Source organism: Youxingia wuxianensis (genome assembly GCF_014385085.1).
GTDB lineage: Bacteria > Bacillota > Clostridia > Oscillospirales > Ruminococcaceae > Youxingia > Youxingia wuxianensis.
In genome coordinates, this window is record NZ_JACRTD010000004.1 from 1 (window position 1) to 57,671 (window position 57,671).

The window sequence follows — 57,671 nt, forward strand, 5'->3', positions numbered from 1 at the left end:
ATTGCTGCTATCGATAAGATGATCAGCAGTCCGTAACAGATGATGTTGCGCATTGTCTTACTCATGCTTACTCTCCTTTCGTTATACCCTTCCGGATAACTCTAACTACCTCACACAGCGAAAAAGAAAATTATGATAAAATATCAAATTTTCTATTTTCCTCAGTAAGTTTTGGCATAGCCAAACGCACCGTCTACCAGGCAGTTGTTTGCCGAGAACTTTGCCGCCGTATGGAACGCTTTATCTATAACCTCATCACTGAGTTTGCTGTTTTTAGTCCAGCCGGAGGTTAGCAGGGACATTAAGAAAGAAGTAAAGAAAGAATCCCCCGCCCCCATGGTATCTACTGCTTCTACCAGCTCTACAACGCCGTTATAATACTTTTCGCCATCGTACAAAATCTGGCCTTCGATACCTTTAGTGGTCAAAATATATTTTGTACCTAATTTATGTACCTTTTCCTGGAGGGCATGAATGTCATTTTCATCCATACCCTCGCAGGAGAACAAAGCGAAATCAATATATGGACAAACCTGTTCCAGGTAGTCGTCCGCCTTAAATTCGTCCTCTACAGAAAAATCAAAGGTGACAATCCCGTTCAAATCCCGCAGTTTGGGAAGTTCCGGTTCGGTTGCCGCATAACAACCGCTATGAATCAGATCAAATCCCGCCAGATAATCCAGTTCCTTTTTTTCCAGCACCATAGGCTCCGGTTTGGTAGGACGAAGATCATCCCCTACAAATACCCGGTCTCCTTCCACCAGATTAACATCACAGCGTTCGGTAGTTCCTTCTACCGTATGACAAGCGCTGATATCAATCCCCAGATCCGTCAGAGAAGCCTTTACATGATCCGCTTCCATATCTGTGCCGAATACACCCAGATAAGCCGAATCCACGCCGGATTGTTTAGCGTATACAGCGAAATTAACTGCATTTCCGCCTGGGAACATAATCTTTTTATTTACATAACGATCAACGACATTATCGCCAAAACCTACAACTTTCATGATATGTCACCTCTTTAGCCTGTTTCAGATTATTAATATTCTACTTTTTTGTAGTATCTGCGGTAACTTAGGTCATGTCCGGTAACTTCCTGCAGATGTGGGCTGATCCGGCCTAAAGCACAGGTTACTACAATCGGTGCGAACATCCCGCGGATATCCTTGTCGATTCCTTCCAGTGCATAGTCCTTTGTATCGTATACTGTAAATTTTTTGGTGTACTTTTTACAGAATGCTTCAATGCGGTCTGCCAGAGGCCGGCTTTCATCTTCGCCTTTTACCAGAACTACATGGGTATTGTCGTCTACCAATTCCAAAGTGCCATGGAAGAAATCGGCCGCATGTACGGATTTGGTGCGGATCCACTGCATCTCTTCCAGTACGCACATGGCATAGCAGTACACTTCGCCCCAGATATCGCCGCCGGCGGTGAAGATGTGATAATTGTCATCCAGATATTTGGGAGCGTAATCTTTTCCCTGCTCATCCGCCTGCTCTTTTACCTGCGCCAGCGCTACCGGCAAACGGTTAAGGTTCGCAATGAATTTTTCATACTGCGGGAACTCGCCCCGTTTGTACAGGTAGTAGGAGAAGAACATATAGTTCATATAATAATCCGCATCAGAAGAATAGCTGTCTTTATTCAGGTTGACTACGGAGTAATCCACTAATTTCTCGATTGGAGAGTTTTCGGCGCCAAGGGAGGCGATTGTCACAGCTCCGCGTTCTTTACAATAATGAATCGCTTCAATAATCTCTTTGGTGTTGCCGCTGTCGGACATAAAGAAACATACGCTGTCTTTGCCCAGATGCCGGTTGCCGGTAGTAATAAGCATCGCCGCGTTTTCTGCATAAACCTGCGCGTCGGACATTTTCTTAAAAAACTGCTCGAAGGGGCGCATTACCGCTATCGTTCCGCCGATCCCCACCAGGAACAAATTCTTTTTGCCCAAAGCCATCGCGCTGTCAATAATTTTTTCGATTTCGCCTCTCTTTTCCAGCAGTTTTCCCATTTTCCCTACATACTCTTCCAAATACTTCTTATCCATCAACAATCATCCTTTCTAAAAATACGCAAAAGATATTCCTTCTATTAATAAAAGATCCGGCCGGATTCTTTTACTTTCCAATTTCTAAAAAAAGGCAACAACTTACCAGGCCCTTTGCATTTTTTCATTCAAAAAGCAAAAAGCGAGCCAAACCTTATATGTCCTTTAGGCCCCTTCTTTTCCAAAAAGCCGCCCTGTATTCTCCATTTTTAAAACGGATAGTTATCGAAAAACACAACAACTAACTAAGCCTTTCAGACATTGTTTTCCGAAAAGCGAAATTTTTATCTCTGTTCCCTATTTAACCGCCGCGAATTTCTGTTTCATAACCAGCACGCTGAGCATTGATGATTCCCTGGGAGTACTCTACCAGCTCCCCTTGGGCTGTAGAAGCGATTGCCCTTTCCAAAAAAACCACATCGCCCTCATAAATCGAAAGCAGCCTTGCTTCTTCCTGGCTGGCGCGGGTCAGACGGATGTTTGCATCCTGCTTGATCAGGTTGATTTTATAAATCTGCTGCAACACCGCGTACAAAGAGTTGCGCTCAAAGTCATACTCTTCCAATCCCGGACAAAACCGCACAGGGAGACACGCTTTCTCCAACGCTATGGGCTCGCCATTAAATGAACGAACCCGGATAAGTACATAAACTTCTTCTTTGTCCGAAACCCTTAGGCGTTTGGCTACCGACTGCCCCGCCTTTTGGATATTCAGGCTGATCAGGCGGCTGGAAGGAATAAGCCCCGCAGCCTGCGCCGAAGCGGAAAAGGAAATGAAGTCTTTCATATTCATCCAATACTTGGGCATTGAAAGAAAGCTGCCCTTGCCATGGACTGTATACAGCCGTTTCTGAGCGCACATGCGGCTCACTGCATCCCGGATGGTTCCCCGGCTGACGCCCAGCATTTCTGAAAGTTTCCTTTCCGACGGGAGCATGTCATTGGCCTGCAGGTGGTTTTCATCGATGTACTCTTCAATGCTGTCTATTACATCGTCGCTGACCAGATTGATCTGCTTGCTAATAAGATCACATCCTGATTACTATTTTCTTCCTATTATAACATCCCCCACCAACAGAAAGAAAGTTACCACATCCTCCTGATGACACTTTCAGTATACCAGATATCCACCTAAAGTCAACAACTGAATTAAAAAAGATTTCTAAATTTAATAATTTTATTTATATTGACCACAATCAAACAAAACTTATAGTCAATCTGATAGATATTTTCCTCTAAAAATTCCTCTTCCTCAGATAAATGTCAAGAAGCTTCCCCACTTGTTGACATTTTCAGCCGGTAAGTGATAAAATAATGTATCGATTTAACATGGTTATGGTGCGGAGGTGAAGTGCTTGACGATAAAAAAGCCCTTGTATGTCCAATTCGGCGATAAAATTCGGGCTATGATTCAAAACGGCGATTTGAAATATGGGCAAAGTATCCCCTCCGAACGAGAGCTTTCTGAAACCTATTCCATCGATCGCAAGACCATCCGTAAAGGTCTTGCTCTTTTAGTGGAGGAAGAACTGCTGGTGCGTATTCCCGGCAAGGGCACTTATGTAAGCAAGCCGAAAATCGCTTATTCCATGGAGGAGATGGGCGGCTATACCCAACTGTTCCAGGAAATTGGCATGCGCCCTTCCAGCCGGGTAATCTTCACTGGACAGGTGTCCTGCGGGTACCGGCTATCCAAAGTGTTCGGCATACCTAAGGACGCCGCGCTGTATAAGATCGTGCGTATCCGTATGGGCGACGATGAGCCGATTGCTTTGGAAACTACCTATCTTCCCTATCACTTAGTGGAGGATATTGAAAAGATTGACTTTGGAATTTACTCCCTTTACGAGATTTATGCGGAAAATGGCATTTCTCCCAGCCGTATCCGGGAAACGGTGGAAGCTGTGGAGCTGGGAGCCATCGAGGCCAAGCATCTGAACCTTCCAGTCGGGGAGCCGGCATTCCTAATTATCGATACTACCTATGACAATCAGGGTGCGGTAATTGAATATACCCAGGGTCTTACCAACAGCAAACGAATGATGATGATTAAAGTTCTTCAATAAAAAAGCTGGGCCACTTTCGAGAAAGCGGCCCAGCTTTTTTGTTTACTTTCTATTTTGGTCTATTTTTAGGCCAATTTGGTGGTTTTACCCAAAAAAAGATTAAATTTTTTCTATTGTAGAGACTAGTATTTTTTAAAATCTATGGTATACTTAAGACACAAACAGATGGAACTGGTAAGCATAAGAGACAATTTGGGGTATTTTAAAGTGACGTTTACTTTCGTCCTGCAGGCTTAAATTTTCGGTTCCATAAATTTAAGGAGGATTTTATTATGAGTTGGCGTAAAGAAATGTTTGGTTCCGAAAAACCGATTATCGCAATGCTGCATCTGCGTGCGTTCCCGGGCGATCCTTTGTATAAAAGGACCGACACAATGAAACAAGTGGTGGAACACGCTCGTCATGACCTGCACGCTCTGCAGGAAGGCGCCGGCGGCGTTGACGGTATTCTGTTCTCTAATGAGTTCAGCCTTCCTTATCAGTGTCCGGTAGACCCAATCGCTCCGGCGGCTATGGGACGTATTATCGGCGAACTGATGAGCGAAATCACAAAGCCTTACGGCGTTGATTTGGAATCCGATCCTATGGCGGCTATCGACCTGGCTGCCGCAGTTGACGCGAAATTTATCCGCGGCACCTTCACTGGCGCTTATGCGGGAGACGGCGGTCTTAATAACACCGACATCGCCACTACCTTGCGCCGGAAAAGAGAACTGGGCCTGGATGATTTGAGAATGCTGTACTTCCTCAACAACGAATCCGATGAGTATCTGGTAGAAAGAGACGTTGTTGACGTGGCAAAATCCATGATCTTCTGCTGCAAACCGGACGTTCTGTGTATTTCCGGCGCCTATGCAGGCCAGCAGGCCAACACCGATTGGATCACCCGCGTACGTACTGCCGCCAATGGTACGCCTGTATTCTGCAACACCGGCTGCCGCGCAGACAATATCAAAGAAAAATTGGCTATTTCTGACGGTGCTTGCGTTGGTACCGCCTTTAAAGTGGACGGCAAATTTGAAAACCTGGTGGATGTCAACCGCGTTGCCGAGTTTATGACCCAGGTACAGGAATACCGCAAAGAAAACGAATAATTACCCGGTTTCTATACAGTCGAAAATATAATTAACATATGTTGTAACGAAAGGGGAAAATCGGAAAATGGCTAACAAGTATTTTATGGGTATCGACGTAGGTACCAATGAAAGCAAAGGTGTCCTGATCGACGAAAACTGTAAAATTATCCATACTGAGATTGCTCAGCACGGAGTGGAGAACCCAAAACCAAACTTCTGGGAGCATGACGCGGAAGTTGTTTGGTGGGGGGATATCTGTAAAATCTCCAACGCCCTGATCAAAAATTCGGGTATCAAAAACACCGATATTAAAGGCATGGGCGTCAGCGCTTTGAGCGCCGATGTCGTTCCGGTAGATGAAAACTGTGTTCCCCTGCGCAAGGCGATCCTGTATGGTATTGACGCCCGCGCAGAAAAAGAAATGGAATATCTTACCGAATACTACGGACCGCAAAGAATGGATACGCTGTTTAACGGACGTCCCTTATGTTCTTCCGACTGTATGCCAAAAATTTTGTGGATAAAAAACAACGAACCGGAAATATTTGAAAAAACATATAAATTCTTAACCGCTTCCTCTTACATAACCGCGAAACTTACCGGCGTTTATGTAATTGACCGTTATCTGGCGCTGTCCTCTTTCGCCCCTTGTTACCGCGGGGATCTGTCCATCGATGATGAGCTGGCCCGGGAGTGTTACTGCCGCGGCGATCAGCTGGCGGAGGGAAAAGAAACCACCGATGTAGTTGGGTATGTCACCGCAGAAGCGGCGGCACAAACCGGTCTTGCGGTGGGAACTCCCATCATCACCGGTACGGACGATTCCGGCGCGGAAGCAATCAGCACCGGCGTTTTGGAACCAGGCGATCTGATGGTGCAGTTGGGTTCCACCTGCTACATTATGTACTGCTCCGAAAAGATGGTGACTGACGAAAGAATTTGGGCGGAAGATTATCTGGTTCCAGAAACCTTCTGTCTGGACGGCGGCACCAACGCCGCAGGCGCTCTGACCAAATGGATGCGGGATACTATCTTCCCGGATCTGGTGCAGGCCCAGGAAAAGGGCGGCGAAAACGCATTCGGCGCGATGGCGAAACTGGCGGAAAAAATTCCGGCGGGTTCGGAAGGGCTGGTTGTTCTCCCTTACTTTGCCGGCGAACGCACCCCCATCAACGACGCCAACGCCAAAGGCGTGTTCTTCGGACTTCTGTTCAACCATACCCGGGAGCATATGTACCGGGCGGCGTTGGAAGGCGTTGCCTATTCTATCGCTCAGCATGTGGACATTTTTGAGGAAAACGGCCTGAAGATCAATAACTTTATGTGTGTAGGCGGCGGTACTCAGAATAAGGAATGGCTGCAAATTATCGCCGATGTTACCGGACATACGGTAAAAACTGCAAAAATCACCATCGGCGCTTCCTATGGAGACGCTATGATGGCGGCGATCGGTACCGGCCATTTCAAAGGATACGGCGATCTGTCCAATTATATCGAACCTGGTATGGTAATTGAGCCAAATATGAAAAACCATGAGGTTTATAAACCTCTGAAAAAGATTTACCACGAGCTGTATGAAAACACCAAAGAATTAATGCATCAGTTATAATTACCTATCCTATCTTCTTCCTACACTGTGTTTTATTGCCGCTGGGGTTAGAGTTTTTTTCTAAGGCTGATTGACGAAACCTGTCGGCAGCATTTATAATAAACTATGCTAGCGGCAATAAAAACGCGGCATTGGAGGCGATCAATATAAGTAAATATTCTAATTTGGTGCATTCTGAACTTTCTGAGAAAATCGAAGAATATATTTACCACAACCATTTGGAAAGCGGCGCTCGTCTGCCTGCGGAACGGGATTTCTGTCAGCTGCTGGGTGTGAGCCGGATGACCTTGCGGGAAGCAATTAAAAAGCTTTGCGAAGAGGGCGTTTTGGATAATATCCGCGGAAAAGGTACGTTTGTAGCAGCAAAAAGAGTATGCAACGATCTTCTCCGTTTTTCAAAATCCCCCTACTCTCCTCAAGAAGGCTCTTACAAACTCATCAGTATCCAGAAATTGAAAGCGGAAGGTTCGGTTGCCCGGCATCTGCTGCTTCCTGTAGGGGCTGAAGTGTATCAGATCAAGCATCTTCGCACAGTGGAGGGAGAGCGTGTTTCCATTGAAACGTCTTATCTTCCCGCCGCAGGAATTGGTAAAATCAATGAACGCAAATTGGAAAACATGCCGATCTGCAGTGTCTATGGAAAAGATTTCAGCCAAATGCTTACCCGTGTCAATATCCGGATAAGCATTGGAAATGCTGCTTTTGAAGAAAGCGAATGGCTGAATATTTTCGAAGGGGAATATATCACGGTGGAAAAGCGTACGCTTTTTACCGGAGACGATACCCCGGTGGAATATTGCATTTCCGTTTCCAGCGCGCGCAAGGTATTGTATTCCACCAGTCTGAAAGCTAATAATTAAATTTTCTTTTTAGAAGTTTTTTCAAGAGAGGAAAATGTTTCTCAGAAGGCGGAGATTTAGAAATTTTGATAAATATCATACCCCTTTCAACCACAACCATAGTATGCCGCCTATCTATAGGATAGGCGGCATACCGCTTTTTAGGCCTTGTTTACTTTTCCTGTTGCCGCTGATTGCAAAATTCCCGTAAATATGGCATACTGTTACTTGTGACCCCATTTTAGTCGAAAGGATGGTGATCTGCCATCAGAGAAGCTCTTTATATTTTTGTAAGCAACTCCATCCGCAACAAGATTGCCAACGGAGAATTAAAATATGGACAGCGTATCCCTTCGGAAAGAGAAATGGCGGAAGAATTTTCTGTGGATCGTAAAACCCTGCGCAAAGCGATTTCCGTATTGGTGGACGAAGGAATTTTAACCCGGATTCATGGAAAAGGCACTTATATCAACAAACGGCAGGTTTCTTATGACCTGGATATTATGGACAATTTCAGCCAGATGCTTCAGCGCAGCGGCATGAAGCACGAATGCCGCCTGCTGTATAAGGAAAAACGTAAGGCTGGGTTTAAATATGCTAAAATCCTCCAAATTAATGAGGACGACGACGTATATCGGCTGGTTCGTTTGCGTTATGGGGATGGAGAGCCGTTGGCCCTGCAGGACACGTATATCGTCTATGATATTATCGAAGATATTGAAAGTATTGATTTTGAGATGTATTCCCTATACGATGTGCTGAACCAACATGGGATCTACGCCAGCCGGATGGATGAAACTTTCTCTTTTATCGAGCTCTCCAGTCCGGAAACAAAGTTATTGGGCGTCCCGGAAGGCTCCATCAGTTTTATGACGGAAGATACCACCTACGATCAAAACGGTAAGATTGTGGAGTATACGAAGGGCCTTACTAACAATAACAAACTGGATATCAGTATGACGTTAAAAAAATAGTCTCTCTTTGCGGCAGCGGGTTTCCTCTCTGCCGGAATTTTACATAAGGAAATGGAGAACAAGAAAAAATGGTTGTATTAGTTGTGGTTGTGGTTCTTATCGCTCTTAATGGTTATTTAAGAAAAATGAAAAGCCCTTCCGGCAGCAAGATTTACGTGACAGTCGCTTCCCTCACCGCTATCGCCAGCATTATCGGCACCTTCCTTATTAAACCGATGCTGCGAAATTCCTTGGAAGCCGCTTCCCTTTCTACCCAGGAGGTCGCCGCTTATATTCAGCAGTTTGACAGGTTTGCCGGCAGTGCCCGAATGGTTACCGGTGTAGCGATTGCCGTTTTCTGCGTGATGATGATTCGGAAATCTACCGTCCAGGTGTTGGAAAAATCGGTAATGCCTTGTACCGTACTAACCGCGGCTTTGGTCACGGTTTCCCTGCTCAACGGACTCAGCACCCTCACTGCCCAGGACGGAGGCTTTGGCGCTTATGTCACCGCGTTCGGCGCTTGCTGTGCTGGAGCGATGATGGTTCCTTTTGTAGTAAAGCGGCTGATATACGAACGTAAAATTGGGAGAATCGATTAAAGCAAAAAAACTAGCAATGTTTATTTTGTCTTTTTGGGGAGGAAAACATGCCAAATATTATTTCTGTAAGAGAGCGTCCTCAGTATAGCAAACAGGCCATCGCCTATTTTCAAAGCAAATGGGCTACCCCTGACAGCATGATGGTATATGAGGACTGTATTACCTCCTGCCTAAACGCCCCCGCGCCTCTGCCCCAGTGGTATCTGCTTATGGAGGGAGAGCGCATTATCGGCGGCGCTGGACTGATTACCAACGACTTTATCAGTCGGGGGGATTTGTATCCTTGGATATGCGCTGTATATGTGGAGGAAGACTGTCGGGGAAACGCTTACAGCTCCCAGCTTTTGCAAAAGGCAAAGGAAGACGCCAAAAAATTTGGATTTTCCCATGTCTATCTTTCCACCGATCTGGAGGGCTTTTATGAAAAATATGGGTTCCATTATCTGGGTATAGGATATCATCCTTGGGGAGAAAGTTCCCGGATTTATGAAGCAGATGTATAAAAGCAACTAAAAACGGCCAGGCGAAAATTCGCCTGGCCGTTTTATTTATGTTTCTTATACGCCGGAATAAGCGGAAAATCCGCCGTCTACCGGGATAACTACGCCCGTGACAAAACCGGTTGCCTCGTTGCTGAGCAGGTACAGCAGGGTGCCGATCAGCTCTTCGCTTTCGCCGAAACGCCCCATGGGAGTAGCGGCAAGAATTTTACCGGTACGCGGGGTTGGGGTGCCGTCCTCATTAAACAGCAGCTTTTCATTCTGTTTGGTGACAAAGAACCCGGGAGCCATCGCGTTCACTCGGATTCCCACCTTGGAGAAGTGGACTGCCAACCACTGGGTAAAGTTAGAAATCGCCGCTTTTGCGCCGGAGTACGCTGGAATTTTGGTCAGAGGAGTAAAAGCGTTCATGGAAGAAATGTTTAAAATAACGCCGCCCGGATGATCCAGCATATCTTTGGCAAACGCCTGCGTAGGGATCAAGGTACCCAGGAAATTAAGGTTAAATACAAATTCTACGCCGCTCTTGTCCAAATCAAAGAAGGATACGGTATCCGCGTCCAGATCCCCTTCAAAATAGTATTCTTTTGTGGTAGTCGCCCGGGGATTGTTGCCGCCCGCTCCGTTAATCAAAATTTCACAAGGACCGACCTCAGCCTTGATCTGATCGTGAAGTTTATCCACACATTCCTTATTGAGGACGTCCGCTTTATACGCCCAAGCTTTTCCGCCCTCTTGTTTAATTTCGTCGGCAATTGCCTTCGCAGCGTCCTCATTCAAGTCCAGAAGCACAACCTTGGCCCCGCACTGAGCGATAGCTTTGGCGAACATACTGCACAGCACGCCGCCCGCACCGGTGACAACGGCTACCTTGCCGCTAAGATCAATATTAAACGGAAGCTTTAACATTGTTTATTTCCCTTCTTTCTGTAATGTTTCCCAAATGCCGTTGATATAAGCGGCGCCCAGCGCCCGGTCGTAAAGACCGTAACCTGGCTTTCCAGTCTCGCCCCAGATCATTCTGCCGTGGTCCGGACGCAGCCAGCCGTCAAAGTTATTTTTCTTCAGCGCCTTCATAATGGCCACGATATCCAGTGAGCCGCAGGAGGACAGATGAGCAGTTTCTTCAAAGCTGCCGTCGTCCATAAGCTTTACATTTCTCACATGCATAAAGTGAATACGTCCCATTTTGGAGTATTTGTCCACCATGGCCGTCACATCATTGGATTTCGCGCAGCCCAGGGAACCGGTGCAAAGAGTCAGTCCGTTATATTTGCTGTCCACCAGTTTTAAGAACCGATCGAGGTTTTTCTCGCTGGTAATAATCCTCGGCAGACCAAAAAACGGATACGGCGGATCATCCGGATGAATCGCCATTTTCACGTCGCATTCCTCCGCTACCGGAATGATAGCTTTGAGGAAATACTCCAGATTTTCCCACAATTTTTCTTCGTCGACCTTTTTATATTCATTAAACAGGTTCTGCAGATCTTCTTTTTTATAGCTACTGTCCCAACCAGGAAGGGACAATTCCCCGCTGAGGGGATCCATCTTCTTCAGCTGATCTACATAATACACCAGGCTGGTAGAGCCGTCCGACGCTTTTTTATCCAGTTGGGTACGGGTCCAGTCAAAGACAGGCATAAAATTGTAGCAGATGCAGCGCACTCCCGCTTTTCCCAAACGGCGGATATTCTCTTTATAAGCGTCAATATAGCCGTCCCGGGTAGGCAGTCCCAACTTAATATCTTCGTGTACGGGAACGCTTTCTACAATATCAAATACCAGTCCCGCTTTTTTACAGGCGTCTGAAATGGCCTGGATACTTTCCTCGCTCCATACCCCGCCTGGAGCTACGTCATATACGGCGCTTACCACACTGTGCATCCCTGGAATCTGGGATATGTATTCAAGGCTCACAGGATCGCTTTCGCCATACCATCTGAAAGATAGCTTCATACTTTTTTCCTCCTAAAATGAATGTAACCGGTATCGAAAATTTCTCCGGTTTTGGGTAAGTGTCCCTTTTATTTGCGTTTTCTACGCTACTTATAACTCTATCATAAAACGTAAGCGCTTTCAAGATCATTTCTCTTTTTTTCCTAACAAAATTTTTCTTCCCCTTTTAGGTGAAATTGCGAAAAGAAAAAAATATCCAAAGCGCCAGCGGTGCGCTTTGGATATTTTTCTATCTATTTCCTGTCTGGGAGCAGCCATTCTATCTGTTGCCGCTCATAGTTTTCGGCGAACGGTTTCCCGGATAACTGCCCCCTTGGTCCAAGGTACCGGGGCTGCTGAAAGAGGAAAAGGCCGCGTTTCCATAAATTCTCATCGCTGCATACTTCCAATCGTCTACAGCCGTTTTAATACTTCGCACAGCAGTTTCCACATTTTTTCACAGGAGGGCAGGTCCATAGATTCCTGGGGCGTATGGCAATCTCGGACAGTGGGCCCTACGGCGATGGCGTCCAACCCTGGCATCTTATCCACAAACAATCCGCACTCCAGTCCCGCATGGATATGTTCTATCTTTAACGCCTCCCCAAACAGTTCCCGATAACTCTCACAGAAAATTTCCCTTACCGGGGAATAAGGATTATAACTCCAGCCGGGGTATTCACTGTCGCATTGGCAGGTAAATCCCAAGCGCTGGGCCAGCATCTCCAAGTTGCGCCGGGTATTGTTTTGCAGAGAATCTACGCTGCTTCTAGGAGAGAAAACCACTGCGGTCCTGTTCTCCTGAATTTGAATCGCCGCCAGGTTCACCGACGCCACCACAAATCCGCCAGCCTGCATATCCCGGCAGAGCACCCCGTGGGGAGCCAGGCATAAAAGAGCGACAATCTCCTTTGCCGCCCCTGCCTCCAACGGTTGGTAATCGGCATAATCAATCTCCTCTATTTCCACATAAAACTCAGGCTCGCTGATCTTGCACTCTTTTTTTATCTCCTGAGCAATGGCTCGTATCGCTTTTCCGGCCATCTCCCGCTGGGTATCCGTCTCATACCCCAGCAGAGCGTCACATTCCCGGGGGATCGCATTGTCCTTGTTGCCGCCGCTGATGTGGATCAGGTGGAATCCTTGTGTATTCATGCCTTCCCGCACAAGCCGCCCCATCGCTTTCAGGGCATTCACCCGCTCGTCTCCGATAGCCATTCCCGAGTGCCCTCCCTGCAGTCCCCGAACCCGCAGAGCCAGCGCATATACCTGTTTTTCCTCCCGGGAGAAGAGCTTTTCCATTCCCAGGCGCATTCCGCCGGCGCAGCTGACCGTGGCGATCCCTTCGTCTTCGGAATCCAGATTGATCATGGTTTTCGCCTTTAAATCGGAGGTATCCATGGCGGCCGCCCCCAATAGCCCTATTTCCTCCCCGGTGGTGAACACACATTCCAAAGGGGGATGGGCAAGGTTATTGTCGTCCAGTACCGCCAGCATCATCGCTACCGCAGCGCCATTATCCGCGCCCAAAGTAGTCCCCTTGGCGTGCAGCTGCTCCCCTTTTAGGCAAAGGACAATTCCCTGGGTGTCAAAATCATGGATCGTATCGGCATTTTTCTCGCATACCATATCCACATGTCCCTGGAGCATTACTGGGGGATGGTTTTCATATCCTGGGGAGGCGGCTTTTTTTATTACCGTATTATAGGCGCTGTCTGTGCGGTAGACAAGCCCCCGTTTTTTTGCAAATGCCGCCAGGTATTCACAAATTTGCTTTTCTTTTCCGGAGGAGCGGGGAATTGCGCTGATCTCCTCAAAATAATACAGCATTTTTTCCGGCTGCCGGCCAGCAAGCACAGATCCCATCAGTCATAACTCCTTTACATATAATTTCCTCTTTCAGTGTATCATCCTGTCTTAAAAAACTCAAGGGAGACCACCCTTGTCTTTACATTTTTCCCAGCCGGTGTTAAAATAAAAGTCATTGCACAAGATACGGGAGGCAGTATTTATGTATAGTTTTAAATGCGACTACGGCGAAGGGGCGCATCCCCGGATTCTCCGAGCTTTGCAGAGAACCAATCTGGAGCAGACGGAAGGATATCTGCTGGATCCCTATACGCAAAAGGCGAGCGGGCTGATCAAAGAGCGGATCGGCCGGCAAGAGGTGGACATTCATCTGCTTATGGGGGGCACCCAGACCAACCTGGTGGCTCTCAGCGCGTTTCTGCGTCCCCACCAGGCGGTCATCTGCGCGGACAGCGGGCATATTTTCGTTCATGAAACCGGGGCGATCGAGGCCACAGGACATAAGGTGTTCGCTCTGCCCTCCCCAGATGGAAAACTAACCCCCGCCCAGGTAAAACAAGCTGTAGAGCTTCATACAGATGAGCATATGGTAAAGCCAAAAGTAGTATTTCTTTCCAATCCCACCGAAGTAGGAACTATCTACACCAAAAAAGAGCTTGCCGCCATGCGCGGGGTATGCGACGAGTACGGCCTGTTTTTATATATCGACGGAGCAAGGCTGGGCTGTGCTCTTACCTGTCGTGAAAATGACATGACCTTACGGGATTTTGCCGCTTTCCCCGACGCCTTTTATATCGGCGGCACCAAAAACGGCGCATTTATGGGGGAGGCCTTGGTGATCGCCAATGACCGGCTAAAAGAAGATTTTCGTTACCTGATGAAGCAAAAAGGCGCGTTAATGGCAAAAGGCCGGTTTTTAGGGATTCAATTCTGTGAGCTGTTTTCGGATGATCTGTATTTTTCTTTGGCCCGCCATGCCAATGATACGGCCGCGGTGATCCGCAGCGCTTTAAAGGAAAATGGCTACTCTCTTATGACCGACAGTCCCACTAACCAACTGTTCCCTATCTTCCCAAAAGAGGTTCTGACACGGTTGGAGGACAAATATCTTTTCACTCCTTGGAAGGAGCTTTCCGATGGACGCGCCGCGGTGCGCATAGTCACCTCCTGGGCCACGCCTATGGAGCAGGTTCAGAAGTTTGCGCAGGATTTGGAAAAAGCAAATAAAAAATAGGAAAATCGCCGGATTATTCTGCATATACTGAATAATCCGGCGATAAGTTTACGATATTTCTACATAACCTTCATACTTTTAGCCTAGGATAATAATATAGATTATGTTAATATAATATAAACCATACAAAACTATCAGAAAAGGGGTTGAGCTTATGCGATATTCAAAAATCATGGCAAAAGTGGACGTAGGCGCGTTGCACGATAGTATTTTATATCGCCCCCAGGAGCTGGTAGATCAGGCGGAGCGTTCCTTCCATAAAAAAATTATGGCGGTATGCGACGATACTTTGAAAAATGACTGCCACCTTATTATGATTACCGGACCCTCTGCTTCAGGGAAAACGACTACTGCGAAAAAGATTGTTGCGGAGCTGGAGGAACGAGGGCATAAGGTCACCCGGATTTCCTTGGACAATTTTTATAAAAACAGGGATTCCCTGCCCTTCTGGAGCGATGGATATAAAAACTGCGAGAGTATTGAAAGTATGGATCTTCTTTTGTTTGAGCAGGTAATCGGTACTCTCTTGACAAAGGGATTTGCCCATCTTCCGGTATATGATTTTTCTACGGGCAATCGGGCGGAGCGAACCATTCCTGTGTCCTGCGACGACGATACCTATCTTGTGATTGAAGGAATCCACGCTATTAACCCAGAGCTTTCCCGGTGTATCAGTCAGTTTCCTTCTTTAAGCGTTTATATCAGCGTCCACAGCGATTTTATTGACCCGCAGGGCAATATTCTGCTTCACGCCCGGGATCTGCGGCTGATGCGGCGGATTTTAAGAGATCAGGTCCACCGCCATACCAGCGTAATGGAAACTTTAAAAATGTGGGATTACGTTTTAAAGGGAGAGGAATTATATATGCAGCCTTACCGGGGTTTTGCGGATTTCCATATCAATTCCACCCATGTGTACGAACCTTTTCTGTACCGTGATAATCTCTTAAAAGCATTTGATAATCCTGAAATTTTTTCCGCTTACCCACAGACAGCCCAGCGTCTATGCAGCGCGGCGGAGAATTTTGCGACTCTCTCCCAGCAGCTCGTTCCTCCTTCTTCCCTTATACAGGAATTTTTATAACATCCAGGAAGATTAACTGAAAGGGGCTTGATCAAATGAAACTTACTTTTTGGGGCGCGGATCACGAGGTCACCGGAAGCTGCCATTGTATTGAGGTAAATGGCAAGCGCCTTCTTATCGACTGCGGACTTGCCCAGGGACAGGATGAAAAAGAGGATAATCAGCTTCCTTTTTCACCTGCTCAAATTGATTATGTACTGGTTACCCATGCCCATATCGACCATTCGGGGCGGCTGCCCCTTCTGGTGAAAAACGGTTATCACGGACCGATTTACGCAACTAGAGCGACCTGTGAGCTGTTGGGAATTATGCTCCGGGACAGCGCCCATATCCAGGAAATGGACGCCCAATGGAAACAGAGAAAAAGAAAGCGGGCAGGCGAGGAAGATGTTCTTCCTTTGTATACCGCTTTGGATGTAGAGGATACCCTCCCCCTTCTGCGGCCTTGTTCTTACGGACAGGAGATTTCGGTGGGGCCGGGAATTACCGCGAAGTTTATTGACGCGGGCCATCTGCTGGGATCGGCCTCCATCCTTCTGACGCTCTCTGAAAACGGCGCTGTAAAAACGGTAGCTTTTTCCGGGGATATCGGCAATCGCCATCAGCCCATTATCAGAGATCCACAATACATAGATAAGGCAGATTATGTTCTTGTGGAGAGCACCTACGGCAACCGGCTTCACGGGGCAAATGCGGGCAGCATCCAAGAGCTGGCGGAAATTTTCGATAATACTCTGCGCCGGGGCGGCAATGTGGTAATTCCTGCTTTTGCCGTGGGGCGTACGCAGGAGCTGCTTTACCATATCCGCAAGATTAAAGAACAAAATCTGGTCACCAGCATACCGGATTTTCCAGTATTTGTGGACAGCCCCCTGGCGTTGGCTGCTACTCAAATTTACGACGGGGACTTAACCGGATACGCTGATGAGGAGACTTTAGAGGTTTTACGAAAGGGTTTCCGGCCGATTAAGTTTTCTAATTTGAACCTGTGCCAAAGCGCGGATGAATCCATTGCCTTAAATGCCGACCCCACCCCGAAAGTGATCATCTCCTCCAGCGGTATGTGCGATGCGGGGCGTATCCGTCACCATCTCAAGCACAATTTGTGGCGAAGTGAATGTTCTGTGGTATTTGTAGGGTATCAGGCCAACGGCACTCTGGGACGTATCCTGGTGGACGGCGCCCAGCAGATCAAACTCTTCGGGGAGCAGATTGCAGTCAAAGCAGAGATCTACAACTTCCGGGGACTGAGCGCCCACGCCGATCGGGATGGGCTGTTGGACTGGGTTTCCCATTATAAAAATAAGCCGGAAAAAATATTTGTAGTTCATGGGGAGGAAGAAGCCTGTGAAAGCTTTACCCAGCTGCTGAACGCCTCTGGTTATCATGCAGTCGCCCCTTACTACAAAGCCGAGTACAACCTGCTCACCGGCCGGTTTGAAACCGAGGGGATTCCCCTGTGGGAGCTGCAGGAGCGTACTGCCCAAAAACGCAAGGCTTCCCCTGCCTATCTTCGCCTGGTGGCTATGGGCGAGCGCATCCAGGAGGTTATCCGCCACAACGAGGGCGGCGCCAACAAGGACTTGGCCCGGTTCGCCGATCAGCTAAAATCCTTAATCGACAAATGGGATCGATAAAAGCAAAAAAAGCCTCCCGCGGGTGCCTATCGATAGGTACGAAATCTGACCCATCGGAGCCCCGGGGTGCTAGGAGGCGGACAGCTATGGCTGTCCGCCTTTTCCGTTATGCGGGGATATCTTGCGGTTGGCCGGTATTGGGTACCGCCTGGTGAAGTTGGAATGCGGATAAGGCGGGCTTTGCTTCACCCGGCAACATCCCGCTGTCCACCGCGCCGATATCCCGGTAGAAGATACGCACGCTCTGTCCGCTGCTGCGGGAGTATTTCTTCCCCCGTTCGCCGATCTCGATCCGCCGGATGAACAACCGCAGCAGGTCCGGCGTCAGCTCCTCTATGGCGGTGTACCGCTTGGCCTTCTCAATGAAGGCCTCCACGTTGGCGACAGAAGCCCGCAGTTCTTCCAGCCTGGCCTCCATCCTGGGGATGGCTTCCTCCAGCGCCTTCTGCTCGGCGTTGTAGTCGGCGGAGAGCATCCGGAACTGCTCGTTGGTCACCCGACCCAGCACATTGTCCTCGTAGAGCCGCTTGAACAGCGCCGACAGTTCCCCGCACCGTTTCTTCCCAGTGTCCAGTTCTTTTTGCAGCCGGGAGATCTCCCGACGCAGCTGGGCGCTGTTTTTCTGCTGGATGTACTCGGCAAACTGCCGCTCCTTCTTCCGGGCGAAGTGGGTGACCCTTTTCAGGTCGTCCAGAACAATGGCTTTCAGGTCCCGTTCCAGGATCTGATGAGGCGTGCAGAACGCCTTCCCCTTCTTGCCATAGGTGGAGCACCGGAAGTAGTACTGATCCTCCCGCATCTTCTCGGTCCGGCAGAGCACCAGATACCCGCCGCAGTCGGCGCAGTAGACCAGCCCAGAGAACAGCCCCGGCTCCTCCATATGCTTGGGCGCCCGGCGCTTGTGCCGGCGCACCTCCCGGACGATCTCCCAGAGCTCCTGGGTGATCAGGGGCTCATGGGTGTTCTCCACCAGCGCCTGCTCACTCTCCGGGCGCTTCACCTCCGCCTTGTTCTTGTAGGAGACGGTGGTGGTCCGCAGCCCCAGGGTATGCCCTCGGTAGACGATGTTGTCCAGGATGTGGGCCACCGACGCCCCCGACCAGCGGCAGGGCTGGCTGGTGTCCAATCCACAGAGGGCCGCTCCTGTCTGACGGAAGTAATAGTTGGAGGGGTTGAGCACCTGCTCCGCTGTCAGCTGCCGGGCGATCTGGCTGGGGCCTTTCCCGGCGGCGCAGAGGGAGAAGATCCGCTGTACCACCGGGGCGGTCACCTCATCCGGGACGATCTTCTTCGAATCCGGCGCCTTCTTTTTGTAGCCATAGGGCGGCGCGCCTCCGGTGCGCTCTCCCCGCTGGGCCTGCATCCGCTTGATCGCCCGCACCTTCTTGCTGCTTTCCTTTGCGTGCAGCTCGTTGGCCCAGTTGCGGATGGGGTTGAAATCATTGCTCCCCTCCACCAGGGAATCCACCCCGTCGTTCACCGCGATGAACCGCACCCCCTTCTGGGGAAAGTAGATCTCGGTGTAGTAGCCCACCTGGAGGTATTCCCGCCCCAGGCGGCTGAGGTCCTTGACAATCAAGGTCTCCACCTGCCCATTTTCGATCATCTCCACGATCTTCTTCCACGAGGGCCGCTCGAAGTTGGTCCCCGAGTATCCGTCATCCGCCAGGAACAGGGTGTTCTGAAACCCGTTTTCCCGGGCGTACTGCTCCAGCAGCAGGCGCTGGTTGTAGATGGAGTTGGACTCCCCCTGGCGTTCATCCTCCTGGCTGAGCCGGCCATAGAGGACGTTGTATTTCTGATTCTGGCTTGCCTTCATCTTTCGCTGCCTCCTTTTCCCGGGCAAGCCGGTACGGCAACCACAGGATACCACACCGGCTTCCAAAAGTCCATCGGGAACTCATACTCCACCGAGATCTTTTTGCAGCTGCCGGTCGATGTGGGAGAGCAGTTTGCCGGTGGGGGTGGAAGAGGTTTTCTCCCCTCCCTGGAAGACCGAGGCGATATGGAACACCTTCCCGCCGATCACCATCTCCCGTTTGCGCACCAGCTGGCCCGGGTACTCCCAGAGTTCCGTATCCGAAAACAGGGGTAGGACCTCCCCTGATGGAAGCTCCTGCAGGGAGACTTCCTCCGGCCGGTACGCTCCCAGCATCCCGGTATCCCGCAAAGTTTCCCAGTCCTTCTTTTTCTTCTGCATCCACTGGCCTCCTTCTTCCTACTGGTCGCCGCCCCGTTGGTATTCCACCACATCCTTCAGGGAGATGCTGCCGTTGGTTTTCTTGATCTCCCGGACGCAGAGGGCCCGGAGTTTTTCCAAAAGTTCCGGATCAATCTCCATGGCGGTGGCGAAGAGGTGCATCATCATATCCACCTCCACCGCCAGCTTGAAGAGCAGGCGGGCGGTACGGTTTTCCGAATCCTGTACCGTTCCCCGGAACGCGGAGACTAACATCGGGGACAGGATATTCGCTACCTCTCCACTTTGCAGATAGGCGCAGTAGTGGAGAAGCGCCTTCTCCACAAACTCATTCTGGCTGCGGCAGTTGGCAAGGGGGATTGCCGCCTTGACTGCCTGATCGGTTTTCTCTGAAATGCGCATCTGGAATCGGACTTTCTGTTCCATGTAAACAACCTCCTTTTTCGTTTAGAATGTCATTTGTCGCTATCGAAAAATGGCTTTCCATCGGGACTTTTCGCCGGGTTGATGTCGGAAGTGATGGCAAAAGGCTTTTGATGATGCCATATCCGTATTTCAAACCTTTTGCGGTAAAACCCCGTGTTTTAGCCGTTTCCCCGGTCCGCATCGCGGGCCGGTGTGAGGGGCGGTGATGCCACCGCTTTATCCTGCTCACATATCGACCAGCGCAAATTGCCCCAAACCGGCTGGAAATCCCCGGCTGCTCAACGCCCGGCACAAACCGGCCAAAGGGCTGCTACATCGCTTGGGAGGGTGTTTCCCCAGCCCGAGGTGCAGAGCGGGCACACAGGCCTTCACAGTGGCGTAGGCTGCGCCGGTGACAGGTGTGACGGCTGTGACAGCAAATCGGATACTGGCTCTGTCCCATTTTTCCCGTCACTCCCGTCACTGCTGTCACAGCGCAGGTGAAGAGAACGGCTCTCCCGGGTGCGGCTGGCTGTGATGTGAACCCCCAATTTGTCCAGTTCCCCAGTATACCGGGCCAGCTTTTTGGAGAGGACGCTGGGCTGTACCGGCTCCCCGGCATAACCCTCCCACAGCATTGCCAGCTCGGTGGCAGTGCCATCGAAGCTCTCAAGGCCCTTGAGAAATTCCGCCAGGCGGAGGACTTCCATCGAAACAGGTTCCTGTTTCTGCTCCTCCAGCGGCTCTGTCAGCAGCCAGCGGCAGTTCTGAAACTTCAGGTGCAGTTCCTGGTACTCCACATCCCGACCAACACAGTGGAGCGTCGCTTCCACACTGCTTCTTCCCTGTTTCAGGAGGACGAGGTTGGTGTCCGCTACTCCGCTGATACCTGTGGTACCGGAGATCCGGTTGAAGGGATCGTCATCCTGCATCTTGCGGATATGGTGGATGACCAGGATGGCGACCCGATATCGGTCCGCCAATGCTTTCAGCGAGGAGAGGTCCTGATAGTCGTTGGCATAAGGATTGGCGGCGGCGCTGGATACTCGCACCTTCTGCAGAGTATCGATGACTACCAGCACGGTGTCCCGGTGCATCTGGAGGAACGCTTCGATCTGCTCCTCCAGCCCTTTGCCGATATTGCCGGCCATGGTGGCGAAGTGCAGCGCGGCAGGCGCGTTCTCGGTGAGTTGAAACAGCCGGCCCTGGATGCGGGAGAGGCTGTCCTCCAGACAGAGATAGAGGACGGTCCCCCGGACGGTGGTCAAACCCCAGACCGGCTCCCCTTTCGCAACGCACAGGCAGAGCCAGAGGGCCAGCCAGCTTTTCCCCACCTTGGAGGCGCCTGCCAGGATGTGCAGCCCCTGGGGCAGCAGCCGCTCCACCACGAACTGGTTGGCGGGCAGTGGTGTGGAGAGCAGGGTATCGGCGTCTACGGTTTTCAGCTTCTGCATGAAATCACCTCTTTCGAGATCGTAACAGACAAATTGATTTTCGAGAGATTTCAGTGTAGCACCTTCCTTGACTTTTTACAATAGGGAATGTATCATCTTATCAGATACACTATATCAGGGCAGATAGATTCTCGATTAGGAGGGACACACATGGGCGTTTTGGGAAAGGATATCTTCGACCTGTCCCGGCCCCGGACCAGCACCAGAGTGCGGTTCGGGGAGGAGGGCTACTGGGTGGAGGATGTCCCGGAGATGCAGATATATGGCTCCATCCTCACCGAGATTCTGAACCTGGACCTTGCCCCTTTCCAGGCGGCGGTGGATGCCGTGGATCAGGTGATTGAGAAACAGGACAGGGATACCGCGCCCCGGGCGTTTATGGATCTCTGCGGGGCAGTGGGGACGCTGCCTCTCTACCGGCTGTACCGGGAGGATCTACGCTTCTTTAGCAAGATGCAGGTGGAGCGGTTTGTGGTGGGAGAGGCCCGGGATGCCTTTGGGGAATTTGTCCTGGAAGGGGATTCCCGGCTGCTGGAGTTTGCCCGGCGCACCCTGGTGGAGCTTGCCGATATCCAGGAGCGGTATGGATGGTTCCTGGGGCGGCTGTCCGAGGGGCCGGTGGTGGAAAAGAAAAAGGGCCAGAGGAAAGAACCTCTGGCCCAGCAAATGCTGGCGCGGCATTTGGAGCCCTATGTGAGTGGAGTGAGCCTGGGGGCGGACCTCAGGGTGGATGCCCCTCGAGTGGACATCCAGTATGAGGTGCTGGATCTTCCCGGGCAGGAGCCGGTGCTGGTGGAGAAGATCTCCTTTTCCCGGCTCCTGGACTTTGTGTATGTGGAGTGCATGCGGGGGATGCAGAAGGGGTTTGTGCCCAAGCGGTGCGCCAACTGCGGGCGGTGGTTTTTGCAGAGGCCTGGGGCAACCTTCGCCTACTGCGACGGTATCGCCCCAGGGGAGACGGAACGCACCTGCCGGGAGATCGGGGCCATTTCCAACTTCCGGGAGAAGGTGAAAAACAGCGAGATCTGGCAGCTCCACCAGCGGGCCTACAAGAAGTATTTCGCCCGAACGCGCAAGGGGACCATGAGCCGGGCGGAGTTTGAGATCTGGTCCCGGGAGGCGGAACAGCTCCGGGACAGAGCGCTGGAGGAATATGACCGGGAGAGGGACGCGGAGAAGAAGGATACCATTGTGCAGCGGTTGAAAGAACAGCTCAACCGTATCTGAACAGACAAGAGGCCCAGGGCGTTTGCCCTGGACCTTCGCTTTATGCTGGGATTATGCCTGTTTTTTCCGCTTCCAGAACCATACCCCGCCACCGGCTGCTGCCGCCAGCACTGCAACTACGCCCGCAATCCACAGGCCGCTTGTGCCGCTTTCCTCTGTGGTGCTGGTGGTGACTGTCTCCTCCGGCTCGTAGATACCGGGGAGGGTCTGCTCGACGCCTTCCTCGGCCAGCTCCGGCGTCTCGGCCAGGCCTCGCTGAGGGGCGGTGACCTCCGGCTCACCCGCCGGGGTGGTGACGGCCGGGGCCGTTACCTCCAGGATGCCGCCGGTCTCGGGATTGACCTTGTCCGGGTCAGCGACGGGTGCCTTCGGCTCTGCCTCAAAGGTCATGTCCTCCAGGTAGGAGAGGGGATAGTAAATGCGGTTTTGCTCGTTGAGGGCCGCTGCCGACGGGATGATGATGTCCTCCCCGCCGTTCCAGGTGATGTGCAGCGTCACGTTGTCGGTGTTCCGCAAAGCCTCCATCACCGACCAGGGCATCCGGTCATAGGTGCGGGCATTGGCCTTCACGGTGTCGCCCGGGTCAGCGTGCCGGATCTCATCCCGGACGTCCATCCAGAAGTCGTACTCTCTCTCCCGGTAGCTGGAACCGCCGGAGGAGCCGCCGCTGCTGGAATTGCGGTCAAAGACGGCCTTGACGGTCACATGTTCGGCGGGCATGGTAAACTGGTTGCCGCTGATGGTAGCGCCGCCGGAAACGATCTCCCACCGCTCAAAATGATAGCCGCTGTCGGGGTCGGCGGTCAGGGTAACGGTCGTTCCTGCCGGGGCGGTGGCCGGGGACGCGGACGCGGTGCCGTTGCCGTCCGTCTGCACCGTCACAGTGTACTGCACCGGATTCACGGTCACCGTGCAGGTATCCGTAAAGTCGCCGTCTGCCGTGGTGACGGTAATGGTGGCAGTGCCCGCATCCACGGCGGTGACCTTGCCGTCTGCGTCCACGGTGGCGACGCTTGTGTTGCTACTTTCCCACGTCACGTTTTTGTTGGTGGCATTGTCCGGCGTGATGGTAGCGGTGAGGGTTTCGCTTTCATTTACGTCAAGGGTCAAGCTGGTCTTGTCCAGCTTGACTTCCGTAACCTTGTAGACTACGCCGCTTTGAGGCACATTTCCTTTCAACTCGCCGCCGTTTACGGTCAGCGTTGTACCCTCCGGGATAGTCAGGCTCGCCCCGCTGGGAATATTCAGGCTCTCGCCCTCGCCGATGGTCAAATTCTCCTGCAATTCCACACTGCCGTACACGGTGCCTGCTTTACTGTCGGAAAGATCAAGACCAAAGACGATACCAACACTGCCATCAGTAGGGGATACCCCACTGAGATTCCCAATATATCCGGCGCCGATCCCACCCCCTCTTGCGTCCACGATGGCACTGTTGCTGATGGTTAAGGTCGTAGTATTAGGAACGGTACCACTGCCGCTAGAATCATATAGAATCCCTGGAGACCCGCTGGCAGTCAGGCTGCCGCCGTCCACAGTCAGAGAGGCGGTCGAACTTTCGCGGGATTGCACATTGACACCACGACTGGTCCCCGTTGCTTCAACCTTGGCGTTCTGGATAAACAAAGCGCCATTGCCGTTGTTGCTCTGAACCCAGATGCCAGTCTGACTGGCGCTGGCAGTCATACTGCCGCTGCCCGTGATGGTCAGGGTGGCTCCGCCAGTAGAATTGGTCAACACATAGATCCCCTTGCCGACCTCTGCGATTGTATTGGTGCCCTCCAACTGGATGGTCAACTCCGCAGCGCCGTTCTGATTGTGCACGCCAATGGCAGCGCCAGCGATAAAAGTGCTGGTATCCGTAGACACGCTCTCTTTAATTGTGGCGTTGTGCAAGGTCAGGGTATTGGTAGCTGTGTTGTAATGGATATAGTTATTTGACGGTTTGCCTTCCTCGTTGTATTGGGTGACATTTCCCGCACTGTCTGTTGTCCAGTAGCCAGCGGTAGATATTAGCACACCACCTACATAAAGCACCTGTCCGCTCGGCGCAGCCGCCAGCGCCGTGACGGGCAGCGCGTTGGACAGGGTGGCAGGCTGGGCTTCCAAGCCCTTGCAGGCGGTGGGCTCTGCGCCCTCGGCCCCGCACACCGGGCAATCCCCATTGATTTCTTCCCCGGTGCAGAGGGTTTCACAGATACATTCTTCCGGCTGTGCATCGGACGGAGCTGCCGTGTCCCCGCTGTCCTGGGCGTTGCAGACTTCACAGACAAAGGCGCAGGGGGTTCCCGCTGTGGCGGGAACATAGCCGCAAGCCTCGTCATGCTCATGCTTGCAGTCCAAAACCTCCGTGATACAACCGCTTTCCTCGCTGCATACATAGGTGCAGGCCGTCGGGTCGGCTTCCTCCGGCTGGGACGGGGTGGCGGTGTTCTCCGACACGCTCTGGGCCGGGCAGCACTCCGGGCTGTGTTCATGGACACACTCGGTCACAAGCTGGTAGCAGTCCTCGTCATGTTCATGGGCGCAGGGGATTTCCACTGTCCCCTCGGTGTAGCCGCAAGCCTCGTCATGGCTTGGGTGGTGTTCGCACAGGGCGCTTTGGGCCTGTGTGCTTGGCACCAGTGGCGTGCCGCTGTCCCCCTCGGCAAAGGCCACCATGGGCAGCGCGGACATCATCACACACAAGCTGGCAAGCACCGCAAAAAATCGCTTCTTCATGTCGTTTCCTCCTGTGTTCTGGCCTCACTGGTTGATCGCGCTTCCCCGGCGGAGTGCCATGGCCCCCAGCACTGCCCCAACCAAAAAGGCGGCTGCCGTCAGTCCGGCGGCGATCCACCGCAGACGTTTTTGTTGCTGCTTTGCCCGGACGCGCTCCTTTACCGCTGCGACGCGGGCCTCAGTTGTCATCATAGGGCGTTCCCTCCTGCTTTCCCGTTGGGGTTTTCCATGGGATTCTGCTGCTGTGCGCCCATAAACGCCCCCAGGGAGGTGCGGATGGCGCCCAGCTGCAGCTGTAAATACGCCTCGTCCTCAAACATGGCGTAGTGGACGCAGGCCCGGACAAAGACGTAGATCATACCCTGGATAAAGTCCGCCGGCATTCCCAGCTTGCCGGAGAGCAGCTGGGCGTACTGGTGATAGCGGACACTCACGCCCCGGAAAAATTCAATCCCGTGTTCCCGGTACCGGGGGCTGGCATAGACCTGGTACATAAAGCGGTATTTTTCCCCGTGGAGCTTTGCCGTGATGTAGGGCATCTCCCGCAGGAACCGCTCGATGTCCTTGAAGCTCCGGGGCGCCCGGGCCATGAAATCGTCCTCCACCTTGGCCATGCAGTGGGCGGTGGAGTCGATGACGATGTTGTCCTTGCTGCCAAAGTAGTAGAGCAAGTTGCCGTTGGTGACGCCGCAGGCCTCCGCCAACATTTTCAGGCTGGTCCGCTCCAGCCCGTTTTTGCAAAAGACCTCAAAGCAGGTCTCCAGAAAAGCGATCCGCCGCTCGGGGATGCCTTTTTCATTTGCCATAGGAACCCTCCCTTATACCTGATTGACCGAGCAGTGAATACATGGCAAAAAATTCGCGCCGCCTTCCGGACAACGCAAAAAGGCGTATCCCGCCCGTTTTCCACGGGCAGAATACGCCTTGGTTTTGATATTCCGTTTTTGGGCAGCAAAAGGGGCAGAGTTTAGCTTCTGCTCTGCTCTGCTCTGCTCTGCTCTGCTCTGCTCTGCTCTGCTCTGCTCTGCTCTGCTCTGCTAATTGTCCAACGGATCTGCATCTTTGTCAACCTCTGTGATGAAAAAAGGTTACCAAACTTTTGGCCGTTTTTTCGTCACCGGGACGGCGGCGAACTACACTTTTATTCTACTGGTTTCCGACCTGATTGTAAAGGGGAGAAGGGGGTGTTTTGGCGTGTCTTTCTCAAAAAACAAAGGCTCGGAGATGTGCTCCGAGCCTCTGTGCCGCTGTTCCGGTTGCCCATGGTTCACTTTTTGTACCTGTGAGGGAGCACCCGCAGGAGGCTTTTTTACTTTTAGGCGTCCTTATTTTCCGCACGGTATTCCCGCACTTTTTCCATAAATTCTTTTACCCGGGCCGGGTCCACATGATTTTTGAACTTGCCCTCAATTTTAAAAGCGGTACCAACGCAGGCCCCATCGGAAATCGCCAGTTTTTCCTTGATATTTTCCGCGCGGCATCCGGTATTGGCGAACACCGGCACCTGTCTGTCGATCGCATCCCGTACCTGGGTAATCCAGTCGGAATTGGCTTCGATTCCCGCATTGGCTCCGGAAATACAAAAAGCATCCGGTTCGCAGTTGAAGATGATCGCCTGGGCCTGGGCAGGCAGATTGGCAGGCACCAAATATTCATCTGATTCGTTATTTAAAAAGTACAGCATCCGCAGATTATCCAGCCCTAAACTCCATTTGCGGCGCAGAAGGGTGGCAATATCCGTATCCACGATGCCTCCGTCTCCCACATAGCCACCGGTATAAGTACCCCGGGTAAAGTTGGCCTCTACCGCTGCCGCAAGGTCTATAGTAGCCATAGGGTCCGCTTCACATTCCACCCCGAAAGGCACCTTAATCTCACTGCGCAGCTCCCCAATAATGCGTCCCATTGTGATGGGGACCACCATCTCCACATTGGACTGATAGGGCATGCTAAATTCGTTGGAAAATAATACTCCATCCACCCCGCCGTCCTGCAGGGCATGCAGGTCTTTGCGGGCTTCGTCTATCACCTGTTTGATTGGAGTTCCCCGTTTAAACTTAGGATCGCTGGGAAGCGCTCCCAGGTGCAGCAGGGCGATAATCGGTTTGTTGACCCCGAACATTTCTTTCCGCCATGACATTGACATCCACCTCCGTAAACTATGGTTATGTGTAAACCTATATTGGTATATAATACATACCACTTGTGTGTTTTAGTATATCACATATTATTTTCTTTGTCTATAGCAAAAAAAGTTCCCTGCGTCTATTGACAAATAAAAAAATAGCGCATATAATAGGGACAATTTCATAACAATGAAAACCGATGATTAAGAAGAGTAGGTACAGACCTTCACTTTCCAGAGAGCCGCGGGTTGGTGGAACGCGGCAGTGCAAGCTGTATTGAATGGACTTATGAGGGCAGGACGAACGGTTCGCCAAGTAGTGCCTGACGGGAACTCCGCCCGTTATAAAGGGAGCGTATATGATTGTATACGGAGCTTAAGTGGGCGTTTTATACGTCAATTTGGGTGGTACCGCAGAGGCTTTCTAAGGCTTTTGTCCCAGTAGTTTTACTGAGACAAAAGCCTTTTTTATTTGTCTAATCTAAATATCATAAACCGAAAACGCTATTATTTGAAAGGGGTCATTCATATGAAAAAAATTCCGCACAGACTGTACTTAACCGAAGAGCAGATGCCCAAACAATGGTATAACCTTCGCGCAGATATGAAAGAGCAGCCCGCGCCTATGATCAATCCGGCCACCATGCAGCCGGCCAAGGAGGAGGACCTGTATCCCGTATTCTGCCAGGCTCTTGCCCACCAGGAAATGGACGCTCAAACCCGTTTTGTTGACATCCCCCAGGAAATCCAGGAGATGTACAAAATCTACCGTCCCTCTCCTCTGATCCGGGCGTTCAATTTAGAAAAAGCTTTGGGCACTCCCGCGAAGATCTACTATAAATTTGAAGGCAACAACACTTCCGGCAGCCATAAGCTCAATTCAGCTATCGCCCAGGCCTATTATGCCAAAGAGCAAGGGATCACCTCCCTGACCACCGAAACCGGCGCGGGACAATGGGGTACCGCCCTTTCTGAGGCTTGCGCTTATTTTGGGCTGGATTTGACCGTATACATGGTAAAGGTCTCTTATCAGCAAAAACCTTACCGCAAAGCGGTGATGCAGACTTTCGGCGCCAATGTTATCGCAAGTCCCAGCGATACCACCAATGTAGGCCGGCAGATTTTACAAAACGATCCCAATACCGGCGGCAGCTTAGGCTGCGCTATCTCCGAAGCAGTGGAAAAAGCTGTTTCTACCCCCAACACCCGTTATGTATTGGGCAGCGTCCTGAACCAGGTGCTCCTTCATCAATCGATCATTGGTCTGGAGGCCAAGGCCGCTATGGACCTATTGGAGGAATACCCGGATATTGTCATCGGCTGTGCCGGCGGCGGCTCCAACCTGGGCGGTCTGATCGCTCCCTATATGCGGGATAAACTCACCGGTAAGGCAGACCCCCGCATTATCGCTGTAGAACCTGCTTCCTGTCCCTCCTTTACCCGCGGAAAATACGCCTATGATTTTTGTGATACCGGAAAGGTTACTCCCATGGCGAAAATGTATACCTTGGGATCTGGATTTATCCCTTCCGCCAACCATGCAGGCGGTCTGCGGTATCACGGTATGTCCCCCATCCTTTCCAAACTGTATCACGACGGCTATATGGAGGCGGTATCGGTGGAACAAACCAAGGTATTTGAGGCGGCCACCTATTTTGCCAAACACGAAACCATCCTTCCCGCGCCGGAAAGCGCTCATGCTATTCGTGCGGCCATGGATGAGGCCATCAAGTGCAAAGAAACCGGGGAAGAGAAAACAATCCTCTTCGGACTTACTGGCACAGGCTATTTTGATATGGCCGCTTATACCGCATTTATCGAAGGCAACATGAAGGATTATATCCCCACGGACGCTGACCTGCAGAGAGGCTTTGACGGTCTCCCGAAGATCCCTGGCATCCAGGAATAATCAGCAAAACAAACCACCCGGAACAGCGCTGCTGTTCCGGGTGGTCATTTATAATTAGGAGGGAATATGAAAAGACATTATAACTTGCGGAACCCTTCAATCGCCGCGCCGATAATTCCATTTTCAGGAGAGCGTTTGGAAAAATATAGACACAAATTGGCCGCGGGATAAGGTTTACGGGTATTCTGGAGGATATAATCGACCAGTTTTTCTTTTGGGAAGCCAGCCATCTGCACCAGGCCGCCGCCTAAAAATATTCCGTCCGGGTCCATTATATTGGCATAGGTCGCCACAGGCGCCGCCATATACCGGACAAACTCGTCCAGCACCTTGGCCTGCGCGTGAGTTTCGAATACTTCCCCGATGGGAGTCTCAGGGAAGTGTTTTTTGGTTAAGCGTTCAAACGCCTTCCCACAGGAAAACATCTCAATACAGCCTTTATTGCCGCAGCTGCAGGGTTCCTCGCTTAAGGGAATAGGCATATGCCCAATCTCACAAGCGGTGCCGTTCTTGCCATAATAGGCTTTCCCATCGATATACATAGCGTTTCCCAAACCGGTGCCGAAATAACAGCCAATCAAGGTGCCTTCATTTTTCATACCATGGGAATAAATATCATAAGACAATAAATAATACGCGTCATGCTCAATAATAACCGGGATATGTAAATAATCCGACATGGCTTTTACAATATCCACTCCATCCAGCCCGGGAAAGTTGGTGGAGGAATAAATTTTTCTTCTATCCCGGTCCACTACCGACGGAAAACCAGCCGCTACTATAGCAGGCATTCCTTCGCCAAAATGCTTCACGCAGTACGCTTTTACCTCTTTTGCGATGGCAACCGCGGTATTCTCCGATTGATACACCCCGGCAGAAGGGATTACTTCCACATCATGGGCGGTATACTCTCGGTCTACCCAACCCATACGCAGGTTGGTTCCGCCGATATCCATGCCGAGAACAATTTGATCTAACTGCATATTTTAAACCCTCATCTCTATGGAGTTGACTATTTCGCAACAATATACTGGGCATGTTCCTTCAGCAGACGGGTTTCCTTTTCCACAATAATGATACATTCGTTTATTTCAAACGCTTTACACATGGTCACTTTGCCATCCTTGGAACTGTCCGCTAATACATATACCTTTTTTGAATTGTTTTTTACAATCTTCTTTTTATTGGCTTCTTCGTAATCCGGGGTGTTGATCCCAGCTATCGGATCATAACCGGAGGCGCCTAAAAACGCCTTGTCAAAGAACATATCCCGCAGGGTGCTGTCAGTAATCGGGCCTACGATAGACGCAGTAGCCTTGTTTACCTCTCCTCCGATAACGGTACAGTCCACCTGGGTTCCTTCCAGTTCCGCCAAAAGCATGGTACTGGTAGTAACCAAGGTTATTTTTTTATCCCTTAAGTATTTTAGCATACGCAGGGTGGTTGTACCGGAATCGATATAAATCACTTCGCCGTCCTGCACCAAAGAAGCCGCGCATTTGGCGATCAGCTCTTTCTCCTTGATATTAATAATGCTTCTGGAGTTGACCGGGGTATCATAAGATCCTGTTTTCAGCTTCGCAGCTCCGCCCCTCAGAAGGACTACCTGACCTTCGTCATTCAGGGTCTTCAAATCACGACGGATGGTAGATTTGGATACCCCGTTAAGCGACTGGTAAAAATCGTCCAAATTTACTATTTCTTTTTTTTCAAATTCCTCCAGTATTCTTCTGCGTCTTTCATAAGGGATCACTGCAACCACACCCCGCTAATACTATTTAAAATAAACCTAATAAATAAAACTTTATACCAATTCTTTCTTTATGTCAATTTTTCTCAATATTTTCTTACATTTTTCCATTTAAATATGACTTTATTTGCTCCAATTTGGGCATGGAGTTCTGCGCTCCTACGCTACCGATAGTAACGGCGCTGCAGTGGGAGGCAAAATTTACGGAAGAGAAAAAGTCCAAGCCTTCCATCTGCCCTTTGGCAAACCCGCCTACAAAGCTGTCTCCTGCACCGGTGGTCTCCACTGCAACCGCATCCACCGCCGGGACAAAACGGGCTTCTTTCCCATCATGGACCACCGCCCCATGTTTCCCCAGAGTAAAAATACAGCGGCGGCCGGTTTTTCTGGCATACTCTTCGATAGCTGGCATCGCGTCCTTTGGGGTTTTAATGGTGCGCCCGGTGTAAAAACCGGCTTCCACTTCATTGGCAATAAACGTATCGCACGCCTTGATACTCTCAAAGCTGATCTGCTCTGCCGGAGCCGCGTTGAGCAGCACCTGACATCCATGAGCATTGGCTTTCTTTATAATATATTCCACTACCGGCACCGGAATCTCCAGCTGAAGAATAACGATTTTCGCTTGATCAAACAGATGCTCCACCTGATCGATATCCTCACAGGTAATGGCGTAATTTGCTCCTCTTACGATTGTGGCGAACACACTGCCGTCCTTCATAGAATTTACTACAGCAAATCCACTGGTCCCTTCCACAACTTTCACATAGGTGGTATCCACCTCATACTCGCGCAGGCCATCCACCAAAAACTTTCCCATATAGTCGTCTCCCACTGCGCCGACCATATAAGTTTTCATCCCCAGTTTCGCGCACTGCACCGCTTGGTTGGCGCCTTTGCCGCCGCAGCAGACACTGGCGCTGTCCACCGGCATAGTCTCCCCCATCTGGGGCATTGCCGGGAGTTTAAAAATATTGTCATAATTCAGGCTTCCGATAACTACCACAGAATTTCTGTTCATTCTATTTATCCTGCCTTTACCCAACATACTCGCTTTGAAAGAAAGCGGCAATCTGACTATTCAAATTGCCGCTTGTCTACATTTATAAAAATCGCTGCAAAACAATTCTTTTACTTCCGGACTGTATCCGGACATGGCTTCTCTTTCCTGAAAAGCCATACTGCATCCTTTGCAGCCTGCGCTTCAAAGCGCAGAACGTTTTCCCGCCAGCGGCGGGGGCAAATCTTCTGTTTGCCCGGCGCGGTTATAGAACACTCTTATTTTTCCGCAGCCGCAGCAGCTTTTTCTTGTTTCTTATAAATCATTGCAGAGAGTTTATCCTGAATAGTCTCAAAGTAAGCGGCAATTACGATGATAATACCGGTAACAACAAACTGCCAGAAGGACTGAACCCCGATTACGATCATACCGATCTTCAGAGCCGCCAGCAGCAAAGCACCCAACATAGTGCCCAAGATAGTACCTTTACCGCCGGCCATCCTGGTGCCGCCTACGGCCGCCGCCGCGATAGCATCCAGCTCATAGCCTTCACCGGAAGCAGGCTCGCCGGTACCCAGGTTTGCCAGCATGATCATGCCCGCGAAAGCAGCGCACGCGCCGCAGATGCTGTAGCCGATGATCTTGGTTTTATCTACGTTAACACCTGAAAGTTTGGCCGCTTCCTCATTGCCGCCCACGGCGTACAGGTAGTTGCCGAAACGGGTTTTGCTAAGTACAATATGAGTTACAATAGCGATAGCAAACAGCACTAAAATAGAGTTAGGCACATCACCGAACAGCTTGGTGGTAAACACATGACGATAGTTGTCCGGGATGCCCAGCACCGGCCAGCCGCCGGTGAATACATAGGCAAGGCCGCGGTATACGCTCATGGTACCCAAAGTAGCGATAAACGGCTGCAGGTTCATTTTGGTGATCAAAATACCGTTAATGGAACCCATGATGGCGCCTAAAATACCGCCCAATACGATGGCTACCAGAGGAGGTACGCCCACTACCGTCAGCTGGCCCACCGCCACAATAACAATGGCGAAGGTACAGCCGATGGAAAGGTCGATACCGCCGGAGATGATAGCGAAGGTGATACCGATGGCCAAAATGCCGTTGATCGTACCTTGTTTGATAATATCCACCATGTTTCCTGGGGTCAGGTAAACAGGGTCGAGAATGGAAAATACAATAATCAGAAGAATCAGCGCCGCTAATACCGCTAGCTCACGGCTCATTCCCTTAAGCTTGGATTTCAGCATCTTTTTTGCCTCCCATTGCATAGTTTAATATGGTTTCTTCACTAAACTCATCAGGCAGCAGCTCTGCGGTCTTGCGGCCTTCGCACATTACAATGATACGGTCGCTGATGCCCATAATCTCCGGAAGCTCGGAGGATATTACGATAACCGATTTTCCGCTGGCTACGATATCTTCCATCAGACGATAGATTTCCGCTTTTGCTGCTACGTCTACGCCCTTGGTAGGCTCGTCAAAGATCAAAATATTGGCGTTGGTGCTTAGCCATTTGGCCAAGATGACCTTCTGCTGATTTCCGCCGGACATGTTCTGAGTCTGGAAATCAGGGATTTTCGGATTGATATTTAGTTCCTTCATGAAGTGTTCGCAATTTTTTAGCTTCATATCATTGGAAACCATCCCCATTTTCAGGAACTTCTCCAGGCAGGACAGGGCGATATTATCGGTATTGGTAGTATAGCGGATAAAGCCCTGGGTTTTTCTTTCCTCCGGCAGAAGCCCGATCCCATGACGCAGAGCGTCCTGGGTGTTTCTGATATGTACATGCTTTCCGCCCATATAGATGTGTCCGGAAGATTTTTTATCCGCGCCAAAGATCGTGCGCATTACATCGGTTCTGCCCGATCCAACCAAGCCGGCAAAGCCTAAAATTTCGCCTTTTTTCAGTTCAAAGTTAATATCATAGAAGACTTTGTTACGAGTAAGATGTTTTACCTCCAGGACGGTTTCCTCCTGCACGCGGCTCTCCTGCATACGGGAAGCTACCGCGTTAACATTGCGTCCTACCATGTTTCTTATCAGCTCGTCACGATCAGTCTTATCAATTTCTAAAGTTGTGATACATTCTCCATCCCTGAGAATGGTTGCCCGGTCGCAGATCTGGAAGATCTCCTCCAAGCGGTGGCTTACATAAATAACCGTCATTCCGTTGGCTTTCAGCTCGCGGATAATTTTAAACAACGCATCCGTTTCTTTGGTGGTCAAAGAAGCGGTCGGCTCATCCAAAGAAATTACATTAGAATTGTGGAACAGCGCCTTGGCAATAGCAACCATCTGCATTTCGCCCGCGCTTAAAAACGCTGCGGAATCCTCCGCTTTAAAACGGCAGTTTAGCCGCTGCAAAATATTGTTCACCGTGTCGTTAAGGTTTTTATAATCTACAAAACACCCTTTTTTTGGCTCATATCCCAGAGTGATATTCTGCCCAACTGTCAGATCCTTGACCACATTGGTTTCCTGATGTACCTTTGAGATTTTTCCATTTACAATAGCATCGTACGGATTTTTAAAATGCACCTTTTCCCCGTTCAGGTACACATCTCCCTCATAATCGGTATACAGACCATGCAGTATATTCAGCAATGTACTTTTTCCAGCGCCGTTTTCACCAAGAAGGGCGTGAACCTCTCCTTCCTGGATAGCGAAGTTTACATTATTGAGTACACGTACGCCAGGGAAGTTTTTGGAGATATTCTTAAATTCTACAGCATTTTTCATAGTAAATATCATCCTTCTTAGGGTAAAAGGGGCAGACGAAGCTGCCCCTTTTTTAGTTTATAGGCGCTTACTTAATTATTCAGCGTATTCAGTAGGAACCCAGTTGATGATCTCAGCAGCCGGTGTATCTACGTTGGTGCTGTCGATCAGAGCTTGCGGAGTCCAGATAACTCTAGGAAGTTCCTGGCCAGCCATCAGACGCAGGGTGCATTCAGTAGCGATCTGCGCTTTGTAGAACGGGAAGGAGTCGATAGTAGCATCCAGTTTGCCAGCGCGGATGGAGTCATATGCTTCACCGATACCGTCAACGCCTACTACTAAGATATCTTTGCCAGAAGCTTCTACCGCTTCCACTACGCCCAGAGCCATACCGTCGTTGTTACAGAAGATCGCTTTCAGGTCAGGGAAGTTTTTGATCCAGGTGTCAGCCAGTTCTTTGGCTTTATTTCTATCCCAGTCAGCGTTCTGTTCTGCAACTACAGTGATTCCAGGAGCATTTTCCGCCATCCAGCTTTTGAAGCCTTCGGTTCTCTGACGAGCCGCAAACGCTTTAGGCATACCGATTACTACGGCAACTTCGCCTTCGCCGCCCAGTTTGTTGGAGATCCATTCCGCAGCCAGTTCACCGTTCTGGATTGCTTTCGGACCTACAAAGTTCGGAGCATTTTTAATCAAGCCGTCGTTTACGTTTACGCAAGGAATGTTTTTCTCAAGAGCACTTTCAACACCAGGTACCAAGTTACCATCGGAGATAGGAGAGAGCATCAGGGCAGAGTACTGTTTGTTGATCATATTGTTTACAATCGCCAGCTGGCCCTGCTCGTCGTTTTCGTCCTGAGCAGCCTGTACATCGATAGTGATGTTAACTCCAGCTTCCGCAGCTTTCGCCTGGGCTTCTTCGTAACCTTCTTTTAAGGTTCTCCAGTATTCGTTCTGGAACTGTTTGGCAACCGCGCCAAGGGTTGTGCCATCAGCCGGCTTCGGAACCGGACCAAACTGGGCGCGTACGTCTTCGATCATAATACCAGCTTCATTATCCGGATTAAATTCGCCGTCGTCAGCAGGAGCTTCGTCTTCAGCCGGAGCCGCATCGTCGGCAGGAGCCGCATCGTCAGCCGGAGCTGCATCAGAGGCAGGTGCGTCGGTGGAAGGGGTCTGAGCAGCGTCATTGCCGCCGCAAGCTGCGAAGGACAATACCATAACTGCTGCTAATACCAAAGCTAATAGTTTTTTCATACTTTCTTCTCCTTTGCTTGATTGGTTTTCTCCAAATTTTATTTAAGCATTTCAAGGATCAGCCCTTGAGAGGCCACTCCATCCTGCTTAGCAACAACTTCAGCAATCTTATCCATACCGATCTTATCTACAGTTTGAGAAAGACGATTAAACATTTCAATGTTCATTTCAATCTCTTTCTGCGCGTCCTCTCGGAAGGGGAAGGAGTCAAAGAATACTACGCCGTCATAGTTGTATTTTTTCAAATAGTATACAAATTCCAGCGCCTGGGGAGTATTGACCGAGCCAAAAATCAGCCCGCTGTCCATTACCCGATATCCATCATTCATATGCAGTCCAAAGAGTTTTCCGTTTCTAGCCGCCAGCGCCAGGGAATAAGCGGGACTTTCATTTTTCATAAGCATGTGGCAGAAATCCAAAGTTACGCCCACATTGGGACGGTTGATTTCCTGGAGAGCCAGAAGGGTAAGACCGATACCATCAATCATAGAAAAAGCTCTTGGTTCAAAAGGCTTGTATTCAATGCTTACTTTGATGCCTTTTTCGTTGGCATAATCCGCCACTTCCTGGTAAGCTTTGATGGTCGCGTTCCATTTTTCTTCATAGTCTATCTGGAAGGCATAGTCAAATCCGTCAAAGCCCAGCCATACGGTGAGGACTTCTCCATGAAGCTGTACGCACGCGTCCACGGCGTCTTTGCACAGCTGTACGGCATCCCGGCAGATATCCTGGTTCGGATTGGTAAATTCCCCTGCCACAAAATGATTTTTAAACCGGGTGGCAACTCCATTTACCTTCATATCCCCGATACAATCTATAAGCTTTTGCATGTCATTGGGAGCGATATGTTCCGGGTAGTTAAATTCCAAATGGGTAATGCCTTTCATATTCCGGTATTTCTCAATGGTCTGGAATATGTCTACATCGCCTTTATGTATAAAGGAATTCATTCTTCCAGCAAATTTCATCTGCTTCAAATCCTTTCCTGTGTTATACCTGAAATTATAATCTTAATTTCAAAACTGTCAATAATTTTTCAGAAATTTTCATTTTATTCTAAATTTTTTTATCCCGATTTGTGTAAAACTACGGGGAAAATTTTAATATTCCCCTTATAAATGACAAGTTTACAGGCAAAAAACCAAATTTTCGTTACTTCCCCACCTTTTCAGGTTGAGAATACCAGTGTAATTTTGATAAAATTTGAAACGATATGGAATTTTCTACAAAAAAATCACCCCCGATGGAATATTTCCATCGGGGGCGATTTAGAAAGGAAGCTACGATTGCAAAGCTCTATTTTATTTCGATTTTCTGAGGTTTCTTTTCTTCTTCCCCACGTTTCGGGAGTTCCAGTTCCAAAACCCCGTTATCATATTTGGCTTCAATGGCATCCGCTTTGATAGCGGAAATATCAAAGTTTCTGGCAAACGAACCGTATCTGCGTTCCCGGCGAATGTAGCTGTGCTTTTTGTCCTCCGTTTCCTCTTTATGCTCCGCATGGATCGTCAGGCAGTCTCCATCGATATCCACATGGATATCTTCTTTATTAAAGCCCGGCAGTTCCGCCTGAAGGACATATTTATCGCCTTTATCTAGAATATCTGTACGGAAAGCAGTCAAAGAACTCCCCATATCTCCGAAAAAGTTTTTCTCAAAATCGTCAAAGTAATTAAACAGGCTGTTTTGCCTGCGTTCAAAAGGCATCAAATCAAACATAAAACAAATCCTCCTAAATATCGTTTTTTAAATTATAAATTATAAGTTAAGCCATTCGCTCACAGTATGTGTTGATTGCGCATCCCATGGCAATCACCCCTTTCAAGTGTTCCAGCAATTTTCCGGATTTCTTTTTTGATGTCTTTATTATAACCGGGATGTATTACAAATCAATAGATAAAATATTTCTAATTTATTAATTATTAGCACTCTATATATTTAAGTGCTAATAATATTTGTTGACACCCTCTCCTTCCCATGGTAGAATAATATCAGATTTGCGAAGGGCCTATGGCAGCCGAAAAAGCCGGATGTGCTCAGCCCTCAAAACTTGCCGCTTAACGCCGTCACAGAACCAATCTCCGTTCGTTTTTAATGAAACTGTATTATGAATACCCAGCCGGATATTAAAAAGCGGCAGAAAACTGAAAAAGGATATTTTTTTACAAAAGGAGAAGTTATGACTGACTTTAAAGCAGCTATTTTCGATATGGACGGCACTCTGCTTGACTCCATGTGGGTATGGCTGGAGGTGGATCGGAAGTTTCTAGAGGGAAGAGGCCTTCCCATGGATGAGGAATACACCCACGCCATCCAAAAGATGGACTTTGCTGAAGCGGCGGAATTTACCATTCGCCGGTACGGTTTTACTGATACGCCGGAAATGCTGATCCAGCAGTGGAATAAGATGGCCGTATACGAATATGAACATGCAATTTTCTTAAAGCCCTTCGCGCGGGAATATCTCACCCTTCTGCGGGAAAAGGGGATAAAGCTGGCTATTGCTACCGCCTCTCCCAAAGAGCTGTATGAGCCGGCGTTGTTGCATAACGGCATCTACGATTGGTTCGATGTGATTGTTACAGTGGCGCAGGCCGGCCGGGGAAAGCGGTTTCCCGATATTTATCTTCTTGCCGCCCAGAAGCTGAACATCCCGCCAAAGGAATGCGCAGTATTCGAGGACATCTTGCCGGGAGTGGAAAGCGCCAAGGCGGCAGGGATGCGTTCCATCGGCGTATACGATCCAAGTTCCGAAAAAGATCTGGCGGCAATAGAAAAAGCCGCGGACCTTTTTGTCCGCGGCTTTGATCAGCTGCTTTAAACAATCGAGTAAAAAGAACACTTGCGCCCGTGAAAGGTGGCTAGCTGGGTAAATCCCGCTGCCAGCGCTATTTCGCGGGCGTTTTCCAATCCTGCGGCCACATCTCTGGCATAATGAGAATCGCTGCCTATGGTTAGAATTTCTCCGCCGCACTCCCGGTACAGCCGTACAATTTCCAGACTGGGAAACGCTTCTTTCACATCTTGTCTTAAACCAGAAGTATTTATTTCTATTCCTTTTCCTCTTTGTATAATAATTTTGAAGATTTCGGTCAATTCTTCCCGATAATCCATAAAATTTATGGAAAGCCCTACCCGAGCAGTATACCGCTTCATCAAGTCCACATGACCCATGCAGTCAAACTGTCCTACCTGCGCCAGCCGGGATAGCTGCTGCAAATTATAGCGAGCGAGGGAATCCAGGCTGTCCGGATAATACTCCGTTTCCGCCAAATCGACGTTATGCAGTTTGTGCAGGGAGCCAATCCGGTAGTCAAAGGGATACCGTCCCAAAATAGTTTCCGCATACTCCGGATCAATTTGTCCCTGTCCCGCTTCCACGCCGGACAAAATACGCAGTTTCCCTTCAAACAGTCCCCGGCAGCGCTCTATTTCCCTGAAATATTCATCAAAAAAAACCTCTTCGTCCTCCCGGTACCCGGTGAAGTCGTGGTCATAAAATTCAAAATGGTCTGTAAATACAATCTCTTTCAGCCCATGTTCCACAGCGGAACGGCACATCTCCTCCATTGTTGTGTGGGCGTCCGCAGAAAATTGGCTGTGCATATGATAATCGGTGATAACTTTCCCCATTATTTCTCCCTCATTTTCCATTGTGTTACAAAGTTATTGTAATCTTTTTCTAACTTCCTGTAAATAGTATTATGCAAATTTGCTAATTTTTTCTCTTTTATACCTAATCCTTTCCTGGATTTCCTGTAAATTTAAGCGAATATAACATATAACCTCCCCCTATTTTCAGGCCAAATTTTCTTCTTCTTTTCTCATTCCAAACAATGAGGCGAAAATTTGTCCGATCTTGCGAAACGTAAGTTTTTTCCTGGGTTTTTCTATTGTATTTTTCAACACATATCTTATTTTGATTTTAGAGATAGTCACCAAACTTTTTTACTGGTACACTTATTTTTGCTGCTCAAATTAACTGGTTCGTTTTTTATCTCAACTTGTATATTTATACTGAAAACTCCAAAACATCCCCCTTAAATGCGGGTTTTATTCGCCTCTTGCGAAGGGAGAAACGTATATATCTACAAAAGAAATGTTAAATTTGGATAAAAATTGGGGGATATCTCTATCCATTGACAAGGATTTTTACCAATGGTATCATTTAATCAACAATTGGTGGAATTTAAGATCACCCATATCCTTTTAGGTGATCGACTTAAAAAATCCAAAGGGGGTCTATCCGTGTCAAAATTATTACCATCCCAGCTTGCAACGACAAACTCGCTTTTCACCCACTGGACATTAAAATACTTTATGGACAATATGGTGAAACTGGGTGTTGAAAATGTCGATTTCTGGTGCGGTCATCCGCATTTCTGGTTTAACGACGCACCTGTTTCCCAAGCCAAAAATATCAAAAAGGAATTTGACGCCCGCGGGCTGAAAATTATCTCCCTGATACCGGAACAGAACAACCATGATATCAATATCGCTTCGGAAAATGAATATTTCCGCGCCAGAAGCATTGACATCATGACCTTCTTTATTGACGCCGCCAATGAAATGGGCGTTGATAAATTGGTTCTTTTCCCTGGTAAATGCTTTATCGACCACCCCCACAGCATGGGTTGGAAACTCTCCCGGGATTCCATTGCCAAACTTACCGCTCACGCAGAAAAACGGGGCGTTACCCTGCTGTTTGAAAATCAGGACTGGAAGAAATCTTCTCTTGTCCTCAACAAAGACGCACAAAAACGAATGCTGGATGAAATCAATTCCCCGAACCTAAAGGCAGTGGTAGATACGGATCCTGTAGTCTGCGCCAACGAAACCTTAGAACAATACTTTGAAACTTTGGGGAAAGACAATATCCGTCATATCCATTTGAGCAACGAAGGATACCTCCCGTGGGACGAAGAGGCCTGCGACGCGTTGGACGCTCATCTCGACGCCCTGCGCAAATATGATTATAACGGCTATATCACCATCGAAATTGCCGACGAAGAGTGCAGATGGGATCCGGTTCCCCTGTATGCCAGCAGTCTCGACCTGGTGAAGAAACATTTAGGTTAAGGGAGGGTTACTGATATGAAAAAACTGAAATTTGACCAGTTCGGCGTTATGACAGTTCATTTCGTCCAGTATTCCTGGGAATACACGTTGGATTCGATTGCTGGAAACGGTTTTAAAAATGTAGATTTCTGGGGCGGGGCTCCCCATTACTGCGAAGCTATGCGTTCTGAAAAGGATCGTTTCGCTTATATCCGGAAAATGCGCAAAGCAATGGAAGACCGCGGCCTGAAAATGTCTATGTTTACCCCGGAGCAGATGTGCTTGTATCCGGTCAATATCGCGGCGAAGGAGGATTATATCCGGGAAAGAAGCGTCAAAACCATGATGGGTTATCTGGAGGATACTATCGAATTCGGCGCTCCGGCAATGTTTTTGCTGGCCGGTTGGGGATATCAGGATGAACCGGTGGAAGAAGCTTGGGACCGTTCGGTAGAATCCCTGCATAAGATCGCCCGCCGCGCGGAAGAGTTAGGCGTAAACATTGTCATGGAACAGCTTCAGCCATATGAATCCATTATTACATACAACAGCGAAACCCTCTGCAAAATTTTTGAAGCTATTAACTCTCCCAGACTGTCCGGCTGTGTTGATTGTATCGCTATGGCGGCCGGCGGCGAAACTGTAGAGGATTATTATAAGAAGTTTGGCAATATCGTTCACGCCCATCTGGCGGATGGTTTCCCCACAGGCCATTTGTGCCCGGGCGACGGCGAAAATCCGCTGCATGATTATCTGCAGTCCTTTGCCAATCATGACTATAAAGGCTCGATCACGATGGAGATTAACAACGAAGTTTACTTCCAGGATCCGGACGCTTCTGTTGTAAAAGCCCGTAAATTCCTTGAAAACTGTCCGGTAGTTGAGTTCTAGTTTTAAAAGCTGTCTATAAAGGGAAGGCGCCTGGGAGCTTAAGCTCCCAGGCGCCTTCCCTTTTTTTGCCCTTTTATAGTTTGGATGCTCCCGTTTTTTCCAGCCACAGTTCCAGCAGAACTTTTAAATCTTCCCGAAACTCTTCCCGAGTCTGGGTTTCTTTCATCTCTATTTCTTCCATCACCTGAAAAACAAACGCCTTAGCTCCATATTCTTTCCACTGTTTTTGCAGGCGCATAAACACACAGCTGTCGGTCATCACGGAAAATTGGAACCGATTTTCACAGGCCTTTAAGTCAAAATCCGCCCCCATCCAAACTTCCCCGGTGGCAGTATTGGCAATAGAAAATACACCGCCGGTAGTTTTTCGGTCCTTATATTCCTGAAGGATTTCTTTTCTGCGCGGACTCTTCTCCCCCATCTCAATACCCCATTTCCTTTAAAATCCGGGAGAGTACCGCAAGGCGTTCCCCCAGAAGCTCGTCATCATCGCTGAGCGCCTGGGAAAAAAGCTTAATATCCTCATCAATCATGGGATTATCCGTACATACGGACACATCCATCGCATCCCCCTGCAGCCCGATCCGGTCGATGTCCGCATGTTGGGGATCGTAAAATTTTTCATACCGGTAAGCCTCGCGGAAATACAGCTTTGCCCGACAGATTAAAATCGCCAGGTCAATTGCCCGGTGCAGTGGAAGCTCCTCCGACTGGCGCGACCACTTCTCCCCAGTGTATCTCCAAACCTTGGCGGAGATATCCACCTTTCCCCGGTCGTTCCACTGGGCGAGCCCCAAAGACAGCCCCTTCGCGTCGCTGTGATACGCGCTGCGGCCGTCTACATTTTCATAATTTTCCGATACGATCACCGGTTTATGTTTTAGGGTGGTTGGAATTTTCATAAAATCGCCTCGTATTTACTAAATTAGTAATTTACTAAATTACTAATCGCATTATACATCAGCTTTGCTCCCCTGTCAAGAAAAACACCCTGACGAAATTAACAGGATGTTCTTAACGGAGAAATATCGAATAGGATAGCAAAGCAGCCACTCATAAAAATGGAGGTTGTTTTTATAAACCGGAAAAGCTGTCTTGATCAGAAAAATGCAGTGAGACTTTTTACGTTTTGCCGCATTTTAATTTATACAAAGATGAAATATTCCAACACTATTAAGCCGAGCGATGTTCCGCAAACCCCTAACAGAGAAACGAAGTCCCCTATAAGATATTGCCTATCCAGCATAAATACGATACAATATGCTTATAAAGCATATTGTAGATAAAAGGAGGCTGTATATGGAAATCCGAGTTCTTCGTTATTTTCTGACCGTAGTGCGGGAAGAAAGCATTACAAAAGCCGCTGAGGTGCTTCATATTACACAGCCGACTTTAAGCAGACAATTGTCGCAAATGGAAGAGGAAGTAGGGGTAAAACTGTTTAACCGCGGTACGCGAAAAATCGCACTGACAAACGAAGGCATTTTACTGCGCCGCCGTGCCGAGGAAATCTTGCAGCTTGTGGATAAAACAGAAAAGGAACTCATGGAACAGGAAGAGCAGATTGAGGGTAAAATCACAATCGGCTGCGGTGAGATTGCCTCTGTTCAACTGCTTCCTGAGCTATTCAAATCCTTTCATAATAAATACCCCAGAGTCACTTTTGATATTTTCACAGCCACTGCAGACGTTGTAAAGGAGCAGATGGACAAGGGACTTATAGATATTGGACTGCTGCTAGAGCCGATTGATATTGAAAAATACGATTTTGTACGGCTGCAGATGAAAGAAAAATGGGTAGTCGTCATGCGTCCGGATGATCCGATGGCACACAAAGAATCCGTTACCGCAAAAGACTTGTCAGAGGTTCCCTTAATTCTTCCCCGCCGACTGAAAATACAGAGTGAGCTTGCAAGCTGGTTCGGGAATTATTTTGAGAATCTTAATGTGCTGTTCACCAGTAATTTAAGTACCAACGCCTCTATTATGGTAAATCAGGGGTTAGCTTATTCTTTGATAGTCGAAGGTGCTATGCCGTTTTGTGATAAGTCTAAAATTGTGTGCAGACCGTTATCCCCGGAACTGTCAGCAACCAGTGTGCTGGCATGGAAGCGTGGGCAGCCGTTCAGTCCTGCAACGACAAAATTTATTGAACAGATACAATGCCTTTTAGGTATGGCTAAGGCATAAAAACTAAGTATTTGATATGGTTCTGTAGTTTACTTATAATGTAAGTGCAGTCAAGAGAAATCTTTCTCTGGCGGCACTTACTTTTTTTATACGAGAAGGAAGATATAGATGACTCTGAATGAAGCCAGCCGCAGATTTCATATCAGTATAGAAAAACTTAATTTTTACGAAGAAAACGGTCTTTTGGAACATCAGATACTCCCCGATGGAGTACCGGACTATACAGAATCCGACCTTCGCAGAACAGGACTTATTCATTCTTTGTTGAAGGCAGGACTGAATATAGACGCACTGAAAAAATATTTGAGTCTGCTGGAAAATAAGGCGGGCAACAAAGAGGAGCAAATTAAAATCCTCCGTAAACAGCGGTTTAAGCTGCTGGATGATATCCATGAGAAACAACAATCATTGGATGAACTCGATTATATGATTGATAAAATAAAGAAAGGATGAAAGATATGAAAAAACTAACAGCTATTTTACTCTCATTACTTATGGTGGTAGGGCTTGCGGCCTGTTCCGGAAATACAGAGCAGACCGGGCAGTCATCGACTCCGCAATCGGCCGAAAACAGTTCCCCGGCAGGTACGACGGATAACGAATCCTCTGCACCGACTGATTCAAGCAGCACACCGGATAAGGAAGAAGGAACCCTTAAAGTATTGGTGGCATATTTCTCTGCAACAGGCACAACTGAAGGCGTGGCAGAGCATATTGCAAATGGATTAAACGCAGATATTTATGAGATTGTGCCGGAGCAGCCTTATACATCCGCCGATTTGGATTGGAACGATAATGACAGCCGCAGTACGATTGAAATGAATGATCCCAATGCCCGTCCGGCAATTTCCGGTTCCGTGGAGAATATGGAGCAGTATGACGTGGTGTTTATCGGTTATCCGATTTGGTGGGGCGAAGCACCGAGAATTGTCAGCACCTTTATGGAAAGCTACCATTTTGCCGGAAAGACAATCGTACCGTTCTGCACCTCTGGCGGCAGCGGTATGGGCTCCAGCGCGTCAAATTTGGAAAAACTGACGAGCAATGCCGTATGGCTGGACGGTCAGCGTTTGAACGGCAGCGATTCTCAGGATGAAGTTATGGAATGGGTAGACAGCCTCGGACTGGATAAATGATAGATAGGAAAGGACGAACCGCTCATGAAGCAAAAGCAGAAAATAAAAATGTGCGTTGATTTCTTGATGACGGGGCTGCTGCTTTGTCTGATGGCGTATCAAATTATCGGACAGGAACTTCATGAGTGGTTCGGTGCCGGAATGCTTATACTTTTTCTGCTGCATAATGCTCTGAATGTGAAATGGTATAGGCATTTATTCAAAGGAAAATATACTCCCTTACGGATTGTGCAGACGATTGTCAACCTGGGTGTTCTTACAACAATGCTATGTCTTGGGTTCAGCGGAATTGTGTTGTCCCGTCATGTGTTTTCCTTTGTTCAGGGAGGCCCGATGGCAACGGCAAGAACCATGCATCTTGCCGCTTCCTATTGGGGATTTGTACTGATGAGTCTTCACGCCGGTTTTCACTGGGGAATGATTTTGGGAATGGTCTGCAAATTAAAAAAGAAAAAACCGCAGATAGCTGTATGGGTTTTGCGATTACTCGCCCTGGCGATTGCAGGATATGGACTATTCTGTTTTATCAGCGCAGATATCCCGTCCTATATGTTCCTGAAGAATCAATTTGTGTTCTTCGATTTTGAACAGAGCGTCATGTCTGTGTTTGCAGAATATGCAGCAATGATGGGCTTTTGGATTTTCATAGGTCATTATTTTGCCAGAGGAATGGGAAAACTGAACCTTTTGATAGTAAAGAGAAAGGAGAACCGCCATGAAGAAAATTAATGTCCTTCTGATGGCGATGATAATGCTTTTTATGATGAGTGCCTGTAATACAAATACCGAAATCAATAGTTCGGAAAGCAGTAATGGTTTGGAAAGCAGCACAGATACAACAAATACCGTTTCTGTCCCGAAGGACTTTGTTCTGATTAAGGGCGGAACATTCCAAATGGGCAGTCCGGATACAGAAGCGTGGAGAAGTAACGACGAAACGCAGCACGAGGTTACTGTCGGGGATTTTTATATGAGCGCCTATGAACTAACACAGGCACAGTATCGGGAAATCACAGGCGAAAATCCCTCTAATTTCCGCGGTGATAATTTGCCGGTTGAAAATATTTCATGGCTTGACGCTATTCGTTACTGCAACGCCAGAAGCGAAAAAGAAGGGCTGACGCCGGTTTATACCATCGATGGCAGCAACATCACATGGGATCGAAGTGCCGACGGCTATCGACTGCCTACTGAGGCGGAATGGGAATATGCCTGCCGGGCCGGAACCGCAACGCCATTCAATACAGAAACTTCCATCAGTGCCGACGAGAGTAATTATTACGGACATTATCCGTATGAAATCGAGGACAACTATTTTTCGCAGGGAAATCTGGATACAAAGCCGGGCGAATACCGTGAAACAACCGTTTCAGTCAGCAGCTTTTCTCCTAATAAATGGGGGCTCTACAATATGCACGGCAATGTCGGTGAATGGGTTTGGGATTGCTACGGCGATTATGGAACAGCTGCAGTGACAGATCCTGCCGGTGCTGAAACCGGAACGCTGCGTGTGTATCGAGGAGGCGGCTGGAACGATTTTGCTAAAAATATGCGCAGTGCCTATCGTGCAACGCTTGCTGAGAATAAAGGCAGCTTTAACATCGGCATAAGACTTGTCAGAAATGCTGTCAGCGGTTCGGGCAGTATCATCAGTGCCGGTACAGAAAGCACAGCGGCAAACGGCGGAAAAGTTCTGATTGCTTTCTTTTCATGGGGCGGAAATACGAAAGGAATCGCTGAGGAAATTCAAAGTCAGACGGGTGCAGACCTATTTGAAATTACAATGGTAAATCCGTATTCCAGCGATTACAACACTGTATTAGATGAAGCGCAGCGAGACCAAAATGAGCAGGCGCGCCCTGAGCTTGCATCCCATATAGACAATATGGAGCAGTACGATACGATTATGATTGGGTATCCCAACTGGTGGGCGTCCATTCCTATGCCGATTGCTTCTTTCCTTGAGGAATATGACTTCTCCAGCAAAACCATTATTCCATTCTGCTCTCACGGAGGCGGACGTTTCGGCCAAAGCCTGACAGCGATTGCAAAGCTTGCACCTGATGCGGCAATGGGAGAAGCACTGAGCATTCATTATTCCGGTGGCGGCAGTTTGTCGGAGGATATAGCAAAATGGCTGGAGGCAAACGACATTACCGAATAGTAACAGATAAATGATAATTTATTTAAGCTCATATAGGAGCAATGCAAAGGAGACCATTTTATGGATAAAAAAATTTTAGTAGCATTCTTTTCTGCAAGCGGCGTAACCGCAAAAACAGCACAAAAGCTTGCCCAGGCAGTAGATGCCGATATTTTTGAAATTAAACCGGAACAGGCCTATACATCCGCTGACTTAAATTGGACAGATAAGAACAGCAGAAGCTCTGTTGAAATGAACGATCCGTCCTGCCGCCCGGCGATAAAAGACAGGTTTCCAAATATGGAGCAGTACAAGGTAGTCTTTGTCGGTTTCCCTATTTGGTGGTATGTTGCGCCGAAGATAATCAATACTTTCTTGGAAAGCTATGATTTTACGGACAAGAAAATCATTCCCTTTGCAACCTCCGGCGGCAGCGGTATAGGAAAAACCAATGCCGAACTTGAGCCGAGCTGTCCGGGAGCGGTTCTGATGCCGGGCAGAAAATTAGACAGTTCTGTATCAAAGCAGGACTTAAAGGCTTGGGCAGAGAAATTGGGGCTGTGATATGCAGAAATCAAGAATGAAAAAATGGAAAGGACGTTTGGAAAATGAAAATCAATGATAAAGCTGAGTTTGAAAAACAGAATACTTTTGGATTCGGACAGAAAAACACCGAATATACACAATATTTTATCGGAAATTCTTTTCTGAACCCCTTGACTAATCCGAAGGAAAGTCCGATGTTTTTAGCGAATGTGACCTTTGAACCTGGATGCCGCAACAACTGGCATATTCATCATGCAGATAAAGGCGGCGGACAAATTCTGATCTGCACAGCAGGTGAGGGATGGTATCAGGAGGAAGGAAAAGAAGCGGTCAGTCTGATTCCCGGCAGTGTCATCACTATTCCCCCGGAAGTAAAGCACTGGCATGGAGCAAAAGCAGATAGCTGGTTCAGTCATATCGCCGTTGAAGTCCCCGGTGATAACAACAGTAACCAATGGTGCGAGCCGGTGTCTGATGACGAGTATAAGCATTTGAAATAAGAAACAAGATCATGTTAGGAAATTTTAACTACTGCAATCCCACCAAACTCTATTTTGGAGAGGATTCGCCGGACTATCTGGACGAGGAGCTGCCGAAGTACGGCAAAAATATCATGCTGACCTATGGCGGCGGCTCCATTAAAAAACGGTATCTACGAGAATACGAGGGCTGCAGGCTGGCAAAGGAAAACAGCGCGGTTTAAAACCCCGCCGATTATGAAGTCCGGAGCAACATCATATGGGCGGCATTGTAAAAGGCTCCTTCCCTATGGATGTCGGATATAAAGTCCTCAGTCAAAATAAAATCGTGGATATTTTGAAGCAGAGTATGTAATGCGGATAAGGTTATGTTCGTAAAGCCTGGTGTGTAAATTGGAGGTGTCTTTATGAACCGAACAGAAACAGCTTCAAACATCAAAAAAGATTTTTTTCGTGGAAAAGACCTTATTACGAATGATACTGACTCTGAATTTCGGGAGATAGTGGAAGGATTTCTTTACGGAGATGTGATTGACCGTGGTGTACTGACCGATGTGCAAAAGGCGTTGATTACATTAACAGCGCTTGCGGCCAGTCAGACGGTGTCCCCTCTCTCCCGGTACACGCTATCTGCACTGGATATGGGAGCAAACCCGGAAGAAATCAAGGAAACCCTGTATCAGTGCACCCCTTATATCGGAATTGAAAAAGTACAACAGGCTTTGACCGAAGTAAACAAAGCGTTTCGAGAAGCGAATATTTCTTATACGCTCCCGAAACAAGCATCGGTCACGGAAGAAACACGGTTTGAAAAAGGACTTTCTGTGCAACAGAAAATCTTCGGTGCTGAAAACATCAATATGATGCGTGATGCAGCACCGGCGGAGCTTAAGCATATTCAGGATTACCTATCCGCTTATTGCTTTGGAGACTTTTATACCAGAGGTGTGTTGGATCTTAAAATGCGGGAACTGATTACCTTTTGCGCCATCTGTTCGCTCGGTGGATGTGAACCGCAAGCAAAAGCTCATGCCGGCGCAAATATAAGTGTCGGAAATACCCGTGAAATTTTGATTGATGCAATTACCCAATGCCTGCCGTTCATTGGCTTTCCAAGAACTTTGAACGCGATTACCTGTATCAATCAGGTGTGCCCGGCAGAAAACAAATCCTAAAAAAAGGGCGATAATATGAAAAGAATCATAGCACTGTTCATCTGCTGTTGCCTTGTATTAGGATTGGTCGCCTGCAGCAGCAAAAAAAATAATAGACCAACGACCACCACACCTATAGGAGAAAAAATTATTACCAGTGATAGCAATATTTTAATCGCATATTTTTCATGGGCGGATAACACCGTGGTTACAGATGAAGATGCTGCGGTAAAAAGTGCATTGGAGCATTTCCAATCCGTTGGAGATCACGGTGAATATGTAGATGTAATAAGCTCAGCGAGTGTAGTAAAGCCAGGAAATGTGTCTCAGATAGCAACTTGGATTCAGGAGCGAACCGGAGGAGATATGTTTCCTATTATAATAACGGAACCTTATCCAAGTGATTATGATGAGTGTCTCGATCGGGCGGCAGATGAAAAAGCTGAAAACGTTCGTCCCCAGCTTGTGGGGCGTGTAGAGAATATAGAGAATTATGATGTGATTTTCCTTGGTTTTCCGAATTGGTGGTACACAGCACCGATGGCGATATTCTCCTTCATCGAAGAATATGATTTGTCGGAAAAAACCGTAATCCCATTCTGTGCACATGGGACAGGAGGGATTGCGGGCAGTGTAAAGGATATAACAGCCTCGTTGCCGGAAACAACAATAGTTTTAGATCCAATCGGTGTTTATCGCACGGACATTAACTCTGCACAGCCCACAATCAATGAGTGGTTGAATACACTGGGGTTCACCGAAGCAGAGTCATCCTCCGAAATGGGTTCGGGTGAAACGAAATTCCTTGAATCGGGAACAAAAACTATGCGAATGACAGTGAATGATCAGGAAGTAAAGGTTACCCTGAAAGATACTCCTTTAGCGAATACACTGTATAATTTGTTTTGCTTTTCAACGATGCTTACCAACGCCCTCATGCAAGGGTTGCGTTGACATTATCTGTTGATAACTCATTATCGCCATGATATAATGCAAGAAAAGTCATTGGGCGGTATGGGCATGTCACAAAAAACGGCTGATAATAAAATAGCGGAATTGCGCCAAGGGTTTTCCGAATACCTTAAAGCGCAAGGGAAAAAATCATATGGAACTACCGTATCAGATGCCTTCTATCTGTATAGGAATAGTTTCAATCTTGACTTTTTAGCTCTGCTGGATATTGAGGAAATTCAGCAGTTTCAAAACAGAGCAAATGAACTGTTAAAATCTATCCTGCGTGAAAAGTCCTCTGCTAATGGTGGCAACATAGGGACATACGCAAGTGCCATAACTCAGTTGTGGAAATATATTCATTCTAATGGTGCGAATGGCGTAATCTCTGCCACTTTTGTACCATCCTCGCCCTCTGCAACTTTCCATATACCTCGCCCATCATGTGAAGAGGTAGAACGGTATTTGCATAGATGGAATACAACTGCCGATTTGTTTCAGCCGGAAACCGTATTAAAAAAACTATTTACCGAAACCCACCCCAAAAACAACTCAATCGACGATATTATTTTGAAAGTTGCCGCTCTCAATACCGTATATAACACCTACATCTATTCTGTTTATCCTGTTGCACAGCACATCCTTTCTCTCAAAATTGATGAACGGCTTTCTGCGGGTGATGAAACGCTTGTTAATGAACTTATGCGGGTAATTTATACTGATGGAGGGAAAATAGACCATTACTCTTTTGCAACGAAATATTGTAGCTTTCATAACCCGGACGCATTTCCCATCTATGACAGTTATGTAGGTAAGATACTGCAATACTATCGGAATCAAGAGGGATTTTCTGATTTCAAAAATAGTGACCTAAAAAATTATCCTTATTTCAAGCGTATTCTGTCTGATTTTCGCCAACATTTCGGGCTGGAAAAGTACACCACAAAAGAATTTGACCAATACTTATGGCAATTTGGCAAAGAATATTTCAAATAAAAGTACGCCTGTAACAATCTCGCTGCGAGAGCGGCTGTTACAGGCGTTTTTCTTTTTGGCGTGTAGTTTGTTGCTCTGTGCGCTGTAATTGCGAGAGAGCGCACGAGAATAGGGAAGATTGCTGATATACCCTATAATTATTTAGGCAGCATGATGAAAGCGAATCCGATTAGCCCAAGTAGTACAATTCCCCAAATCAAAAGCACTTTCGATATGGTTTTTTCTGCCTGCGCCTCGCTTTCAAAGCGGGTGGTTTCTTCTTCATTATCGGAGTTACTGCAATCGTCACTATCATCATCAACAAAGTCTTCTAAATACTCGCTATCATCTTCATCAAACGATGAATAAGAAGTATCGAAAAAACCGGGGGTGGTTTTTCCAATCGTTTGACCATTTGTGCGGTGTATCATACCTGTTAGCCCTTTATATGACGAAATATAGCGGTCATTTATTTCGTCATGGTAGACTTCCTCCGCGAAAAAACCGGGACGGCTTGTGCCAACCTGGTTGCCATCTGCGTCATAATGTATTTTTCTATCTCCAAATAAGCCAGGGCGACTTTTGCCAACATATTTTCCATCCTCGTAGTGGTAGGTCATACCAAATAGACCGGGCCTGCTTGTTATACGCTTTTTTCTCATGCTAAACCCCTCCATTGAGATATTTTATTCCGTGTCCGATATTTCAGATGTCTAAATCCTGTGAATACAGAATATCAAAAAGAGTGTCCCATAAACAGTACACCATAAAACCCTATATTTCGACAAAATAAGCCGAAAAAAATTTGAGAGTATATTTTCTACCTACTTCCAGTAGTGAGCAGCCCGTAAGACCGGGCTACCCCTACCGGATAGAGTAGATTAGGACACCTTATTCTGTGTCTGATATTTCAGATACTTATGCTTTTCCACCAGCCTGTCCACTTCCTCTATGCCCTTAAACTTAAAGGCAAGTGTGCCATCTGGCTTGACTGTGATACTCTCCAATCCTGCAATCTTTTCTTCTCTGCTTATCGTCTTAAACTTCTTGCGCCATAGTTCCCGTTGCTCTTGCAGATATGCTATGGTTTCATCTACCGCCGCTATATCCTCTTGGACTTCCTCATTAGAGCGTGATAATTGCTTTATCGCAAATAACAGCCGTTCTTCCTCTGCTTTCAGCGGCTCCACCCGTTCATCCAACTGCGCTTTGCTAAACATATCAGACATATACAAGTCTAATAACTTATCTTTCCGCGCCGCTATCTCTGCAAGTTGTTCTTTCATATAGTTTACTTCATCGGCGGTTTGCTTGTCAATCTGGCTTTCCAGCGCCGCCCGGATACCCTCTAATTCCTCCACACCTCTGGAAAACCGAAAGAGCAGACCATTACCGAATGCCCTGCTTTGCAGATAGCGGTTTATCGTTGTTTCAGACACATTCGGATTACTGCATAGCATGACCCTGTTTCCATCCTTATCCCTACTCATAGTGCGCTTTTTCTTGCAGGCGTATGTCCGTACCCTGCCGCCCGCCGACTTGATATAGTCGCTACCAGAAGAAAAGTAATGCTCGCCGCAACAGCCGCACACTAATTTTCCTGCAAACTCTGTCTTACCTGTGTATATGCCCCTGCGCTCCTTGTGCTGTACCTTGCTCTCAAGCGTTCTCTGCGCTTTTTCAAATGTGTCCATATCCACAATGGCTGGCACCTTGTCCGTTTCAAATATCACGGCTCTGCCCGTTTCTCGTACAGGGTGCTTTTCAAAAATCGTCCCCGTTGTAAACCTCTTTCTTGCCCCATGCCCTGTATAGGTCACATTCCGCAGCATTATCAACAGACTTCTGCCGCTAAATGGCTTTCCCTGCCTTGTAAAGATACCACGCTCGGCCAAATACTCGCTGATCCGCTGTACCCCCATACCCTTATTGGTGTATAGGTCGAATACCAGCCGCACCACCTCTGCCTCGTCCTCTCTTATCTCCAGCCTGTTCTCCGGCTTTGGATAATACTTATAGCCGTACAAATTACCGTGTGCGTGGATATTGCCCCGCTTGATACCCTCTTGTATGCCAAACAGCACCTTGCGGCTTTTGTCCCTGCTCTCGTTCTCGTCCAATACCTGCAACATCTGAACTACCATAATATCAGCGTCCCGCTCGGTGGATAATCCCGTATCTACAAAGTCCACATATACGCCATTCTTGCGGAGCGTTTTCAAAAGCATATCGGCGCTGACATTTCGGGCAAATCGGCTGGTATTCTTTATCAAAATACGGCTGAATTTCGGCTTGCCTGTGATACGGAATAAGTCGCCGTCCATTTGGGTTTTGTCAATCCCGGCGTCTAAAATCATCTTGTCAAACTCTGGACGCTTTAGGCTTGTGCCGCTCCGTCCTCTATCTGCATAGAGGCAGACAAGTTCATAGTTTTCGTTTTCCCCGAACTCCCGCTGAAAATAGGCAATCTGATTTTCAAAAGAAGTCAACTGCTCCTTGTCCTTGGTGCTGACACGGCAGTAGGCGCATACTTTCACCCGCTTAAATGTTCGTTCCATCGGTCTACCTCCTTTTGGAAAAATATGCCGCCCTCGCATTTTGAGAGCGGCATATAATAAATTTATCCAGCCGAAACACTTGCTAATGCTTCTTTCTGCCTTTCAGCGTCATACAGCCCGTTGACTATATCAGCAGTTGCCGTGTAGCCGTTATTTGCAATCACTTCCCCGTCAAATACAGCATACGCAATAGTATTTGTATCAGCAAAGTAAATAAATGTAAATTCACTTCTCACTTCTGCTCCGAAAGAGTTTTGTGCGTCTACATATGACTGAACTGCAACATAATGCTGATTTTTTCCAAAACTCCACCCATCGGTGATATTCGGAAAATCTGCGCTTTTCGGGGATTTTAGCAACTGCTTTACAGTTTCCATAGTGGCATATTGATAATCTGACATATCCGAAATAGACATGGGTATATACCATTCCTCGTAAAAAGCCATGTCATATGTAACTTGTAAAGAGCCAAATGTTTCGCCCTCTATCAGATCTGCTCGGAAGTCATCTATTCCATCGGCAGGACAGCGGTAGCGCAAAACAGTACCGTTATCTTCGGCCTTAGAACCGTTTTCTCCCATTGATATTCCAAATGCGTTCAGAATTTCATCGCTATCGGTGTAAGGATATGTGTTGTATGAAGTAAACCTTACAACACTGTTGTTGACCAAAGCAAACGAAACATCGCCTAATCCCTCTGCGTTATCATAATCATAATAAACGCAAGGAACTTCAAAAGCTCCAGTACAAGTGCCTTCGTCCACGCTATCAGGCTGACCTAAAATCCCAATCAATTCTGCGCCAGTTACTTTAGAGAATTTGGTCACATCATATACGATTTCATCGCTTTGGATATTCTCGCCTGTAACATTTCCTTGCATGGTACTCGGATTACTTAGACCACCGGAAGAAATGGCGGCGGCGATAACAATTAGGCACATCACCAAACTATAACCAAGCCCAATCCTATTGATACGGCGAGAAAATGGTTTTTTCCACAGTAGGAGGACAATAGCAAGGTATGGCATAAATACGATGGCTAATGCAGTCCAAAATTTAATATTCGGCTTTACCTTACCGATGTTATTTCCCTCGTTATAAACTTTTCCGTCTACCTCAATGTCCCGTGAACCGCACTTGGAACAGTGATAAGGGTTGCGCTGTGTATATTGCATTTGAGCAATTTCTTCGGTTGCGTTTCGGTATTTCTTTCCATGCAACAAAGGAGCCCGTTTGAGTTTTGCGTACTGAATATTATCCTTTTGCCTATTGTATTCTTTAATATCTTCGTCCGTTGCATACCAAACATTTCCGCATTTCCTACACTTGAATTCATGCTCTTTCATTGGGCTGTTCCTCCTCTAAAGTATGATTTTCTCGCTCCTGCTGTTCGCGAATTGCCTTATACAGCGTTCCCTGTGCTAAACCGCAGATTTCACAGATTTCAGCAACGCTATGGGTCTGCGCCCTGTAAAGTTTCAGAGCCTTTTCAACCGTCTTTGCGTCCTTTGGCGGTCTGCCGCCTTTACGCCCTCTTGCCCTCGCCGCTTTCAAACCCTCATTTGTTCGCTGTACCGTTAAATCTCGCTCGAACTGGCAAAGAGCGGATAAAACAGTAAGGAGCAATTTTCCAGTAGGAGTGCTGATGTCGATATTCTCTTTCAAACTGATTAAGACAACGCCCTGCTTCTCAAAATGTTCAATAAGCGCAAGCAGGTCTTTGGTAGAACGCCCCAGCCTGGAAAGACTCTCAATTACGACTGTATCATCTTTCCGCAACTTGTCTAACAGCCTATTCAATTCGGGGCGGTTGCGCTTTGTGCCGGTCATTTTTTCTGTCAGCAGTTCATCTACTCCATAACTGTTCAGAGCGTCAATCTGTCTATTAAGGCTCTGTTCTTCTGTGCTTACCCGAGCATAACCGAAAATCATTTTATATCCCCCCTTTACAAAATTGCTGTGTAATATTATATAACACGGACGCTCCTATTTTGCAAGTAGTTTTTTAACTTATTTTTGAATGTATATATAATTACAAAAACAAGCTAAACTATTTGTAAAAACGGGGGTGGTTTCAATATGTTTATTATTCAAAAAAATGATGCATCCAGCAAAACCATTCGTATGCCAAATGCTTTAATAGAGCAGTTAGAGGAAATTGCGGCGAGCGAGGATATTTCTTTTAATCAGCTTGTAGTACAATGTTGTGAATATGCGCTTGCAAATCTCCCTAAAAATGATGGGAAAATTACTTGCACAGAACAGTTCATAAGCAGGAAAAGACAAATAAAATCAGCTTTTGAAACATATTATCTGGCTGAACACCCAGCGGCAAATAAAACAACAGTCATGCAAGTGTTTGCCGACGCAATTTATCCTACTCAACGCCGCCACGCCGCCCTCGGCATAGACTTATATAGCGTTCTCTCTGGCAAAATAAGCATAGACGAATACCGTAGCACACTTGAAAGCTATTTTCTGAAAATCAATCGGAACAACCCTGAGAGCCAAGCCCGAAACTATGCCAATTGCACGAAACAGCTAAAAGCGTTCATGGAGCAGGCTGACCTGATTTAGACCGAAATTTTTTGATGAAAGACGAAGAAAAATCTGAAAATAATTGATCTCTACCCATTGAGCGACCTTTATTTACAGTACCACCACAAAAACCGGAGGTAGGGTCGGCATAGATTGTCAGTAACTATACAAGGATATGGAAACCGTTGAATGGTTCTCCATATCCTTGCTTTTTGCTCTATGGTTTGTATTGTATCGTATCGTTTTGGCTCTGCTAATGCTGTTCTATCGTACTTTATAGATATAACATAGCTTTACAAAATACGAATGATTTTTGTAATCTGTGTACCCGCTGTTTTTCAGCAGTCAAAAGTGTGCATTTTATTACAATAACTTTTGCATTTAACTATTTACAACAAATTACCGTTTTTTGTAATTTACAACACGCAGTTTGATTGGTACTTCCATTTTGGAGTACCAACTTTTTTATTTAGTTGACAATCTGTTATCTGCAATCGCCCATCTGCAAACTGAAGTGCTATATGATAATAATGCTTGAGGTGAGCAAGATGATATATAACCTGTCCGCACGATTAAAACAGCTACGGCAGGAAAAACACCTAAAGCAAGAGCAAGTCGCATTGTTGGTGGGTGTCACAAAATCCGCTGTTTCAGCCTGGGAGCTTGATATGCGTCAACCTTCGTATGAGGCGTTAATCCGATTGGCCGAACTGTACCGTGTGAGTACAGACTATTTACTCGGTCGTACTTACAGCCGCTCCATAGACCTAACCGGACTGACCAATGCAGAGATTGCCCTAATATGTGAACTTGTTGCGTCTATGAAAGCCAAAAATCAAAAGTTGGAGGAGTTTAT

At 48.0% G+C, this 57,671-nt stretch carries 56 protein-coding genes, 1 pseudogene and 1 other annotated feature (1 of these 58 running past the window's edge); of the genes and pseudogenes, 28 read left to right on the forward strand and 29 right to left on the reverse strand.

What is annotated here, in order from left to right; all coding sequences use genetic code 11:
- Positions 1-161: 161 nt before the first annotated feature.
- The 3 genes from H8705_RS06055 to H8705_RS06065 form a co-directional block, all read right to left on the reverse strand.
- Positions 162-1,010: a PfkB family carbohydrate kinase gene (locus tag H8705_RS06055; RefSeq protein ID WP_262394940.1), complete on the reverse strand. Its 849-nt coding sequence runs from the start codon at positions 1,008-1,010 to the stop codon at positions 162-164.
- Between the two features lie 32 nt (positions 1,011-1,042).
- Entirely contained in the window at positions 1,043-2,056 is a 1,014-nt protein-coding gene (locus H8705_RS06060) for an SIS domain-containing protein (RefSeq protein ID WP_262394941.1), read from the reverse strand.
- 301 nt (positions 2,057-2,357) lie between these two features.
- Positions 2,358-3,080: a GntR family transcriptional regulator gene (locus H8705_RS06065; RefSeq protein ID WP_316248647.1), complete on the reverse strand. Its 723-nt coding sequence runs from the start codon at positions 3,078-3,080 to the stop codon at positions 2,358-2,360.
- Between the two features lie 331 nt (positions 3,081-3,411).
- On the opposite strand from H8705_RS06065, the gene H8705_RS06070 reads away from it, so the two are divergent.
- The 7 genes from H8705_RS06070 (at position 3,412) to H8705_RS06100 (ending at position 9,704) form a co-directional block, all read left to right on the forward strand.
- Positions 3,412-4,122 (forward strand): GntR family transcriptional regulator, encoded by a 711-nt coding sequence (locus tag H8705_RS06070; protein ID WP_262394942.1) that lies wholly within the window; start codon positions 3,412-3,414, stop codon positions 4,120-4,122.
- Between the two features lie 272 nt (positions 4,123-4,394).
- Positions 4,395-5,216: a BtpA/SgcQ family protein gene (locus H8705_RS06075; RefSeq protein ID WP_262394943.1), complete on the forward strand. Its 822-nt coding sequence runs from the start codon at positions 4,395-4,397 to the stop codon at positions 5,214-5,216.
- Between the two features lie 67 nt (positions 5,217-5,283).
- On the forward strand, positions 5,284-6,807 hold the full coding sequence (locus H8705_RS06080) for an FGGY-family carbohydrate kinase (protein ID WP_262394944.1): 1,524 nt from the start codon (positions 5,284-5,286) through the stop codon (positions 6,805-6,807).
- A 131-nt stretch (positions 6,808-6,938) separates the two neighbouring features.
- Positions 6,939-7,667: a GntR family transcriptional regulator gene (locus tag H8705_RS06085; protein ID WP_262394945.1), complete on the forward strand. Its 729-nt coding sequence runs from the start codon at positions 6,939-6,941 to the stop codon at positions 7,665-7,667.
- A 263-nt stretch (positions 7,668-7,930) separates the two neighbouring features.
- A complete protein-coding gene (locus H8705_RS06090) occupies positions 7,931-8,620 on the forward strand; it encodes a GntR family transcriptional regulator (protein ID WP_262395240.1) in 690 nt (229 codons plus the stop codon).
- Between the two features lie 68 nt (positions 8,621-8,688).
- Positions 8,689-9,201, forward strand: a complete 513-nt coding sequence (locus H8705_RS06095) for a hypothetical protein (RefSeq protein WP_262394946.1) — start codon at positions 8,689-8,691, stop codon at positions 9,199-9,201.
- A gap of 47 nt (positions 9,202-9,248) precedes the next feature.
- Entirely contained in the window at positions 9,249-9,704 is a 456-nt protein-coding gene (locus tag H8705_RS06100; protein ID WP_262394947.1) for a GNAT family N-acetyltransferase, read from the forward strand.
- Between the two features lie 54 nt (positions 9,705-9,758).
- Here the strand turns inward: H8705_RS06100 and H8705_RS06105 are convergent, their stop codons facing one another.
- The 3 genes from H8705_RS06105 to H8705_RS06115 form a co-directional block, all read right to left on the reverse strand.
- Positions 9,759-10,610: an SDR family oxidoreductase gene (locus tag H8705_RS06105; RefSeq protein ID WP_262394948.1), complete on the reverse strand. Its 852-nt coding sequence runs from the start codon at positions 10,608-10,610 to the stop codon at positions 9,759-9,761.
- 3 nt (positions 10,611-10,613) lie between these two features.
- A complete protein-coding gene (uxuA, locus tag H8705_RS06110) occupies positions 10,614-11,660 on the reverse strand; it encodes a mannonate dehydratase (protein WP_262394949.1) in 1,047 nt (348 codons plus the stop codon).
- Between the two features lie 393 nt (positions 11,661-12,053).
- Entirely contained in the window at positions 12,054-13,505 is a 1,452-nt protein-coding gene (locus H8705_RS06115) for an aminoacyl-histidine dipeptidase (RefSeq protein ID WP_262394950.1), read from the reverse strand.
- Positions 13,506-13,650: 145 nt separating this feature from the next.
- On the opposite strand from H8705_RS06115, the gene H8705_RS06120 reads away from it, so the two are divergent.
- The 3 genes from H8705_RS06120 (at position 13,651) to H8705_RS06130 (ending at position 17,403) form a co-directional block, all read left to right on the forward strand.
- Entirely contained in the window at positions 13,651-14,682 is a 1,032-nt protein-coding gene (locus H8705_RS06120; protein ID WP_262394951.1) for a threonine aldolase family protein, read from the forward strand.
- Positions 14,683-14,836: 154 nt separating this feature from the next.
- A complete protein-coding gene (locus H8705_RS06125; protein ID WP_262394952.1) occupies positions 14,837-15,766 on the forward strand; it encodes a uridine kinase family protein in 930 nt (309 codons plus the stop codon).
- A 35-nt stretch (positions 15,767-15,801) separates the two neighbouring features.
- Positions 15,802-17,403 carry an MBL fold metallo-hydrolase RNA specificity domain-containing protein gene (locus H8705_RS06130; protein ID WP_262394953.1) on the forward strand — a complete coding sequence of 534 codons (1,602 nt, stop codon included), beginning with the start codon at positions 15,802-15,804 and terminating at the stop codon, positions 17,401-17,403.
- Positions 17,404-17,509: 106 nt separating this feature from the next.
- Here H8705_RS06130 and H8705_RS06135 read toward each other — a convergent pair whose 3' ends face one another.
- The 4 genes from H8705_RS06135 to H8705_RS06150 all read right to left on the reverse strand — a co-directional run bounded on the left by H8705_RS06135 (position 17,510) and on the right by H8705_RS06150 (position 21,462).
- Positions 17,510-19,222 carry a recombinase family protein gene (locus H8705_RS06135; protein ID WP_262394954.1) on the reverse strand — a complete coding sequence of 571 codons (1,713 nt, stop codon included), beginning with the start codon at positions 19,220-19,222 and terminating at the stop codon, positions 17,510-17,512.
- Between the two features lie 81 nt (positions 19,223-19,303).
- Positions 19,304-19,603, reverse strand: coding sequence for a hypothetical protein (locus H8705_RS06140; protein ID WP_262394955.1), 300 nt, complete (start codon positions 19,601-19,603; stop codon positions 19,304-19,306).
- 18 nt (positions 19,604-19,621) lie between these two features.
- Positions 19,622-20,029 carry a hypothetical protein gene (locus H8705_RS06145; protein ID WP_117546774.1) on the reverse strand — a complete coding sequence of 136 codons (408 nt, stop codon included), beginning with the start codon at positions 20,027-20,029 and terminating at the stop codon, positions 19,622-19,624.
- A 368-nt stretch (positions 20,030-20,397) separates the two neighbouring features.
- The gene (locus H8705_RS06150; RefSeq protein ID WP_262394956.1) at positions 20,398-21,462 is read right to left on the reverse strand and encodes an AAA family ATPase; all 1,065 of its coding nucleotides are present in this window, start codon (positions 21,460-21,462) and stop codon (positions 20,398-20,400) included.
- Between the two features lie 150 nt (positions 21,463-21,612).
- Here H8705_RS06150 and H8705_RS06155 point away from each other — a divergent pair, with 150 nt between their 5' ends.
- Positions 21,613-22,689 carry a DUF6076 domain-containing protein gene (locus tag H8705_RS06155; RefSeq protein WP_262394957.1) on the forward strand — a complete coding sequence of 359 codons (1,077 nt, stop codon included), beginning with the start codon at positions 21,613-21,615 and terminating at the stop codon, positions 22,687-22,689.
- A gap of 51 nt (positions 22,690-22,740) precedes the next feature.
- On the opposite strand, the gene H8705_RS06160 is transcribed toward H8705_RS06155, so the two are convergent.
- From H8705_RS06160 to H8705_RS06175, 4 genes are all read right to left on the reverse strand, one after another.
- Positions 22,741-25,410 (reverse strand): Ig-like domain-containing protein, encoded by a 2,670-nt coding sequence (locus H8705_RS06160; RefSeq protein ID WP_262394958.1) that lies wholly within the window; start codon positions 25,408-25,410, stop codon positions 22,741-22,743.
- Between the two features lie 24 nt (positions 25,411-25,434).
- Positions 25,435-25,602 (reverse strand): hypothetical protein, encoded by a 168-nt coding sequence (locus H8705_RS06165; RefSeq protein ID WP_262394959.1) that lies wholly within the window; start codon positions 25,600-25,602, stop codon positions 25,435-25,437.
- Positions 25,599-26,216, reverse strand: coding sequence for a TetR/AcrR family transcriptional regulator (locus H8705_RS06170; RefSeq protein ID WP_262394960.1), 618 nt, complete (start codon positions 26,214-26,216; stop codon positions 25,599-25,601). Before H8705_RS06170 ends, H8705_RS06165 begins: the two co-directional genes overlap by 4 nt.
- A gap of 509 nt (positions 26,217-26,725) precedes the next feature.
- Entirely contained in the window at positions 26,726-27,550 is an 825-nt protein-coding gene (locus H8705_RS06175) for a BtpA/SgcQ family protein (protein ID WP_262394961.1), read from the reverse strand.
- A 176-nt stretch (positions 27,551-27,726) separates the two neighbouring features.
- Positions 27,727-27,979: a binding site (T-box leader), on the forward strand.
- An 85-nt stretch (positions 27,980-28,064) separates the two neighbouring features.
- Here H8705_RS06175 and H8705_RS06180 point away from each other — a divergent pair.
- Positions 28,065-29,444 (forward strand): TrpB-like pyridoxal phosphate-dependent enzyme, encoded by a 1,380-nt coding sequence (locus H8705_RS06180; protein WP_262394962.1) that lies wholly within the window; start codon positions 28,065-28,067, stop codon positions 29,442-29,444.
- Positions 29,445-29,521: 77 nt separating this feature from the next.
- On the opposite strand, the gene alsK is transcribed toward H8705_RS06180, so the two are convergent.
- The 8 genes from alsK to H8705_RS06220 all read right to left on the reverse strand — a co-directional run bounded on the left by alsK (position 29,522) and on the right by H8705_RS06220 (position 37,915).
- Positions 29,522-30,427, reverse strand: coding sequence for an allose kinase (gene alsK, locus H8705_RS06185; protein ID WP_262394963.1), 906 nt, complete (start codon positions 30,425-30,427; stop codon positions 29,522-29,524).
- A 29-nt stretch (positions 30,428-30,456) separates the two neighbouring features.
- The gene (locus H8705_RS06190; protein ID WP_262394964.1) at positions 30,457-31,197 is read right to left on the reverse strand and encodes a DeoR/GlpR family DNA-binding transcription regulator; all 741 of its coding nucleotides are present in this window, start codon (positions 31,195-31,197) and stop codon (positions 30,457-30,459) included.
- A 94-nt stretch (positions 31,198-31,291) separates the two neighbouring features.
- Positions 31,292-32,215: a ribokinase gene (locus H8705_RS06195; protein ID WP_262394965.1), complete on the reverse strand. Its 924-nt coding sequence runs from the start codon at positions 32,213-32,215 to the stop codon at positions 31,292-31,294.
- Positions 32,216-32,472: 257 nt separating this feature from the next.
- The gene (locus H8705_RS06200; RefSeq protein WP_392392075.1) at positions 32,473-33,465 is read right to left on the reverse strand and encodes an ABC transporter permease; all 993 of its coding nucleotides are present in this window, start codon (positions 33,463-33,465) and stop codon (positions 32,473-32,475) included.
- Positions 33,446-34,960 carry a sugar ABC transporter ATP-binding protein gene (locus H8705_RS06205; protein ID WP_262394966.1) on the reverse strand — a complete coding sequence of 505 codons (1,515 nt, stop codon included), beginning with the start codon at positions 34,958-34,960 and terminating at the stop codon, positions 33,446-33,448. Before H8705_RS06205 ends, H8705_RS06200 begins: the two co-directional genes overlap by 20 nt.
- Before the next feature lie 75 nt (positions 34,961-35,035).
- Positions 35,036-36,196 (reverse strand): sugar ABC transporter substrate-binding protein, encoded by a 1,161-nt coding sequence (locus H8705_RS06210; protein WP_262394967.1) that lies wholly within the window; start codon positions 36,194-36,196, stop codon positions 35,036-35,038.
- Between the two features lie 38 nt (positions 36,197-36,234).
- Entirely contained in the window at positions 36,235-37,164 is a 930-nt protein-coding gene (locus H8705_RS06215; protein ID WP_262394968.1) for a sugar phosphate isomerase/epimerase family protein, read from the reverse strand.
- Positions 37,165-37,492: 328 nt separating this feature from the next.
- The gene (locus tag H8705_RS06220; protein WP_262394969.1) at positions 37,493-37,915 is read right to left on the reverse strand and encodes an Hsp20/alpha crystallin family protein; all 423 of its coding nucleotides are present in this window, start codon (positions 37,913-37,915) and stop codon (positions 37,493-37,495) included.
- Positions 37,916-38,375: 460 nt separating this feature from the next.
- Between H8705_RS06220 and H8705_RS06225 the strand changes: the two genes are divergently transcribed.
- On the forward strand, positions 38,376-39,017 hold the full coding sequence (locus tag H8705_RS06225) for an HAD family hydrolase (protein ID WP_262394970.1): 642 nt from the start codon (positions 38,376-38,378) through the stop codon (positions 39,015-39,017).
- On the opposite strand, the gene H8705_RS06230 is transcribed toward H8705_RS06225, so the two are convergent.
- Positions 39,014-39,829 (reverse strand): histidinol-phosphatase HisJ family protein, encoded by an 816-nt coding sequence (locus H8705_RS06230; protein WP_262394971.1) that lies wholly within the window; start codon positions 39,827-39,829, stop codon positions 39,014-39,016. The genes H8705_RS06225 and H8705_RS06230 overlap by 4 nt on opposite strands.
- A 615-nt stretch (positions 39,830-40,444) precedes the next feature.
- On the opposite strand from H8705_RS06230, the gene H8705_RS06235 reads away from it, so the two are divergent.
- Positions 40,445-41,275, forward strand: a complete 831-nt coding sequence (locus tag H8705_RS06235) for a sugar phosphate isomerase/epimerase family protein (RefSeq protein WP_262394972.1) — start codon at positions 40,445-40,447, stop codon at positions 41,273-41,275.
- A 15-nt stretch (positions 41,276-41,290) separates the two neighbouring features.
- Complete coding sequence (locus H8705_RS06240) at positions 41,291-42,145, forward strand: sugar phosphate isomerase/epimerase family protein (protein ID WP_262394973.1); 855 nt, start codon at positions 41,291-41,293, stop codon at positions 42,143-42,145.
- 73 nt (positions 42,146-42,218) lie between these two features.
- Here H8705_RS06240 and H8705_RS06245 read toward each other — a convergent pair whose 3' ends face one another.
- Positions 42,219-42,566 carry a GIY-YIG nuclease family protein gene (locus H8705_RS06245; RefSeq protein ID WP_262394974.1) on the reverse strand — a complete coding sequence of 116 codons (348 nt, stop codon included), beginning with the start codon at positions 42,564-42,566 and terminating at the stop codon, positions 42,219-42,221.
- A 1-nt stretch (position 42,567) separates the two neighbouring features.
- Positions 42,568-43,047, reverse strand: a complete 480-nt coding sequence (locus H8705_RS06250; protein ID WP_262394975.1) for a DUF6530 family protein — start codon at positions 43,045-43,047, stop codon at positions 42,568-42,570.
- Positions 43,048-43,444: 397 nt separating this feature from the next.
- Between H8705_RS06250 and H8705_RS06255 the strand changes: the two genes are divergently transcribed.
- The 11 genes and pseudogenes from H8705_RS06255 (at position 43,445) to H8705_RS06305 (ending at position 51,740) form a co-directional block, all read left to right on the forward strand.
- Positions 43,445-44,335, forward strand: a complete 891-nt coding sequence (locus H8705_RS06255; RefSeq protein WP_262394976.1) for a LysR family transcriptional regulator — start codon at positions 43,445-43,447, stop codon at positions 44,333-44,335.
- A 108-nt stretch (positions 44,336-44,443) separates the two neighbouring features.
- On the forward strand, positions 44,444-44,788 hold the full coding sequence (locus tag H8705_RS06260) for a MerR family transcriptional regulator (RefSeq protein ID WP_262394977.1): 345 nt from the start codon (positions 44,444-44,446) through the stop codon (positions 44,786-44,788).
- Positions 44,789-44,793: 5 nt separating this feature from the next.
- Entirely contained in the window at positions 44,794-45,471 is a 678-nt protein-coding gene (locus H8705_RS06265) for a flavodoxin (RefSeq protein ID WP_262394978.1), read from the forward strand.
- A gap of 24 nt (positions 45,472-45,495) precedes the next feature.
- The gene (locus H8705_RS06270) at positions 45,496-46,200 is read left to right on the forward strand and encodes a DUF4405 domain-containing protein (protein ID WP_262394979.1); all 705 of its coding nucleotides are present in this window, start codon (positions 45,496-45,498) and stop codon (positions 46,198-46,200) included.
- Entirely contained in the window at positions 46,187-47,635 is a 1,449-nt protein-coding gene (locus H8705_RS06275) for a flavodoxin (protein WP_262394980.1), read from the forward strand. Before H8705_RS06270 ends, H8705_RS06275 begins: the two co-directional genes overlap by 14 nt.
- Positions 47,636-47,695: 60 nt before the next feature.
- Positions 47,696-48,178: a flavodoxin gene (locus H8705_RS06280; RefSeq protein WP_262394981.1), complete on the forward strand. Its 483-nt coding sequence runs from the start codon at positions 47,696-47,698 to the stop codon at positions 48,176-48,178.
- A gap of 44 nt (positions 48,179-48,222) precedes the next feature.
- Positions 48,223-48,660 (forward strand): cupin domain-containing protein, encoded by a 438-nt coding sequence (locus tag H8705_RS06285; protein ID WP_262394982.1) that lies wholly within the window; start codon positions 48,223-48,225, stop codon positions 48,658-48,660.
- An 11-nt stretch (positions 48,661-48,671) separates the two neighbouring features.
- Positions 48,672-48,806, forward strand: a pseudogene (locus H8705_RS06290) (iron-containing alcohol dehydrogenase); the annotation flags it as partial.
- A gap of 240 nt (positions 48,807-49,046) precedes the next feature.
- Positions 49,047-49,814 carry a carboxymuconolactone decarboxylase family protein gene (locus H8705_RS06295; protein ID WP_262394983.1) on the forward strand — a complete coding sequence of 256 codons (768 nt, stop codon included), beginning with the start codon at positions 49,047-49,049 and terminating at the stop codon, positions 49,812-49,814.
- A gap of 15 nt (positions 49,815-49,829) precedes the next feature.
- On the forward strand, positions 49,830-50,747 hold the full coding sequence (locus H8705_RS06300; protein WP_262394984.1) for a flavodoxin: 918 nt from the start codon (positions 49,830-49,832) through the stop codon (positions 50,745-50,747).
- A 66-nt stretch (positions 50,748-50,813) separates the two neighbouring features.
- On the forward strand, positions 50,814-51,740 hold the full coding sequence (locus tag H8705_RS06305; RefSeq protein ID WP_262394985.1) for a hypothetical protein: 927 nt from the start codon (positions 50,814-50,816) through the stop codon (positions 51,738-51,740).
- A 137-nt stretch (positions 51,741-51,877) separates the two neighbouring features.
- Here the strand turns inward: H8705_RS06305 and H8705_RS06310 are convergent, their stop codons facing one another.
- From H8705_RS06310 to H8705_RS06325, 4 genes are all read right to left on the reverse strand, one after another.
- A complete protein-coding gene (locus H8705_RS06310; protein WP_262394986.1) occupies positions 51,878-52,381 on the reverse strand; it encodes a hypothetical protein in 504 nt (167 codons plus the stop codon).
- 219 nt (positions 52,382-52,600) lie between these two features.
- Complete coding sequence (locus tag H8705_RS06315; protein ID WP_262394987.1) at positions 52,601-54,277, reverse strand: recombinase family protein; 1,677 nt, start codon at positions 54,275-54,277, stop codon at positions 52,601-52,603.
- 62 nt (positions 54,278-54,339) lie between these two features.
- Positions 54,340-55,623, reverse strand: coding sequence for a hypothetical protein (locus tag H8705_RS06320; protein ID WP_262394988.1), 1,284 nt, complete (start codon positions 55,621-55,623; stop codon positions 54,340-54,342).
- Positions 55,610-56,209 carry a recombinase family protein gene (locus tag H8705_RS06325; protein WP_262394989.1) on the reverse strand — a complete coding sequence of 200 codons (600 nt, stop codon included), beginning with the start codon at positions 56,207-56,209 and terminating at the stop codon, positions 55,610-55,612. Before H8705_RS06325 ends, H8705_RS06320 begins: the two co-directional genes overlap by 14 nt.
- Before the next feature lie 147 nt (positions 56,210-56,356).
- Between H8705_RS06325 and H8705_RS06330 the strand changes: the two genes are divergently transcribed.
- Together H8705_RS06330 and H8705_RS06335 are read left to right on the forward strand one after the other, a co-directional pair.
- Positions 56,357-56,854, forward strand: coding sequence for a hypothetical protein (locus H8705_RS06330; RefSeq protein ID WP_262394990.1), 498 nt, complete (start codon positions 56,357-56,359; stop codon positions 56,852-56,854).
- Between the two features lie 509 nt (positions 56,855-57,363).
- On the forward strand, positions 57,364-57,671 hold the 5' portion of the coding sequence (locus tag H8705_RS06335; RefSeq protein ID WP_262394991.1) for a helix-turn-helix domain-containing protein. 4 nt of this gene lie beyond the right edge of the window; only the first 308 of its 312 coding nucleotides appear in the window; it begins with the start codon at positions 57,364-57,366; its stop codon lies beyond the right edge, outside the window.

Bases quoted from the DNA above. Each gene is read 5' to 3' on its own strand.
- H8705_RS06115 (WP_262394950.1), bottom strand. From the start codon at position 13,505: ATGGGATCTGTGCTTGCTGGCCGGCAGCCGGAAAAAATGCTGTATTAT.
- H8705_RS06320 (WP_262394988.1), bottom strand. From the start codon at position 55,623: ATGAAAGAGCATGAATTCAAGTGTAGGAAATGCGGAAATGTTTGGTAT.
- H8705_RS06280 (WP_262394981.1), top strand. From the start codon at position 47,696: ATGGATAAAAAAATTTTAGTAGCATTCTTTTCTGCAAGCGGCGTAACC.
- H8705_RS06260 (WP_262394977.1), top strand. From the start codon at position 44,444: ATGACTCTGAATGAAGCCAGCCGCAGATTTCATATCAGTATAGAAAAA.
- H8705_RS06145 (WP_117546774.1), bottom strand. From the start codon at position 20,029: ATGGAACAGAAAGTCCGATTCCAGATGCGCATTTCAGAGAAAACCGAT.
- H8705_RS06140 (WP_262394955.1), bottom strand. From the start codon at position 19,603: ATGCAGAAGAAAAAGAAGGACTGGGAAACTTTGCGGGATACCGGGATG.
- H8705_RS06310 (WP_262394986.1), bottom strand. From the start codon at position 52,381: ATGAGAAAAAAGCGTATAACAAGCAGGCCCGGTCTATTTGGTATGACC.
- H8705_RS06165 (WP_262394959.1), bottom strand. From the start codon at position 25,602: ATGATGACAACTGAGGCCCGCGTCGCAGCGGTAAAGGAGCGCGTCCGG.
- H8705_RS06055 (WP_262394940.1), bottom strand. From the start codon at position 1,010: ATGAAAGTTGTAGGTTTTGGCGATAATGTCGTTGATCGTTATGTAAAT.
- H8705_RS06285 (WP_262394982.1), top strand. From the start codon at position 48,223: ATGAAAATCAATGATAAAGCTGAGTTTGAAAAACAGAATACTTTTGGA.
- H8705_RS06325 (WP_262394989.1), bottom strand. From the start codon at position 56,209: ATGATTTTCGGTTATGCTCGGGTAAGCACAGAAGAACAGAGCCTTAAT.
- alsK (WP_262394963.1), bottom strand. From the start codon at position 30,427: ATGCAGTTAGATCAAATTGTTCTCGGCATGGATATCGGCGGAACCAAC.
- H8705_RS06250 (WP_262394975.1), bottom strand. From the start codon at position 43,047: ATGAAAATTCCAACCACCCTAAAACATAAACCGGTGATCGTATCGGAA.
- H8705_RS06275 (WP_262394980.1), top strand. From the start codon at position 46,187: ATGAAGAAAATTAATGTCCTTCTGATGGCGATGATAATGCTTTTTATG.
- H8705_RS06150 (WP_262394956.1), bottom strand. From the start codon at position 21,462: ATGCAGAAGCTGAAAACCGTAGACGCCGATACCCTGCTCTCCACACCA.
- H8705_RS06180 (WP_262394962.1), top strand. From the start codon at position 28,065: ATGAAAAAAATTCCGCACAGACTGTACTTAACCGAAGAGCAGATGCCC.
- H8705_RS06060 (WP_262394941.1), bottom strand. From the start codon at position 2,056: ATGGATAAGAAGTATTTGGAAGAGTATGTAGGGAAAATGGGAAAACTG.
- H8705_RS06225 (WP_262394970.1), top strand. From the start codon at position 38,376: ATGACTGACTTTAAAGCAGCTATTTTCGATATGGACGGCACTCTGCTT.
- H8705_RS06105 (WP_262394948.1), bottom strand. From the start codon at position 10,610: ATGTTAAAGCTTCCGTTTAATATTGATCTTAGCGGCAAGGTAGCCGTT.
- H8705_RS06245 (WP_262394974.1), bottom strand. From the start codon at position 42,566: ATGGGGGAGAAGAGTCCGCGCAGAAAAGAAATCCTTCAGGAATATAAG.
- H8705_RS06265 (WP_262394978.1), top strand. From the start codon at position 44,794: ATGAAAAAACTAACAGCTATTTTACTCTCATTACTTATGGTGGTAGGG.
- H8705_RS06215 (WP_262394968.1), bottom strand. From the start codon at position 37,164: ATGAAATTTGCTGGAAGAATGAATTCCTTTATACATAAAGGCGATGTA.
- H8705_RS06200 (WP_392392075.1), bottom strand. From the start codon at position 33,465: ATGCTGAAATCCAAGCTTAAGGGAATGAGCCGTGAGCTAGCGGTATTA.
- H8705_RS06130 (WP_262394953.1), top strand. From the start codon at position 15,802: ATGAAACTTACTTTTTGGGGCGCGGATCACGAGGTCACCGGAAGCTGC.
- H8705_RS06120 (WP_262394951.1), top strand. From the start codon at position 13,651: ATGTATAGTTTTAAATGCGACTACGGCGAAGGGGCGCATCCCCGGATT.
- H8705_RS06210 (WP_262394967.1), bottom strand. From the start codon at position 36,196: ATGAAAAAACTATTAGCTTTGGTATTAGCAGCAGTTATGGTATTGTCC.
- H8705_RS06220 (WP_262394969.1), bottom strand. From the start codon at position 37,915: ATGTTTGATTTGATGCCTTTTGAACGCAGGCAAAACAGCCTGTTTAAT.
- H8705_RS06195 (WP_262394965.1), bottom strand. From the start codon at position 32,215: ATGAACAGAAATTCTGTGGTAGTTATCGGAAGCCTGAATTATGACAAT.
- H8705_RS06175 (WP_262394961.1), bottom strand. From the start codon at position 27,550: ATGTCATGGCGGAAAGAAATGTTCGGGGTCAACAAACCGATTATCGCC.
- H8705_RS06170 (WP_262394960.1), bottom strand. From the start codon at position 26,216: ATGGCAAATGAAAAAGGCATCCCCGAGCGGCGGATCGCTTTTCTGGAG.
- H8705_RS06270 (WP_262394979.1), top strand. From the start codon at position 45,496: ATGAAGCAAAAGCAGAAAATAAAAATGTGCGTTGATTTCTTGATGACG.
- H8705_RS06155 (WP_262394957.1), top strand. From the start codon at position 21,613: ATGGGCGTTTTGGGAAAGGATATCTTCGACCTGTCCCGGCCCCGGACC.
- H8705_RS06255 (WP_262394976.1), top strand. From the start codon at position 43,445: ATGGAAATCCGAGTTCTTCGTTATTTTCTGACCGTAGTGCGGGAAGAA.
- H8705_RS06305 (WP_262394985.1), top strand. From the start codon at position 50,814: ATGTCACAAAAAACGGCTGATAATAAAATAGCGGAATTGCGCCAAGGG.
- H8705_RS06295 (WP_262394983.1), top strand. From the start codon at position 49,047: ATGAACCGAACAGAAACAGCTTCAAACATCAAAAAAGATTTTTTTCGT.
- H8705_RS06100 (WP_262394947.1), top strand. From the start codon at position 9,249: ATGCCAAATATTATTTCTGTAAGAGAGCGTCCTCAGTATAGCAAACAG.
- H8705_RS06135 (WP_262394954.1), bottom strand. From the start codon at position 19,222: ATGAAGGCAAGCCAGAATCAGAAATACAACGTCCTCTATGGCCGGCTC.
- H8705_RS06125 (WP_262394952.1), top strand. From the start codon at position 14,837: ATGCGATATTCAAAAATCATGGCAAAAGTGGACGTAGGCGCGTTGCAC.
- H8705_RS06160 (WP_262394958.1), bottom strand. From the start codon at position 25,410: ATGAAGAAGCGATTTTTTGCGGTGCTTGCCAGCTTGTGTGTGATGATG.
- H8705_RS06075 (WP_262394943.1), top strand. From the start codon at position 4,395: ATGAGTTGGCGTAAAGAAATGTTTGGTTCCGAAAAACCGATTATCGCA.
- H8705_RS06300 (WP_262394984.1), top strand. From the start codon at position 49,830: ATGAAAAGAATCATAGCACTGTTCATCTGCTGTTGCCTTGTATTAGGA.
- H8705_RS06080 (WP_262394944.1), top strand. From the start codon at position 5,284: ATGGCTAACAAGTATTTTATGGGTATCGACGTAGGTACCAATGAAAGC.
- H8705_RS06095 (WP_262394946.1), top strand. From the start codon at position 8,689: ATGGTTGTATTAGTTGTGGTTGTGGTTCTTATCGCTCTTAATGGTTAT.
- H8705_RS06230 (WP_262394971.1), bottom strand. From the start codon at position 39,829: ATGGGGAAAGTTATCACCGATTATCATATGCACAGCCAATTTTCTGCG.
- H8705_RS06205 (WP_262394966.1), bottom strand. From the start codon at position 34,960: ATGAAAAATGCTGTAGAATTTAAGAATATCTCCAAAAACTTCCCTGGC.
- H8705_RS06330 (WP_262394990.1), top strand. From the start codon at position 56,357: ATGTTTATTATTCAAAAAAATGATGCATCCAGCAAAACCATTCGTATG.
- H8705_RS06240 (WP_262394973.1), top strand. From the start codon at position 41,291: ATGAAAAAACTGAAATTTGACCAGTTCGGCGTTATGACAGTTCATTTC.
- uxuA (WP_262394949.1), bottom strand. From the start codon at position 11,660: ATGAAGCTATCTTTCAGATGGTATGGCGAAAGCGATCCTGTGAGCCTT.
- H8705_RS06315 (WP_262394987.1), bottom strand. From the start codon at position 54,277: ATGGAACGAACATTTAAGCGGGTGAAAGTATGCGCCTACTGCCGTGTC.